This is a genomic window from Actinoplanes couchii, assembly GCF_016862075.1.
GTDB lineage: Bacteria > Actinomycetota > Actinomycetes > Mycobacteriales > Micromonosporaceae > Actinoplanes > Actinoplanes couchii.
The window spans coordinates 1-45,432 of record NZ_BOMG01000129.1 but is presented as its reverse complement, the minus strand read 5'-3'; the positions used below and the strand labels follow the sequence as shown (position 1 = coordinate 45,432).

Genomic DNA, 45,432 nt, shown 5'->3' with positions numbered 1-45,432 from the left:
ATGGAAAGGCCCACCCTGGTTCCCGGGTGGGCCTTTCTGCATTTCTGGAGCGTTCACTTCTGGGACGGCGGTGGAACGACCCGAGCGGCGAGGAATTTCGGTGCCATCCCCAGGTAGCTGTCGGTGATCAGCTCGGTCAGTTCGGTCCAGTCGGTGTGCTCGCCGAGGACAGCGGCGGCCACGTTCTGGCCCCAGTCGGCGCGGAAGTACGGGAAGCCGTCGGAGATGAGGCCGAGCAGATCGTCGATGTCCACCCGGAAGGTCATCACCACCGGTGGGTGGCCGGCGACGACGTACGGGCCGTAGACCTCGAATCGGTTCGCGTCCGGGATGTAGACGTGCGCGAAGGTGCGTTGCCGGATCCGCCAGCGGACACCGATCCAGGCGGGCTCCTCGTAGGACTCGGGCAGCTGCCGGCAGATCGGCCGCAGCCGGTTCAGGATCTCCGGTGGCACGTCTCCAGGGCTGGCCATGAGCCGACCCTAGCGGGTTCCCGTTGCTCCTCAGATTACGGGGAAGATGCCTGCCCTGGCAGCGGCAGGAATGGATGCGGCATCTGACACGCGCCTGATCCAGGTGCGGAACGGCAGGCTGTCCACCAGCGGCAGCAGCGCGTCGGTGGCCACGAGTCCTACAACTGCGCCTTGGCCGCCGCGGCGCAGGTCACCTTCGGGTTTCTCGGCTCCGGAACGGCCGCCACACCCACCCTGACATGTACCAGCCCGCGAAGACATCCGGTGCTGCCGTGGCCGCGGGCACGGCAGCACCGGATGTCTCATCACCTCGGTTCCCGGTTACAGGAACTCGCTGCGGTAGGCCGGGGCCAGTTCGCCGGCGCGGCGGCGGCGTTCCATCAACTCGTCCTGCGACAGCGTCGGTGGCGGCGCGTCCTTGCCGGCGAGGACATCGCCGATGCGCAGGAAGTACTCGTCCTGGCCGGCCGGGGTGCACATGCACAACATGCGGGCCGGGGCGCCGGAGACGTTGCGGAAGTTGTGCGGCGCGTTGGCCGGGACGTTGACGGTGGTGCCGGCACGCGCGACGTGTTTCGTACCGCGGAAGGTGAATTCGATCTCGCCTTCGAGGATCGTGAACATCTCCTCGAAGTCGTGCCGGTGCGGTGGCGGGCCACCACCGTCGGGCACCCGCATGTCGATCAGGCAGTACCGGCCGTCGGTCTGTTCGCCGGTGATCAGCATGGCGTAGGTGTTGCCCACCAGCGAGATGTAGGTCGTGCCCGGATCGTCCGGGTCCGCCACGGTCAGCGAACGCGACAGGTCGTCGTCGGGAATCATCAGGTGTCATCTCCTCGGTGGTCGGTGAAGCTGGCGACCCACTCAGCGTGGCGGAGGCCGGCGGCCGGAGGAATGTCACCGTTATCCACGGACCAACCGACCATGGATAACGAACCGTTCAGACACCACCGGCCGGTAGCCGCCTACTGCAGCGGTTCGGAGAAGATCCGGAACTCGCCCCGGCCGGTGTGTGCCTGCCACAGCCGGTCGGCGAGGACGGCCGGGGCGTTGGCGGGGTGGTCCGGCCGGATGGCGCCGGGAACGATCAGCTGGACGACGTGGATGTTCTCGGCGGCGAGGGTGTCGTGCAGCATCCGGGCATAGGCGCCTTCCCCGGCGAAGGCGATGGACGTCCCGGCGACCCTGTTCGCCTATGTGGCCACCTCGGCGTTCGTGTTGCAGTCGATGAACGGGCTGTCGCCGATCGCGTACTCGGTCGACTTCGCCGTCAACGCCGCCGGGATGACCGTGGCCGCTCTGGTCGCCGCCCGTCTGGTCGGCCGGATCGCGACCCGCACGGTCATCCTGGCCGGGCAGCTCGCGGCCCTGGCCGCCGGACTGGTCATGCTGGCCGGGGCGCTGTGGTGGAACACCCCGCTGCCGATGGCGATCGTCTGTTTCTTCGTCCTGATGACCGCGCAGGGACTGATCGGGGCCCAACGGCGGGGCGCTGGCCTCGGCCGAGGTGCCCGAGCATCCCGGCACCGGTTCGGCGATGCTCGGTTTTGTGCAGTGGCTGGCGGCCGGCACGATCGCCCCGATCGCCGGTCTCGGCGGCGAGGACACCGCCGTACCGATGGCACTGTTGATGATCGCCGGGGCCGGGCTGTCGATGGTGGGCCTGCTGGTGCTGGCCCGCCCGTCACAACGGAGATGTCCACGGACAGTCGCCCACTGGAGCGTCGTCCTGGATGACGAACACGATGCCGGGCTCGCCGGCATCGACCTCGGTGCACCTGAGCGGGCCGGCGGTGATCAGACCGGCCGAGGCGAAGGCGACGGCGGCGGCTACCGCCGCGATCTTCAAGGACATGGGCTCTCCTCAGCGGTTGGTCATGCTCTCGACCTGTTCGGAGTAGCGGCCGCCCTGGATCTCGATCTGCGCGGTGGCGGCGTCGATCTCGGCGAGGTCGCCGGGCGTCAGCGTGACGTCGGCGGCGCCGAGATTCTCTTCGAGGCGTTCCAGGCGGCGGGTTCCGGGGATCGGGACGATCCACGGTTTCTGGGCGAGCAGCCAGGCCAAGGCGATCTGGGCCAGGGTGGCGCCCTTGGCGGTGGCGATCTCGCCGAGCCGGTCGAGCAGGGCCAGGTTGGCCTCACGCGCCGCGGCCTCGAAACGCGGGATGGTGGTGCGGATGTCGCCGGGAGTGAACGCGGTGTCGGTGGAGATGGTGCCGGTGAGGAAACCCTTACCGAGCGGGCTGTACGGGACCAGGCCGATGCCGAGCTCCTCGCACATCGGGATGATCTCGGTCTCGGGGCGTTTCCACCACAGCGAGTACTCGTTCTGCAGGGCGGTGACCGGCTGCACGGCATGCGCGCGGCGCACCGTCGCGGCGGCCGCCTCGGACATTCCGAAGTGTTTCACCTTGCCTGCCTCGATCAGTTCCCGGACCGCGCCGGCGACGTCCTCGATCGGCACGTCCGGGTTGACACGGTGCTGGTAGAACAGGTCGATCCGGTCGGTGCGCAGCCGCTTCAGCGAGGCGTCGGCGACCTGCTTAATGTGTTCCGGCCGGCTCGACAGGCCGGTCTGTTTGCCGTCGGCGCCGAAGGCGAACCCGAACTTGGTCGCGATGACCACCTGATCCCGGACGGGCTGCAGGGCTCGCCGACCAGTTCCTCGTTGACGAACGGCCCGTACACCTCGGCGGTGTCGAAGAAGGTGACACCGCGTTCGACCGCGGCGCGCAGCAGGGCGATGTTGGCGTCGCGGTCCGGTCCGGGACCGTAACTCTGACTCATGCCCATCGCACCGAAGCCGATGGCGGAGACGTGCAGGTCCGTGCCGAGCGTGCGGGTTCGCATGATGGCTCCTTCACCGGGTGATCAGCTCTCGTCCCGCCCACGGTAGAACGGGCACGAGCCGAGGCGGGAGGTTCTGGTGTTACCCCCCTCGACCGGTTCGACCGGCGGTCGGCCGGCACGCCGAGGTCGTCAGCGGGGCGGGAAACGCAGGATGCGGTCGTCGCCGTCGCGGATGTCGCCGCGGCCGTCGGTGTTGGACGTGGTCAGCCACAACGCGCCGTCCGGGGCGATCTGTACGGTGCGCAGGCGGCCGTACTGTCCGTCGAGAACGGCGGTGGGTTCGCCGATGGTGTCGCCGGTCAGTGGGAGCGTCCACAGGCGTTCGCCGCGTAGTCCGGCGACGTAGGCGGTGTCACCGGCGATGGCGATGCCGGACGGGGAGGCTTCCCGGACCGGCCAGGTGACCAGCGGGTTGGTGTAGCGGCCGTTGTCGGTGTCGCCTTCACCTTCGACCTCGGGCCAGCCGTAGTTGGCGCCGGGGCGGATCAGGTTGACCTCGTCGAGGTCGTTCTGGCCGAATTCGGTGGCGAACAGGCGGCCGTCGTCGTCCCAGGCCAGGCCCTGCACGTTGCGGTGGCCGAGGCTGTAGACCGGGGAACCCGCGGTGGGGTTGCCGGGTGCCGGGGCCCCGTCCGGGGTCAGCCGGAGGATCTTGCCGTTGGGGCTGGCCGGGTTCTGGGAGCCGGCGGTGTCGCCGGCGTCGCCGGTTCCGGCGTACAGCAGGCCGTCGGGGCCGAACGCGATGCGGCCGCCGTTGTGGTATCCAGCGGCGGCGATGCCGTCGAACACCACCTCCGGGTCACCGCCGTCGAGGCGGAACCGGATGATGCGGTTGTCGGATTCCGTGGTCAGGTAGGCGTACACCACATTGTCCTGGGAGAAGGCCGGGGAGACGGCGACGCCGAGCAGACCGCCCTCGCCCCGGGCCTGCACGCCGGGGACCGTGGTGACCGGAACGGGTTCGCTGCCGGGGGTGAGGCGCAGGAGCCGGCCGGTGTCGCGTTCGGCGATCAGCGCGTCGCCGCCGGGCAGGAACGTCAGGCCCCACGGCACGTCCAGACCGCGGGCGACCTCTTCCGCGGCGCCGAACCCGGGCCCGATCCCGGCCGGGGTCTCGGGCGACGCGGCGGCCTCCGGTTCGGTGGAGCAGGCGGCAAGGCCGGCCGCAAGAAGCATGGTGAGGACCGATCCGGCCCAGGTGTTGCGCATGGTTCTCCATTCGATGCGGTGGCTGCTGTTCCCAGCGGACCAGACCATGGCGAAAGACCAGGGAAAGAAGCCGCTGCGAGGGGTGCCCTGTCAGGGCCTTCTACCGGTCGCCTCACTCGCTGAGCGGGTTCTCGGGTGGGGGTGGGTCCTGGCCGGTGCGGTCGGCGGCCGGTAGCCAGAGCACGAAGGTGCTGCCGACGCCGAGTTGGGAGTAGGCGGTCACCTGGCCGCCGTGGGATTCGACGATCTGGCGGACGATCGCCAGGCCCAGGCCGGTACGCCGTTCCCGGCCGGTGTTGCCGCCGGGGCTGCGCCAGAACCGGTCGAACACGCGGGGCAGGTCGTCGGCGGCGATGCCGGGGCCCTGGTCGGCGACGGCCAGCCACAGCCAGGATCCGGCCTGCCCGGTGGCCACGGTGACCGTGGAGTGGTCGGGGGCCAGGCGGGCGGCGTTGGACAGCAGGTTCCCGGCGGCCCGGCGCAGGGCGTCGGTGTCGCCGATCAGGTGCAGGCCGCCTGCCGTGTCGTACCGCAGATGCAGTGGTCTGTCCGGCAGGAACGTCTCCTCGCCGGCTTCGCGGGCGATGACGCTGAGGTCGGCGTCGGTGTCGTTGTGGGAGTCGGCGTCGCGGCGGGCGGTGGCGAGCAGGTCCTCGACCAGGCGGGACATGCGGGTGGTGGCGCGGTCGACGATGGCGACCGCGCGGCCGCGTTCGTCGGTGGTGGCTTCGGGTGCGGTGAGGGTGGCGTCCAGGTGGGTGCGGATGATGGCGAGGGGGCTGCGCAGTTCGTGGGAGGCGTCGTCGATGAGTTGCCGTTGGGCGCGGAAGGCCTGGTCGAGGCGGTCCAGCATGGAGTCGATGGTGTCGGCGAGGTCGCGCAGTTCGTCGCGGGGGCCCTGCAGGTGGATGCGGCGGGACAGGTCGGTGGCCTGGATCTCGCGGGCGGTCCGGGCGATGGCGCCGACCGGGCGCAGCACCCGCCCGGACAGCACCCAGCCGATGGCGAGGCTGGCCAGGAACAGGGCGGGCAGGGCGATGACGGTGAACGTACGCATGCTCTGCAGGGTGTTGTAGTTGACCGCCGCCTCGATCTGGCTGACGTCGGCCACGGTCATCGTGCCGACGTACTGCTTGTTGTCGTTGTAGACCTTGGCGGTGCGTTCGGTGATCGGCTGCGGTGAGGTGGCCTGGGCCACGGCCAGGTAGGTGATCGCCATGGTGACCCCGGCCAGCGCGAACAGCAGCGTGGAGTAGACGACGGTGAGCCGGAACCGGATCGACCGGAACACCTCGGGGCGTCTCACGGCTGCTCCCGGAGCCGGTAACCGCGGCCGACGACGGTCTCGATCCGGTCGTCGCCGACCTTGCGGCGCAGGGTGCCGACGGTGACCCGGACGGTCTGGGTGAACGGGTCGGCGTTGGCGTCCCAGACGTGTTCGAGCAGCTCCTCGCTGGAGATGACGTGCCCGGGGCGGTGCATCAGGTATTCCAGGACACCGAACTCCTTGGGCGTCAGCGCGAGGGGTTCACCGGCGGCGGTGGCGGCGTGCCGGGCCGTGTCGAGAGTCAGATCGCCGGCGGTCAGGGTGGCCGTGCTGCCGGTGGTGTCGCGGCGCAGCAGGGCCCGGATCCGGGCCAGCAACTCGGCCAGGTGGAACGGTTTGACCAGGTAGTCGTCGGCGCCGCCGTCCAGGCCACGGACCCGGTCGTCGAGGCCACCGCGGGCGGTCAGCATCAGCACCCGCAACTCGGTGTCGCCGGGAGTCGCCACGGTGCCGTCGCGGATGGCCCGGCACAGGGCGAAACCGTCGCCGTCGGGCAGGTTGATGTCGAGCAGCATCAGGTCGTACTCGTTGATGGTGAGGTGCTCGTAGGCCTGGGCGGTGCCGTCGGCGACGTCGACGGCGTAACCGTTGCGGACCAGGCCGACGCGCAGGCCCTCGGCCAGGTCTTCTTCGTCTTCCACCACGAGCAGGCGCATGGTTCGACTATCCCCGTCCGATGATCGTGGTGACCACCTGCCGGGCCCGGTCGATCGGCACCGCGAAACCGATGCCGATGCTGCCGCCGCCTTCGAGGGTGGCGATGGCGGTGTTGACGCCGACGACCTCGCCGCGGGCGTTGACCAGCGGGCCGCCGGAGTTGCCGGGGTTGATCGAGGCGTCGGTCTGCACGGCCGCCTGCCGGGTCGCACCGCCGAGGCGGACTTGCCGGTCCAGGGCGCTGACGATTCCCGCGGTGACCGTGCCGGACAGCCCGAGCGGGGAGCCGACGGCCAGGACCGGCTCACCGACCCGGGTGGTACCCGGGGCAGCTGGAGCCAGTGGCCGCAGTGCGGCCGTGGGGGAGACGCGGAGCACGGCGATGTCGTTGGCCGGGTCGGTGCCGACGACCTCGGCGGTGAGGCGGCGGCCGTCCGAGCCGACCACGCTGACCGCTCCGCCCGCACCGGCGACGTGGTTGTTGGTGACGATGTGACCGCGGTCGTCGAAGACGAATCCGGAGCCGGAGGAGCCGCCGGAGCCGGTGCGGACCTGCACGGACACCACTCCGGGCAGCGCCAGCGCGGCGGCGCCGACCAGATCGGCGGAGGGTACGGCCGGCGCGGGAGGTGGTGGGTCGTCCGCACGGCCGGTCAGATAACCGCCGGTGACGCCCACCGCCACCAGCCCGGCGGTGGCGAGCAGGGGCCATCGCCGCCGTGCCGGCCGGTCCGGTGGTGCCGGGCGATCAGATGCCGGCCGATCGGAAGGTGTGATGAAGGAGGGGCCGCGTGGGGTGCCCAGTCCGGTGATGGTCACGGTGATCTCCCGTCGATCAGGGCAGGCGGGCGAACCAGAGCAGGGATGTCAGCGCCGCCAGGACCGCGAACACCAGGCCGGCGCCGACGAACCGGGCGGACACGTCCTGGACCTCGGTCTGGTAGCCGACCGAGCTGCCGATGTCGGCGTACGCGGCACGGAGTTCCTCGGCGCTGCCGGCTTCGAAGTAGTTACCGCCGGTGGCCTGCGCGACGGCCTGCAACGTCTCTCCGTCAACGGGCACCGGCTGACTGGTTCCGATCATTCCGGCGGCGGTACCGAACGAGATGGTGTCGACCGGCACCCCGAGTTCGGTGGCCAGCCGGGCGGCGTCGGCGGGGTCACGGCCGGAGGTGTTGTCGCCGTCGGACAGCACCACCACCCGCGCCGGGGGCACGTCCGCGCCGGCCTGGGCGTCCAGGCCACGGATCGCGTCGAGTGAGGTGGCGATGGCGTCGCCGATGGCGGTGCCGGCCCGTCCGGCGGTGCCTTCGGCGAGCCGGTCGATGCCGGTGTTCACCGCGGTCCGGTCGGTGACCGGCGGCACGAACACCGACGCGGCGCCGGCGAACCCGACCAGCCCGACGTTGAACTCCTGCGGCAGGTCGGCCACGAACCGGTGGGCGGCGTCCTTGGCCGCGGTCAGCCGGTCCGGGCCGACGTCGGTGGCCAGCATCGACCGGGACACGTCCACGGCCACCAGCACGGTCGCTCTCTCCCGGGGCACCTGCACTTCGGTCTGCGGGCGGGCGAATCCGACGATCAGCAGCCCGAGCATGACCAGGAACAGGCCGGCCGGGACGTGGCGGCGCCAGCCGGGGCGCTTCGGGGCGACCCGGTCGAGCAGTTTCAGGTTGGTGAAGCGGACGGCGTAGCGGCTGCGGCGGCGCTGCGCGATCACATACGCGGCGGCGAGCACGACCAGGGCGGTCAGCAGCCACAGGCGCTCGGGGCTGAGCCAGGTCACGAAGTAGCTCCTCGGAGACGGCGCTGGGCGTGGACGTGGCGCACGATGTCGGCGACCCAGTCCCGGTCGGTGCGCAGCATCAGGTGCGCGGCCCCGGACCGGCGGATCGCGGACGTGACGGTCTGTTGCTGTTGCCGGGCTGCTTCGGCGTACCGCAATCGCAGCCTTTTGCTCGTGGTGTCGATCTCGCGGCGGCGGCCGGTCTCCGGATCGATCAGTGCCAGGAGGCCGACCTCGGGCAGTTCCTGTTCGCGGGGATCGCCGACCTGCACGGCGAGGACCTGGTGGCGGGTGGCGAGGCGGCGCAGCGGCAGCTCCCAGTCCGGGGCGGCGGGGCCGAGACCGTCGGCGTCGAGTCCGTCGAGGAAGTCCGAGACGATCACCATCAGGCCACGCCGGGGGACGGCACGGTGCAGGCCGTCGACGGCCGCGGCCAGGCCGGTGGTCGCGGTGGCCGGGGCGGCTCGCGGTGCGTTCAGCAACGAGCGCAGGATCTCCAGGATTGCCGTACGACCGGAGCGGGCCGGCCGTCGTTCGACGCCATCGGCGGTGAGCAGGTGCGCGCCCAGCCGGTTGCCGGTGCCCGTGGTGAGGAACCCGACCGCGGCGACGGCGGCGACCGCCAGCTCACGTTTCTCGTACTCGGCGGTGCCGAAGTCCATGCTCGCGCTGGCGTCGACCAGCACCCAGGTGGACAGTTCCCGGTCGGCGTCGACGGTCCGCACGTGCGGCACGGTGGTGCGGGCGGTGACCGCCCAGTCCATCCGCCGGACCTCGTCCTCACCCGCCCGGTACTCGCGGCTGCCCGCCGGTTCACTACCCGGACCCGGGAGAAGTCCCAGGTGGGAGCCGTGCAGCAGGCCGTCGAGGCGGCGGGTGACGGTCAGTTCGAGGCGGCGCAACCGGCGTTCCGGGGCCAGTTCGTTCAGGGAGGCGCTCTCGTTCACGCTGCCACCGCCTCCTGCTGTGCGGGGGCGATCACCGGTGGGGTGACCGCCTCCAGGATGCGGTGCACGATGCTCTCCGGCTCCACCCCGTCGGCGACCGCGTCGAACGCCAGCACCAGGCGGTGCGCGAGCACGTCCGGGGCGATGTCGACGACGTCGGCCGGGAGCACGTACTCCCGGCCGCGCAGCAGCGCCAGCGCGCGGGCGGCGGCGACCAGGCCGAGGGTGGCGCGCGGGCTGGCACCGTAGGCGAGCTGCCCGGACAGTGCCGGATCCCGGGTGGCCGTCACCAGCCGCACGATGTACTCGGCGAGCGCGTGGTGCACGAACACCTTCTGGGCCCGCTGCTGCAACCCGATCAGCCGCTGCGGATCCAGGACCGGTGACGCGTGCGGGCGCGGGCCGCTCATCCGGTAGAGGATGCCCAGCTCGTCCTGTTCGGACGGGTAACCGACGACGACCCGCATCAGGAACCGGTCGCGTTGCGCCTCCGGCAGCTGGTAGACGCCTTCGCTCTCGATCGGGTTCTGGGTGGCCAGGACCAGGAACGGTTGCGGTACGCGGTAGGTGCGGCCGCCGAGCGACACGTGCCCCTCGGCCATCACCTCCAGCAGCGCCGACTGCACCTTCGCCGGCGCCCGGTTGATCTCGTCGGCCAGCACCAGGTTCGCCATGATCGGGCCGAGCTCGACGTCGAAACTCTCCTTGCCGGCCCGGTAGATGCGGGTGCCGACGATGTCCGACGGCACCAGGTCCGGAGTGAACTGGATGCGGTGGAAGGTGCCGCCGACCGCGGTCGCCAGGGTTTCGGCCGCCAGGGTCTTGGCCACCCCGGGCACTCCTTCGAGCAGGATGTGCCCGCCCGCGAGCAGGGCCGTCAGCAGCCGCTCGATCAGCCGGTCCTGCCCGACGATCACCTTCTTGACCTCGAACAGCGTCTGCTCCAGCAGCCGCACGTCGGCATCGGATGCGATGTCAGTCACGGAACTCCCTCGGATGCGCTGTCATGTGCGGGCGGGCGCCCGGGCGTCGGGGGAGTACACCGAACGCCCGCCCGGTGAACCCAGCACACCAGCCGGCACCGAAAGCCGACCGAAACAAGCGCTCCTCACTCAGGAGAGGACGTCTGTCACGTCACTGTCGGAGGCGGCCCAGCTGGCCGGAAGACGGAGCTTGTCCTCGGAGTCACTGCCGGGTTCGGTGCCGTAGGCGAGCAGGGCCAGGCCGTCGGCCGGTAGTTCGAGTGCCTCGTACGTCAGATGCAGGGTGCCCACCACCGGATGGTGGTAGGCCTTGGCGCCCCGGTGGTGGATCCGGACGTCGTGACGGGCGTTCGCGATCAGTTGCCGTACCTCGGCGTAGGTCGCCCCCGCGCTGGTTACCGGCCATCCGGGCCCCCTCTGAACTGCTGTCAGCTGCGGGCGGTGAGCACCTCGTCGAGCAGAGCGCCGGCCCGCGTGCCCTGGGCTCGCCCGACCCGGGTTCCCAGCAGTGTCACCAGGTCGCGCAGTTCGGGCACGGTCACTCCGGTGTTGAGGGCGATGCCCAGGTGTGACTGCAGCTGGGATTCGGCGCCGCCGAGGTTGGCCAGGGCGGCGATCGTGGCGATCTCGCGGCCGGCCCAGTCGAGGTTGTCGCGGCCGAAGATGTCACCGAACAGGTGCGATTTGAGGAATTCGTCGATGGCCGGGGTGAAGTCGAACACTGGCCCGGTGACCGGGCCGCCGGCCAGTTTCGTCTGGTTCTCGGCACCCCGCCGCAGGCTGGTGTCCTCGGCGGGCGGCGGGCTGGGCTCGGCTCCCACCGGATCGTCGACGCCCCGGGCGGTGCGTTCCTGCAGTACGGCCATGAACGCGCCGAGGGCGTTGAGACTGCGGGGGAACCCGGCGTACGCGTACAGCTGGACCAGGATCTCTTTGATCTCGTTGACGCTCAGGCCCGTATCCAGGCCGTCGGCGAGGGCCTGGCGTTTACAAAGTCGCGATCAGGCGCTGTAGCTTCTCCTCGCTCGGCGAGTTCCGGGTGCAGGTAGCGTTTGAGGTCGAGGTGGTGGGTGACGTCCACCTCGTGCCGGCGCCAGACCTCGGCGAACTCCGGGCTGACCGCCAGTAGTGCCTCGACGATCTCCCCGGCCGTGCCGGTCGGGTCGGCCGTGTACACCGCCCGCAGGTCGACGGTGAAGACCCGGCCGCGGATGTCGTGGTCCTCGGGCGGGTAGAGGGCGCGTTGGCCCGGGTCGGTGAACCAGCGGTAGACCAGGTAGCGGGACATGCCGGTGAATCGCATGTAGTCGCCGAACAGGGCGATCGAGGCGCGGGTCTGCATCAGTGTCTCGCCGAATCGGGAGCACACCATCGCGGGCACCTCGGTGAGGTGCTCGACGATGCGTTGCATGGCCGGGCTGACCTTCTCGTCGCGTTGGGCACGGCGCGGTGCGGAGTGGCCGCCGAGGTCGAACAGATGCCGCTGTTCGCTGGGGCTGAGCTGCAGTCCTCGTGCCAGGGCCGCCAGGATCTGCTCCGACGGCATCGGGCCGCGTTGCTGCTCGAGCCGGCTGTAGTAGTCGGCCGAGATGCCGGCGATGATGGCGACCTCTTCGCGGCGCAGCCCACCGGTGCGACGCCGTGCACCCCGGGGTAGCCCCACGTCCTCCGGCTGCAGCGCTTCCCGGCGCGCCCGGAGGAAATCAGCCAGCAGTGCTCGGTCCATTGCCAGTCCGTCTTTCATGAATCCGGTCGGGACCGGTCTGCGGGTGAGGAGGCCGGATCGTCGAGAAGTGCCGTGCAGGCGCCGGCGAAGAGCCACTCCTGAGCGTGGGTGAACGTCCAGCCGCGGTCGGCGACCAGGCCGTACCACGCGTTGTTGCCGAAATAGAACCACAGGATGTCGACCGCGTCGTCGCGGGTGATGTCGGGGCGCAACGCGCCCAATGCGGCCAGGCGATCCGCTGTTCCGGTCAGGCCGCCCAGGCATTTGGCCGTGACGGTGTCGACCACCTGTTGCGCCGCGGGCTCACCCGGTGCCTTGCGGACGAGGTCGTTGAGCAGGTCGCGATACTGTTCATGCACGCGCCTGGTGCCGGCCGCGGCGAGGGAGATCACCTGAACCGGATCGGTGGTGTCCGAGCCGGTGGCGTTCGCCTCGCGGGCGGTGGTGTCGTCGATGATCGGGCGCAGCAGTGCGCTGAGGATCCCGGATTTGCCGCCGGTGCTCGCATGGACGGTCTGCGGCGCGACTCCGGCTGCCCGGGCGATCTCCGGGACGGTGACGTGCGCATAGCCGCGCTCGAGAAACAGGCGCCGCGCGTGCTGGAGGATCGCGGCGCGGGTCGAGGCGGCGGCACCTTCCCGGAGCGGTGAGTGATAGCTGCCCCGTGACATGCGCTGATCATACCGCTCTATTGACTAGAGCTAAATCTAATGAATAGTGTCACATTCGGGAACGTACGGCCGACGGCGCCACCGAGCCGGAACGGAGTCACGAATTGACCGACGAAGACGTCGTCGTCACTGGAGTGGGTGCGATCACGCCGCTGGGCAGGGACGCGGAATCGACGTGGGAAGGCCTGATCACCGGCCGGTCGGGTGTCCGCCGCATCGATCACCTCCTGGCGGGTTACACCCATCACATTCCGATGCCGGTACGAATCGGGGCACCGATGGCCGTCGATCCGGGCACTCTGCTGGGGGAGGACGAGGCGGCTCGGTTCGATCCGGTGCAGCGGGCCGCCGTGGTCGCGGCTCGTGAGGCGTGGGCCGACGCGGGCGCACCCGACGTCGAGCCCACCCGGTTGGCGGTGGTGGTCGGCACGGCCATGGGAGGGGTGCAGACCTCGCTCGGGCAGCACGATCTGCTCCGGGAGCAGGGTGCCGAGGCGCTGCTGCGGTTGGGTACGGCGATGGCCATGCCGGCCGGCCCGGCAGCCGCGGTGAGTATCGCGTTCGGGGCGCGGGCCGGCACGTACGCCCCGGCGTCTGCCTGTGCGGCCGGGGCCGAGGCCGTGGTGACCGCCGCGCGACTGATCCGGTCGGGCGAGGCGGACGTGGTCATCGCCGGCGGCGCGGACACGCCCATCACGCCGGTCGTGGTCGCCTCCTTCGCCCGCATCGGCGTGTTGTCGCTCCGTCACGACGACCCGGAGTCGGCAAGTCGCCCCTTCGGGCGGGAGCGTGACGGCTTCGTGGTCGGCGAGGGTGCCGGCATGCTGGTGCTGGAGCGCTCCAGCACCGCGAGAGCCCGGCGGGCTCGTCCGCTCGCCCGGCTGGCCGGGGCGGCCATCACCTCGGACGGGTTCCATTTCCTCAAGCCCGACCCCAGTGGAGCGGGTCAGCAGCGGGCCATGCGCGGTGCGCTGGATCGTGCGGGGTTGCAACCGTCGGACGTCTCCTACGTCAACTGTCACGCGACGGCGACCACGGTCGGCGATCGGGAGGAGGCGCTGTCGGTCCGGGCGGTGTTCGGCGAGGGCACGACGGTGACCGCGATCAAGGGCGGCACCGGTCACCTGATCGGCGGCGCCGGTGGTCTGGCCTGTGCCGTCACCGTCATGTCCATCGCCCGGTCCACCGTGCCGCCGACCCGGCTTTCCGGCCCGGCCGACGACGAGGTCGCGCTGGATGTGGTCACCGGTGAACCACGCCGTGGGGCGCTGTCCGCGGTGCTGTGCAATGCGTTCGGGTTCGGCGGCTACAACGCGTCGATAGCTTTCACGGCCTGCTGACTACGTTACGCGGCCGTAAAGGAACTCCGATCAGGCGATCAGGCGGTCGGCGGTGAGCTTGCGGGGCGTACCGGCGATAAGTTTTCGCAGTTGGTTTGCGGTCAGTGGGGTGCCCGGGTCGGGGGCGGGCATCTGCGGGGGAGTGCCGGTGCGCAGGGCTTCGGTGAGCTGTTTCCACGCGGCCCACAGGGCGTCGGGGTCGGCGCAGTACGGCAAAGTGTAGGCGTCGGTCTCGGGTTCGAAGCGCCAGCTCTCGGACAGCGGACCGGCGTCGACGGTGTCGAAACCGAGCCGGCTGATCAGTGCGGCGGCGGTGGCTTTGGCCTGCGGGTCGTCGCCGGCGATGGGTAGCGCAGAGCGGTCGGCTGCTCCGGCGGGGCGTGCCAGTGCGGGGATGTGGTGGTCGCTGATGTTGTTGAAGGCTTTGACGAGTTTGGCGCCGGCCAGATGCCGCTGGACGAGTTCGCTGGTGGTGATCTCACCGGCGTCGAGGGCGGGGATGTGGCCGTCGCGTGTGGCGTAGTAGTTGCTCGTGTCGAGCACGACCTTGCCGGCCAGCGCCGCGGCGGGGAGCTGCTGGTACGCCCCTAGCGGGATGCTGACCACCATCCAGTCACCGGCGCGGGCGGCTTCTTCGGGGGTCGCTGCCCGCGCGCCGAGTCGCGCCACGATGTCGGTCAGGGTTTCCGGGCCGCGGGAGTTGGCCAGGACGACGTCGATGCCCGCCGCGATCGCCTGCCGGGCGAGCCGGGTGCCGATGGCGCCCGCGCCGATGATGCCGAGTGTTGCCATGAAGGATCTCCCCAAGTGAATCGGAGCGGTTGCTCCGCTTGAAGCTAGCATCAAACGGAGCAATCGCTCCTGTTGTGCCGGTCACAAACGGAGCAGGCGCTCCGCCCATCTCGTACGCTGGACGCCGTGACCTCCGCCGATCCCGCCACCCCCGCGTCCCGGCCCGGCCGCCGCGCCGACGCCGAACGCAACCGGGCCGCCATCATCGAAGCGGCCGGCCAGGTCTTCGCCGAACACGGCGGTGGCGTGGACGTCCGGGAGATCGCCCGGCGCAGCGGAGTCGGCATGGGCACGCTCTACCGCCACTTCCCGACCAAGGACCAACTGCTCAACACCGTCCTGGAGCAGCAGTTCGACGCGTGGCTCACCGCCGCCCACCAGCAGGCCATGGCCACCGCGGACCCCTGGCGGGCACTCGCCGGATTCTTCGAACAGCTGCTCGCCGACCACGCCGGCAACCGCGCCGTCGTCGAGAGCTACACCGCCACCGGCGGCCCCAGCCTCTCCTGCATCCAGCGCTGCTACGACTGCATCGACCAGCTTCGCACCCGCTGCGCCGACGCCGGCGTCCTACGCCCCGGCATCACCACCGACGACCTGTTCCAGCTCAGCGGCGCCCTCAGCCAGGCCGTCCTGACCACCGCCGAAAGCCACCCCGGCCAGTGGCGCCGCCTGCTGCGCATCTCCCTCGACGGCCTGAAAAGCCGCAACACCGACCCCCTTCCCGAGTACGGCACGGCAACGCCGCAACCCCGGTTCTGAAAGACGCCGGTCCTTCCTGGACATCTCCCGGTGACAAGCAGACCGCTCCGGGAGGGCACCAGGTCGGCACCGAACAGGCACGCCGTCTGCTCGCCGACGAACTGCCGATCCTCGCCGAACAGGCGGTAGCCATCGGTCTCGTCGACGAGGTCGGCCCCCGGGATCCCCGGACCTGGGGCCAACGGCTGACCGACGAAAGACGACGGAGAAACAGCTGCCCCTTTCTCTCTGTCCTTCTGGCCCTGTGACGTGCGGTTGTTCACCTCTGCACGGGACTGGTGAACAACCTTGCCGCTGGGTTCGCTGTGAGCCGGGGCCCGGAACAGCGGGGTCTGCGCACAGGTCGAACTGCGTTCAGGGAGAGGTGAGGATGAGAATCACCAGAGTGATCGGGGAGTCGTCAGTGGTCGCGGAAGCGTCTCAGCGGAGGCGGTCCGCATGACGACGAAGAGCACGGTGCGAAGGCTTGCGGTGATCGCGGTGCTGCTGTTGGCCGCGACATTCGCCCAGCCGCCACAAGCCGCCCAGGCGGCTTCGCGCTGGCAGATCAAGTCCTACGGTGGCAAGTGCATCGACGGCAACAACGCGACCGGACAGGCATACATGTGGACCTGTCTCCGGACCAGCAACCAGTATTTCTACTTCGACCTGGTGGAGGGTCTCTACTACCGGTTGCGGAACGCGAAGACGGGCCGATGCCTCGGATTCGACGGCACGGCGGGCTGGTCACCCACCTACAACCTGGCCTGTGACGGCAACTGGGCGACGCACTGGAGCGTCCGCCTGAACCAATCAGGCCCGCCCGACTACTACTTCATCCAGCCGCGATACCTACCCGCCTACACGTCCTGCCTGTCGCCGGAGCACCTCGATGTCAACGGGTCCGCCATCAGGTCGGACGCCTGTGTCAATGAGTGGATCAGCTGGACGTGGTACCAGGTGTAGGGCCCTGTGGCTGGTCCCCGGCCGGCCGGGGACCAGCCACGTGGGAGGTCGGGTTCAGCGGAGGCGGGTCGTGACGATGCCTCCGTCCGCGTCGAGGGTCGTGCCGTGGATCATGGAGGCGGCGTCGGAGGCCAGGAAACGTACCGCCGCGGCGATGTCCCCCGGGATTGCCACCACGCCGGCCGGGGTGCCGGCGGTCTGGTGGTCGAGGATCTCGCGGAAGGCCTCGTTGTCGGGGGTGAGCGTGACGCCCGGCGCGACCGTGTTGACGCGGACGCCGCTCGGACCGAACTCGGCGGCCCAGGTGCGGGTCATCTGTTCCAGCGCGGCCTTCGTGGCGGTGTAGCCGGCGGCGTACGGGACGCCGACACGCGACATCCACGAGCCGATGTTGATGATCACGCCGGTGCCGCGTTCGGCCATGGCGGGGGCGAGTGCGGCGCCCAGCACGTGCGGCGCGCGGCCCGGAAGAGCAGGGCGAAGAAGACCGGTGCGATGACCGGATCCAACCTGCGGGCCGCGACCAGCATGCTGGCGGCGGCCACCAGTTCGAGCAGGTCGACACCGACGGGCATCAGGCGTCCGGTACGGAACTCCAGCATCCGTGGCACGACCAGACAGGCGAGCAGTATCGCGGTGAACGTGGCCTCGGCCGGCAGCGGCGTGTCCTGTGCCCACACCTGGGTCACCGCACTGAGGCTGCCGACCAGCAGCCCGACGAGGAAGAGCAGGCGCAACGACCGGATCGGATCACGGCGAACGAGGGCGTCCACCCGACCATGGTCACGGCCGTGCGGAGCAGGGGCGGTGCCGTCCGGTTGTGGTCAGGGTGCCGCGGGGGTGTCCGGAAGGATGAGGTGCCGTTCCATGATCGCCGTCATGTCCTGCACCAGGTCGGTGAGCCGGGCGAGTGTCTCCTGGTCGTAGCGGGTCATCTCGGCGGCGAGATCGGTGCCGACCTCGGCGAAGAACGCGTCCACCCGGCGGTGCACCGTCTCGGTCGACCGCAGGGTCACCATGCGGCGGTCGGCGCGGTCCCGGTGCCGCTCGATGTGCCCGGCCTGTTCGAGACGGTTGAGCAGGGACGACGTCGCGCCGCTGGTCAGGCCGATGCGGCGGCTCAGAGCCGACTGGGTCAGCGGCGTCCCGTTGTCCTCGGCGGCGACGATCAGCACCAGCGCCTCGGAGTCGGTGACATGCAGTCCCGCGTCGCGCCCGAAACGGCGGCCGAACTCGTTGAAGGCTGCTCCCCACGCTCGCAGGGCCGCCATCATCTGCTCCGCGGACTCGTCCATCACTCAGCCTCCCGTTCCGTTGGACAACCTACACAGCCACCATGTAGCTTCAAAATCAAACCTCTTGAAAATCAAGCTTTCCGTACGCCGTAACAACGGGAGATGGGTATGACCGCACCACGAGCACTCGTATCGGGGGCCAGCATCGCCGGCCTCACCACCGCGTTCTGGCTCAGCCGCACCGGATGGGACGTCACCGTCGTCGAACGCGCCGGCGCCTTCCGTGACGGCGGGCAGAACGTCGACGTGCGCGGCACGGCCCGGCAGGTCCTCGAACGCATGGGCCTCGAGGACGAGGTCCGCCGGCTGAGCACCACCGAGGAGGGCACCTCGGTGCTCGACGACCGGGGGCAGGCGATCGCCCGGTTTCCCGTCGAGGACCCCGACGGCCTGACCGCCGAACTCGAGATCCTGCGCGGAGACCTCGCACGGACCATCCTCGACCAGCTGCCCGAGCACGTACGGGTCCGGTACGGCACCCGGATCGACGACGTCCGCGACCACGAATCCCACGTCGAGGTGACCCTGGATGCGGGACCGGCCCAGCCGTACGACCTACTGGTGATCGCCGAAGGCGTGCGATCCCGGACCCGCGACCGTGTCTTCGGCTCCAGCGTGTCCAAACGGGAACTGGGCCTCAACATGGCCTACGGAACCATTCCCCGCACCCCTGACGACGACCGCTGGTGGCGCTGGTACTCGGCCCCCGGTGGCCGGCAGATCACCCTGCGACCGGACAACACCGGCACCACCCGGGCCACCCTGGCCTACACGAGCCGGGACACCGATCTCGCCGGCCTGCCGCCCGACGAGGCCCGCGCCGCACTGCGCACCACCTTCAGCGACGCCGGCTGGCAGGCCCGGCGCGTCCTCGACGGCTTCGACACCTCCGCCGACGTCTACATGGACCACCTCACGCAGATCATGATGCCGGCCTGGTCCCGCGGGCACGTCTGTGTCACCGGGGATGCCGCCTGGTGCGTGACACCGCTGGGTGGCGGCGGCACCTCACTGGCCATGACCGGCGGATACGTCCTGGCCGCGTACCTCAGTCAGGCCGGTCCCGGTGGGTACGGCGATGCCCTGGCCCGGTACGAGCAGTGGATGCGGCCCCTGATCGAGGACACCCAGAAGCTCCCGCCCGGCACACCGTCACTGTTCTACCCGGACTCCCGCGCCGGTGTGCAGGCCCTGCGGCTGATGGCCCGGATCGGCGGCACCGCACCGTTGCGCAAGCTGACCTCTCGGCTCGCCCACGTCGCACGCTCGACCAACGTGCTCCCCGACATGCGGCAGGAGGAGGCATGACCGTCGACGTGCAGTCCTTGACCGACGGTCTGTGGCGGGTACCCACCTCGGCCAGCAACGCCTACCTGTGGCGTACCCGCGCCGGTGGTTTCGTCGTGGTCGACCCCGGCCTCTACGGCGACGAGACCATCGTCCAGAACGCGCTCCGAAGTCTGGAAGCCTCCACCGGGGACGTGCAGTCGATCGTCGTGACCTACTTCCACAGCGATCACGCCGGAGCCGCGGCAGCCCTCGCCGCAGTTACCGGCGCCCCCGTCGGCGCGAGTTTCCGCGACGCCGCCGTCCTGCGCGGCGACGCACCCCACCCGCGCCCGGCGAGCGCTGACCCGCCTCGCCGCATTGAGACCCCGGATCGCCGGCCTCGGTCACGGAGCGCCCCTGCTCGACGACGCCCACCGGGTCCTGGCCGGACTCGCCGAACAGCACGTGGGCTCGGTACGGCGGTAGCCACGCGACCGGCTCGCCGCTCATCAGCAGTCGGTCCGGGCCGTGAACTCCGCCTTATCAGGCGCGGGTCGCCGGGGCAACCTTCGGTTCCGTAGATGTCCGGGGGAGCGGGCCGTGCCGACGATGTACCTGGGCGGTACGTCCACCGCCACGGCATCGGCGAAGGGAAGAGACACCGTGCGAAAGAGACTGTTGCGCCTGCTCGCGGCCGCGTTCCTCGGTGCTGGTCTGGTCACCACGACGGTGGTGAGCCCGGCCAGCGCCCGAACCGACACCGGTTTCGGCCCGTTCACCAACTCCAGCGTGGACTGCGGGCAGTCGGTCTACATCAGCGACTACAGCGTCAAGTACTGGGCCTGCACCTGGCACACGCTCAACGGCGGCACCGCCGGCCACGTGAAGACCGGCATCGTGATCCAGAACTACGGCAGTGTGACCCGTGGTGTCACCGCCAACTGGACCCGGTACTGGGAACTCGGCGGCAACAACGCGACATCACATTCCCAGCTTTTCGGTACGGGGGTGTCGCTGCCGGCGGGGCAGTACCGGACGCTGTGGGACTGGTACACGTACACCGGAAACGGCGGGACCATTCCCTACTACGGCACCAAGGGCCTGGTGAAGATCGTCTCGGGCAGCACCGTCCTGAAGACCGGTGGTAACGCGTACTCCCCGCTCCAGTCCTGGAACGTGGGTTGCAAGGACTCCACCACCGGAGTGTGGAACTGGGTCGACACCGGCCGCAACTGCGACGGCTGACCGGCGAGCGCCTGCCCGGCCGGCGCCGGCCGGGCAGCGCCCCGGATCGTCATGGAACGCGAGAAGCGGTGAACGGTCAACCGACGGTTGCCAGGAACTCCGGGAAGGACAGGGGGCGGCGGCCGGTCAGATCCTCGACCACTGAGCTGACGCGATCCTCGGCGCCCGCGGCGATCGCCTCGTCCAGTGCGGCCAGCAGTTCGGCGAAGGGGCGGGGTACGCCGTCCTTCTCCCAGCGGGCGCTCAGCTCGGTGGCGTCGACCCGGCGGTGGCGGATGGTGCGGCCGGTGAAGGTGCTCAGCTGGTCCGCCACCTCCTGGAAACTCAGCGGCTGAGGACCGGTCAGCAGCAGTGCCTGGTTGACCGGGGCCGGAGCGGTGAGGGTGTGTGCGGCGACCGCGGCGATGTCCGCCGGGTCGATGAACGGGATCCGGCCGTCGCCGGTGGCGCTGACGATCTCGCCGGATTCCCGGATGGAGCGGGCGTGTGCGTGCCGGCCGGTGAAGTTGCTGGCGAACCAGGACGGGCGCAGCACCGCCCAGCCGGGCACGTGGTCCGGCAGCCGCGCGGCCACCTCGCCCGGGCCGGGGCTGCCCACCGGGATGGCCGACGAGCTGAGCAGGGTGATCCGCCGTACGCCGGCGTCGCGGGCCTGTTCCAGGAAGGGCCGCACCACCGGCTCGGGGTCGTTCGCGCCGTCGGGCAGAACGAGGTAGACGCCGTGCACCCCGTCCAGAGCCTCGGCGAACCCGCTCGGCGAGTACCAGTCGAACACCACGTCGGCGGCACCGGGCCGGCGACTGGCCGTACGTACGGCCTGGCCTGCCGCCTTCAGGGTTTTCGCCACGAGTGAGCCGGTCGTCCCGGTCGCGCCCAGAACCAACGTGGTCATGCTGTCTCCCATCCGGTGATCTGGCCGGTCGCCAGCATCGGGTTCCAGTAGTCGCGGTAGTGCTGGATCCGCCCGTCGCGGATGGTCAGCACGGCGATGTATCGCGCCTGGTAGGGGGTGCCGGGCGCGACCATCAGGCCGCGGGCGGTGAACTCGGCCACGATCACCTCAGGGTCGGTGGTGGTCATGAGGTTGACGTCGATGATCTCGTGGATGTCGATGTTCGACGGGTAGTCGATCAGGTAGTCGTGCACCTTCCGGCGGCCTTCGAGACGCTGGGGCGCGCCGGGTGGGGCGAACGGGAACTCCATCACGGCGTCGTCGGCGTAGAGGGCGATGAAGCCGGGCATGTCCTTGGCCAGCAGCAGGTCGAGACCGTGCTGAAGGACCTCGGTCGGGGTGGGCATGGGACACTCCTCACGATGATTCGGACTGGTGGTCCGTTTCGACTGTAGCGGACTACTGGTCCGCTTTTTAAGGAGGTCGCGATGGTGAGAGCCGACAAGGCGCGCAACCAGGAGATCGTGCTGGCCGCGGCCGGGCGGCTCTTCGACGCCGCCCGGGATCCCGACGACGTCTCGATGGACGCGGTGGCCGCCGAGGCCGGCGTCGGCAAGGGCACCATCTTCCGGGGCTTCGGCGACCGGGCCGGGCTCATCCGGGCGCTCTACGAACAGCGCGCCGCCGCATTCGTCGCGCAGACCCACCGGGAGGCCCCCGCCCACCAGGGTTCACCGGCGGATGCCGTGCACTTCCTGCTGTTGCGGCTGTGGCAGTTCAAACGGCAGAACCGGATGCTGGCCCTCAGCCTCGACCGGGCGGGTCAAGGCAGCCCGTACCGCAACGACTCCTACGACGACGCCCTCGGCCGGCTCAAGGACCTGCTGGCGCACCACGGCGAACAGGCCGATTTCCTGGCCCACGCCCTGCTGGCCGCGGTCCGCAGCGACCTGGTCGAACACCTACGCGATCGGCCGGACGAGGAGATCGCCGCCGGCCTGCGGACCCTGGTCGACCGGGTCGCCGGCCGTCACCCGAACCTTCCATGCCCCGCAGGGAACGATCCGCAGTGACGGCCAGGCGTAGGGGGTCACTCCTGGCGTAGCTGTTCGGTGCTGGTCAGGCGGCGGGCCGCGGGGAGCAGGACGGCGACGGTGCAGCCGATGATCAGGGCCAGGCCGCCGGCTACCGGGGTCAGCAGGGGGCCGGGGCTGAAGCTGATCGGGATGTCGTCCATGCGCATCAGGACCGTGCCGACGATCGCGCCGGTGCCCACCGCCAGGAACAGACCGGCCACCACCGGGACCACTGCCTGCGCTGCCGACGACACGATGATGGTGGTGCGGGAGGCGCCGATGGCGGCGAGCGCGCCGATCAGCCGGCGGCGGTCGTGCAGGCGGTCGGCGACGTCCAGGAGCAGGCCGAGGCCTATCAGCAGCAGGATCACCGTCGCGCCGAGGTTGAGGGCGGTCCGGAACACGGCGAACTTGTCGCCTTCCGGGACGAACACGGTGACCATCAGGAACGGGTCGATCCCGGCGGCCACCCCGCGGATGTTTCCGCCGGTCTCGGTGGCGGTGACCCCGTCCAGGCGCAACCGGGTGGTGACGAAGCCCGGGGTGACCCGGGACAGGGCGGCGGGGGTCGCGGCGGGGGTCAGCAGGACGGCGGTGCCGATGTTCTGGGCGAAGGAGCCGGTCAGGACGGCCGGGCGGGGCTTCTTCGGCAGGTTGATCGTTTCATCGTTCTCCAGCGGCAGCTTCTTCGGCGGGGTGCCGACGGTGAAGGTGTCACCGTCGGCGCAGCCGTCCATGTCGGCGATCACGTCGAGGGCCGCACAGTCGCCGACGTAGACGTTGCCGATGCCCCATCCGGTGGTCGGATCCAGGATCATGTATTCGGCGTCCGTGGTGGCGCGTACGCCGGCAATGGTCTGGAATGTGGTGTTGAGCCGTGCCATCGCCGCCGGTGTCGCGTCTGTCGTGCCGATGATCGACGCGTCGGGGTCGGCGGGATGGTCGCGGACGTCCGGCCGGACGTTGATGGCCGCGAACACGGAGTTCAGGGCGACCACACCGGCGACGCCGACGACGATGCCGGTGACGGCACGGGTGGAGGCGAGCGGGTTCTGCCGCAGCTGCCGGGAGGCGAGCTGCCAGGACACCGGGCCGCCCGGCGAGATCCGCGCGACCAGCGGGATCAGGTACGGCACCAGCGGCACCACGCCCAGGATCAGCAGGATCATCCCGAGCATCACGATCTCCTGCGAGACCCGCCCGGAGGACAGGAACACCGGGGACACCAGGGCCAGGCCGAGGACCGGCAGGATCAGCCGCCACCACAGCCGTCCCCGCCACACCAGCGAACGCCGGAACACACCGAGCGGTTCGATCGTGACGCCGCGCAGGCCGTGCAGGGTCATCACCGCGGCCAGCGCGAGCACGATCAGGACGGTGAGCGCGGCGAACAGCGGCACCGGGCGGACATCGGCGGGAAAGACACTGATCTCGAACAGGCTGATCTGCCCGGCCACGCTCCGGGCCAGCAGGAAAAGACCGGAACCCAAAATCAGACCCGCGATTGCCGGTACGAGACTCTCGGCGACCGCGATCCGGCGGGTGACCCGGCTGTCGGCGCCGGCGAGACGGATCGCGGCGAGGCGCCGGTCCCGGGCGTCCGCACCGAATCGCAGCGCCGCCCCGAGGAAGATCGCCACCGGCAGCAGCAGAGTGGTGATCAGCACCGCGAGGATCAGGTACGTGCTGGTGTCCGCGGGCTCGGCCTCGGGGATGTCACCGAACCGGGCGAGGCGGGACGCGTGGACGCCGACCCGTTCGGTCAGGTCCGCGCGGCCGGCGTAGTAGGCGTACTCCTGCGGCCCGGCCAGCCCGGCCGCCGTGATCGTGCCGACGGCCCGGTACGGCAGTTGCCCGCGCAGCACCTCGGCGCCCGGGCCGGCCAGCGCGCCGGCCAGCGCCGGGGAGACGTACATCTCGCCGTCACCGGGGAACGCGGGGATGCCCGGCGGCAGCGGCGCGGCCGGGGACTCCGGCCAGAGCAGCACACCGAGCAGGTCGACGTCCTGCCACGCGGAGTCGATCTCGGCGACCAGGACGGTGTCGCCCGGCGGCAGTTCCTGCTGCTGGGGGTTGAAGACGCTGCGGGAGTCCAGGCGGGCGCCGCGGTCGGCGAGCATCGACGGGACCGAGGCGCCGAGCAGCAGCACCGTCGTGCCCAGGGCCACCCCGACGGCCGACATCAGGGTCCGGGACCAGCCGCGCCGGCCGCCGGTGAACGCCAGCCGCATGCCGAGCCCGATCTCGGTCAGCAGTTGCCTCATCGGATGCCGGCCCGGGCGGGGGTGCGGCCGTCGCGGACCACGATGCCGCGGTCGGCGTACGCGGCGATCCGGGCGTCGTGGGTGACCAGCACGACCGCCGCGCCGGACCGCCGGGCGGCGCCGGTGAGCAGGTCCATCACCTGCTCGCCGGAGACCGAGTCGAGAGCGCCGGTCGGTTCGTCGGCGAAGATCACCTTGGGTTCGGTGACCAGGGCCCGGGCGACCGCGACCCGCTGCTGTTGGCCGCCGGACAACTCGCCGGGGCGGGCCTTGGCCTTGTCCGACAGGTGCAGCCGCTCCAGCAAGGCGGCGGCCCGCTGCTCGGCGGGTTTGCGGCGCACGCCGTCCAGGCGCAGGGGCAGGGCGACGTTCTCCAGCGCGGTCAGCTCCGGGACGAGCTGCCCGAACTGGAAGACGAAACCGAACTCGCGGCGGCGCAGGGCGCTGCGGCGTACGTCGTCGAGTTCGGACAGGACCCGGCCCAGGTAGGCGACCCGGCCCTGGTCGGGGGTGGTCAGCCCGGCCGCGCAGTGCAGCAGGGTCGACTTGCCGGAACCGGACGGGCCCATCACCGACAGGATCTCCCCGGCGTACAGCTGCAGGTCCGCGCCGGCCAGGGCGAAGGTCGGCCCGTACGCCTTGTGCAGCCCCTCGGCCGTCAGCAGCGCGTTCATCCGCGCACCTGCTCGGCCAGTTCGTCCAGGTGCACCGCGGTGTGCTCCAGCCAGCGCAGGTCGGCGTCCAGGTGGAACAGGGCGTGGTCGCAGATCAGCCGGTCGGCCAGGTCGCCCTGGCCCTTGCGCCGGGTCAGCTCGCGCATCGCGGTCAGGTGCTCGTCGCGTTGCGCGTCCAGCACGGCGGCCGCGGACCGGCCGGTCAGCAGTGCGCCGATCACCTTGGCGTACAGGTTCGACTGCAGGTACTGCTGGGGTGTCTCCGGTTCCTCGAGCCAGCGTTGTACGTCGGTCACTCCCGCTTCGGTGACGGTGTACCGCTTGCGGTCCGGCCCGCCGCTGGTCTCGTCACCGTCGACGGTGACGAGACCATTGCGCAGCAGCTTGGCCAGGGTGGTGTAGACCTGCCCGTAGTGCAGCGGCCGGTCGTGACCGAAGTGCTGGTCATAGGCCTGCTTCAGGTCGTACCCGTGCCGTGGCCGGGATTCGAGCAGCGCCAGGAACGCCGTCGCGATCGTCATGCCGGCGAACTATACACACGGGTTTATAGACCTCAGGTGAGGAGCCGCTCGGTGACCTCCCAGAGGCGGCGGGCCTGCACCGGGTCGAGCATCGCCGAGTTCGCGTCCGACGGGATGTTGTCCGCGGTGAGTGGGCGGACGGTGTCGTCCAGCGGCGCGACGTCGTTGTCCTTCAGATACCGGCCGCCGATGCCGTCGAGCACCGGGCTCACCGCACCGAACACCAGGGTCGCGGCACCCTGGGCCACCGTCTTCTTGCCGGCGGCCGGGTCGACGATCGTCGTGCCGTGCTCGTCGACGAGCCCCTGGGCCCGGTAGGACGGGATCTGGTCCGGGCGGTGCGGACCGGGCCCGATCACGACCCCGGGGTGCGCCGCGAAGGCGCGGATGCCGTCGCCGGCGTACCTGCGGTCGAGTTCGACGGTGAACAGGACGTTCGCCCGCTTGGCCTGCCCGTACGCCGCCCCGGGGTCGTAGCCGGTGGCGAAGGCCAGGTCGTCCCAGCGGATCTCACCGAACCGGGCGGCCCCCGACGTCACGGTCAGCACCCGGGCACCCCCGGCCTGCCGCAGCGCCGGCAGGAGCGCCCGGGTGAGCTGGAAATGGCCCAGATGCGACGTCGAGAACGACAGCTCGTTCCCGCGGGCGTCGAGTCGCCGTTCCGGGTTGAACAGCGGCGTGGCGTTGTTCACCAGGGCGTGCAGCGGCCGTCCGGCCGCCGTCCACCGCGCCGCGAACGCCGCGATCGAGGCGGGGTCGGTGAGGTCGAGCTGTTCCACCCGGGCTCCGCCGACGTCCCCGAGCGCCGCCCGCGCCCGCTGCGGGTCTCGGGCGGCGACGGTCACCGACGCGCCCGCGGCGGCCAGCGATCGGGTGACCTCCCGGCCGAGCCGGCCGTGCCCGCCGGTGACGATCACCTCCCGGCCCGTGAGGTCGACACCGGCGAGAACGTCGTCAGTGGTGGAGGCGGCGGTGAACCCGCTGCCGATGGGGTGCTGGTCGTCGATCACGACGGTGTCTCCTCGGCGGGATCCGATGGTGCCGGTCACTTGGACTCGATCTGACCGATCGGCTCGGCAGACGTGGCGCTGACCTCGGACCAGGCCTTGTCGTCGACACCGAGGACGGACTTCAAGAAGGCGGTCGTCGTACGCCGGACCAGCTCGACCCGCTCCGGGCTCTCGTCGGTCGTGACGGTCGACGAGTAGTCCTGGATGCCGCCCAGCAGGTGCTCGCCGCCGAACAGGGTGACCAGGTGCTGCGCGCCGGGGCTGTAGTGGTAGACGTCGGTGAACCAGTCCGGGCCCCGGCTGGACAGCACCGACTGGTCCTTGTCACCGGCGACGACGATCGACGGAGTGGTGAGCCGGCTGAAGTCCGGGCTCATGAAGGCGAAGTTCTGCTGGGCGAACGGGGTCAGGTCGCCGCGGTTGAGGCCGGTGGTGGACAGCAGCACTCCGGCTTTCACCCGGCTGTCGGTGCGGTCCTCGCCGGGGTTGCCGTCGGCGTCCAGGACGCGGGCGCCCAGCAGCATGCCGACGGACTGCCCGCCCCAGGAGTGACCGGCGACGGCGAGACGCTCCTTGTCGACGCGGCCGGTCAGGCCGGGCACCGCAGCGATGATGGTGTCCAGTTCGTCGAGGACGTGCACGAGGTCGTCGACCCGGGTCTGCCAGATCGTCGGGTAGCGGGGGTCGGCCGGCGTCAGCCCGAGCGTCGCGGAGTCCAGGAAGGTGGGCTGCACGACGACGAATCCGTTGGCCGTCCAGTGGTCCACCAGCGGGTCGGCCGCGGTCATCGACTGGCTGAATCCGTGCGCGAAGACGATCACCGGAAGGTCCGTTCCGGCGGCCGGTGCGGTGATCCGGACCTGGAGGTCGTCGCCGCGGCCGGGGGCGGGCAGGGTCACCGGTCGGGCGCTGATGACCTGGGTGTTCGACATGGTTTTCCGATCGTGAGAGGAACCGCCGACCCGAAACGGATCGTCGTTCCGCAAACGATACGGAACGCCGATCCGCTTTGTCGAGTGAAACGGATCACCGTTCCGTTCCGGCGTCGGGCATGGGCTTGTCGCCGACGGGGGAGTCGCCCTTGACGACGTAGACCTCCCATGGCTCGTTGCCGGGCCCGCGGACCCACACCTTGTCCTGAAGTGCGTGGCAGCACTCGGTGTCGTCCTCGGTCAGGGTGATCAGGCCGGACTCGGTGAGCCGGGTGGTCGCCGCGTCGACCTGTGCGGTGCTGTCGACCTCGACGCCGAGGTGATCCATCACGGTCGCCTGGCCGGGCTCACCCTCGAGGAGAACGAGCTTGAGCGGCGGCTCGGCGATCGCGAAGTTCGCATAGCCGGGACGGCGCTTGGCCGGCTCGGCACCGAACAGCTTCGAGTAGAACGCGACCGACGCCTCCAGGTCCGAGACGCGCAGTGCGAGCTGGACACGGGACATGAAGCACCTCCATGTTGTCTAGATGATTCTCTAAGCAGCTTGCATCTCCATCTAGAGACCTGTCAACCTAGAGAGGTGTCTAGTCAACAGAACGCGGAGTGCTGCGAACCGACGCTCAGCGAAGCGCTGTCCCCGGACCGCGCGGCCGAGCTGGCCCGCTCGTTCAAGGTCCTCGGCGACCCGGTCCGGCTGCGGGTGCTGTCACTGATCGCCGCCCGCAGAGGCGGCGAGGTCTGCGTCTGCGACATCACCGACGCCTTCGACCTGACCGGCCCCACGATCTCCTACCACCTGCGCCAACTGCGCGAAGCCGGCCTCGTCGACTGCGAACGCCGCGGCACCTGGGTCTACTACTGGATCATCCCGGCCAAACTCGGCCTGCTCTCCCAGTTCCTCGACCCCGCCGACACCGTCACCCCGACGGCCGGGGCGTGAACCTGGCCCGGCGGGCCACCGCCGAGCTGGCCGGCACCGCCCTGCTGGTCGCCGCCGTGATCGGCTCCGGGATCGCCGCGACCCGGCTCTCCCCGCACGATGTCGGGTTGCAGCTGCTGGAGAACGCGATCGCGACCGCTCTCGCACTGGGCGCGCTGATCCTGACCTTCGGCCCGGTCTCCGGCGCCCACTTCAACCCGATCGTGTCCGCCGCCGACTGGTGGTCCGGCCGCCGCACCCGCACCGGCCTGACCAGCCGCGACCTGGCCGCCTACCTCGCGGCACAGACCGTCGGCGCGATCAGCGGAGCGGTTCTGGCGAACCTGATGTCCGACCTGCCCGCCGTCACCCTGGCCCACACGGTCCGCGGCGGCGGGCACCTCTGGCTGGCCGAGACCACCGCGACCTTCGGCCTGGTCCTGCTCATCGCCGCGCTCACCCGATCCGGGCGCACCGGCGCCGCCCCGGCCGCGGTCGGCGCCTACATCGGCGCCGCCTACTGGTGGACATCCTCGACCAGTTTCGCGAACCCGGCCGTCACCGTCGGCCGGATGTTCAGCGACACTTTCGCCGGGATCACCCCGGCCTCCGTTCCCGGCTTCGTCGCCGCCCAGATCATCGGCGGCGTGCTCGCGCTCGCCGCCGTCGCCTGGTGGTTTCCTCTTCCAGGCCGCCCGATCCCGATCGCCGCACCGTGACCACGACAAGCACCGGCATCCGGATCGTCGCGATGGCCGACGAGCACGCCGCGCAGGTCCTGGAGATCTACCGGCTCGGCATCGCCACCGGCAACGCCACCTTCGAGACCGAACCACCCACCTGGGACCGGTTCACCACCACCCGCCTGCCCGGGCACCGTTTCGCCGCCCTCGACGCCGACGGCAACGTGCTCGGCTGGGTTGATTGCAGCGCAGTGTCCGACCGCTGTGTCTACACCGGCGTCGTCGAGCACTCCGTCTACGTCCACCCCGACCACAGCGGCCACGGCATCGGCCGGGCCCTGCTCGACACGCTGATCACGGCCACCGAGAACGCCGGGATCTGGACCGTCCAATCCGGGATCTTCCCCGAGAACACCGCGAGTCTGGCCTTGCACGCCGCCTGTGGCTTCCGCACCGTTGGCACACGCACACGCGTCGGCAGACATCACGGCACCTGGCGCGACGTCATCCTCGTCGAACGCCGCAGCACCCTCATCACCTGACCACCGGAGAAGAAGACCCGTGACCGCCACACCCAGCGTACTGTTCGTCTGCGTCCACAACGCCGGCCGCTCCCAGATGGCCGCCGGCTGGCTGCGCCACCTCGCCGGCGACCGCGTCGAGGTCCGCTCCGCCGGATCCGCACCCGCCGACCGGATCAACCCCGTCGCCGTGCAGGCCATGGCCGAAGCCGGCATCGACATCACCGCCGAACAGCCCAAGAGACTCGACCACGCCGCCGTCGAGGTCAGCGACGTCATCATCACCATGGGCTGCGGCGACACCTGCCCGATCTTCCCCGGCAAACGCTACGAGGACTGGAAACTCGACGACCCGGCCGGCCAGGGCATCGACGCCGTACGCCCGATCCGCGACGCCATCCGCACCCGCATCGAGCAACTCCTCACCGAACTCGACATCCGCTCGTCTTGAGGGCTACGGCTGTTCGGGCGTGCAGTTGTCCGACCATCCGTTGTCTCCTGGGCCGGTCACCTGCACGGTGTATTCGTCGGTCTCCGCGCCGGAGGAGTCGATGAAGAACTGGACGAACTGGTCGTCCACCTTGGTGAAGAAGCAGTTGATGCCGGTTGCCGGGCGGGTTGTCCCGGGCGGCACGGCGGAGTTCGGGCTCGACTTCCAGCCGTCCTCGACGAGGGCCTTCTCGTAGAAGGTGACGATCTCGGTGCGCGTGATCCCGCTGCGATAGCCACGCGATGCGTACGCGTAGCCGTCGAAGGAACTGCAGGCGTAGGAGCTTTCCGTCTGTGTGGAAGCCTCTGGCCGAACCTCGAGAATCGGTAGCTCGTTCAGCTTCTCGGAGAGCGAGCAGTATTCTTTGCCGTCCCGGAAAGCGCAGCCGGCAAGAGCGCTCGTCGACAATGAAACGACGGCTGCGAGAGCGAACGACCGGAGCCGGGCCGGTTGTCGGCTCATCGGGCGTCGAGCTGCTCGCGGATCGGGGCGGCGAGGCGGGCGAGGGCCGCGCCGAGCTGGCGTTGCTGGGCGGCGGTGAGCGGGTCGAACACCAGCTGACGGACCCGCTCGACGTGGGCCGGGGCGCTGTCGGTGACCTTGCGCAGGCCGTCGTCGGTCAGGGTGGCGAGGGTGTAGCGGCCGTTGCCGGGGTCGGGATGCCGGCTGACCCACCCCTGTCGCTCGAAACGGACCATCAGTTTGGACAGCCGGGGCAGTGTGCTGTCGCACTGGGCGGCCAGGTCGCTGAGGCGCATCGTGCGCGTCTCGGTCATGGACAAGCGGGCCATGACGCTGTACTCGAAGTTCGAGATGCCCTCGTCGCGTTCCAACTGGCGGTCCAGCAACGCGGGCAGCGCGATGACCACGGTGCGCAGGTCCTCCCACACCTTCTGCTGATCGTCGTCGAGCCACTGCGGAGAGCCGGTCATGGAGGCAGCTTACGCGACCCATTTGACTTGCCTGGGCAAGTGAGCAACACTCCTTCTCACTTGCCCAGGCAAGTCAAATGACCGCCTGCCCGCACCAGGAGACACCCATGAAGGCGATTCGCTACCACGAGTTCGGCACCACCGACGTCCTGCGCCACGAGGAGATCGAACGCCCGGTCCCCGGGGCCGGACAGGTTCTCGTCCGGGTCGCGGCCACCTCGTTCAACCCCGTCGACGCCCACGTCCGGCTGGGCGTGCTGGCCGAGATGATCCCCACCCCGCTGCCGATCACCCCCGGCCTCGACCTCGCCGGCACCATCGCCGAACTCGGTGAGGGCGTCACCGGGCTCAGCGTCGGCGACCCGGTCATCGCGATGTTCCCCCTCGACGAGCACGGCGGAGCCGCCGAGTACGCGCTCGTCGCCGCTGACCTGGTCACCCCGGCACCTCGCGGCATCACCCTGGCCGACGCCGCCGCGCTGCCGCTGTCCGGGCTCGCCGCCCGGCAGGCCGCCGTCGAACTCGCCGGCCTCACCGCCGGGCAGACCGTCCTGGTCAACGGGGCCGGCGGCGCGGTCGGCAGCATCGTGGTCCAGCTCGCCGTCGCGGCCGGCGCGACGGTGACCGCCGTCGACAGCGGCCCGCACGCCGACCGCCTGACCGGCTACGGCGCGGCGAACGTCGTCGGCCCCCTGGATCTCGACGCCGGCCCGTCCGCCGTCGGCGGCCCCTTCGACGTGGTGCTCAACCACGTCCGCCTGGCCCCCGAGGACCTGCCGAAACTCACCCCGTACGCCGCTGACGGCGGCATCGTGGTCAGCTCCGCCGGCCCGGTCCCGGCCGACGAGACCCGCTCGGTACGTACCGCAGGGGTCTGGGTCGTCCCGAACGCCGCGCATCTCGCCGACCTGGTCGACCGCATCGACGCCGGCACCCTGACCCTGCACATCGCGGCCCGTCGCCCCCTGGCCGACCTGCCGGCCGTCCACGAGGAGGCAGCCGCCGGCAAGCTCCCCGGCAAGACCGTCATCACCGTCGCCTGACCGCAGCCCCGGCGCCCACCGTCACGCCATCCGGTGGGCGCCGAGCGTCCGCCGGGCCGCCCAGATGTGGATGCACAGGCCGACACCCCAGCCCACGATCGACCACAGCGGCCGGAAGAACGTCTCCGGGGTGGCGTAATACCAGGTGAAGACCGGCCGATTCGCTGGGGTTGACCGACAGGCACATCATCGGGCCGGGTGGCGAGACCGTCTCGGTCACCGCGGGTGTGATCACGTTCACCGCCGTGGTCCGGCTGGACACCGCACGCGAGGTCGACCACCAGCGGCACGGCGGGATCCTGCCCTACGTGTTACGGCACCCCGGCTGACAGGATGGTGCGGTGATCGCGGGTTTCGAGGTTGAGATCGGCTGGGCGGAATCGGCGTGGCACCGTCGGATCGTCGACGTTCGGCCGCTCACCGGTGGTTGGACGTCGACCATGCTGGCCCTGACCGCGGACGACGGTGAGCGTGCGGTCCTGCGGCTGATGACGAAGGAACCGTGGCGGCGGCATGCGGCCGGGCTGCTCACCAGAGAAGCGACCGTGCAGCGGCAACTACACGGCTCCCGTATTCCAGTGCCGCGGAGCATCGCCCTCGACCCGCCGGCTCATCTGATGTCGTGGCTTCCCGGAAATCTCCGCTTGGACTCCGCCGCGGAGGACGTCCTGGAGGTGATGGCGCAGACGCTTGCCGACATTCATCACTTCGATCCCGGGCTGGACAGGCCCCGGCTCTACCAATCATGGGCGCCGCCCGGTAAGCGGGTCATCGTGCCGTGGATGCGACGGCCGGAGCTGTGGGGTCAGGCTTTCGAGCTGCTGGAACAGCCCGCACCCGCTTATGCCGGTACGTTCCTGCACCGCGACTTCCACCTGGGCAATCTGCTGTGGTCGCGGGGGCACATCAGTGGCGTGGTCGATTGGGTCGAGACATCGTGGGGGCCGGCAGATCTGGATGTCGCGCATGCAGCCACCTATCTGGCCATGTTGCACGGCATCGAGGCGTCAATCAGATTCACGGACGCGTACCGCCGCCGCACTGGCGATCGAAGCGACGAGGAACAGTGCCGGTACTGGAACGTCCTGGACATCGTCGGCTATCTGCCGGACCCGGTGAAGGTGGTCCAGCCATGGCGTGACTCCGGGCTGGACATCACCGACGATCTCGCTCGCCGCCGCCTCGAACAGCGCCTCGAGCACGTCCTCCGGGCCGGGCTCAACTCCCGGTAGCAGGGCCCCTTCAAAAGTGTCGTCACGTTGTGCTGTTCTATGGCTCCGGGTGGTGTTGGAGCGCCGTGGTGAACCAGGTGAAGACCGGTGCGAGTGTCGTCATGGTGGGTGAGCCGTTGATGGTGGCGATCAGGTGCCAGTACCGTTCCACCCGCGGATCGTTGGCGATGCTCAGCCGGATCCCGATCTTGGCGCGGTACTCGGAACTGTCGGCGGTTCCGAAGGTGTCCGCGTAACGAGCGACCAGCTCGGAAACCACCGGCCCGGCCTGCGCCGACGCGGGCTGGATCCCAGCGGCGATCACCGCCGTGACCTGGTCCCGGACATGGTTGGTCAGCTCGTGGTGCAGCCCGGTCCGGTCGCCGTCGGCGCGCTCGGCCGCCTGATGCTCGGCCATCCGCCGGACACTGGCTTTGAAGTCGTCGTCCTGCACCAGTTCCGCCAATTCGATCCAGGACTCGACCTGCTCGGCGGTCGGCTCGTCCGGCAGATCCGGCATCGCCGACCGCAGCAGCTCCAGCAGGTCGGAGTTGGCGTCGACGTTGCCGAACGTACTGTCGACGAAGTCGTCGATGAGCCGGTGACGTTCGGCCTCGGACAGTTGCACGATACGGTGCATGAGCTTCATCTCCTCAGGGCTGGAGTTCCGTTTCGCCGCCGCACGAAGAATCGCCCGCCGCAGGCGGAGAACCCGGATCTGCAGGTCAAGCGCCTCGGCGTGGGCTGTTACGGCCTGTGCCAGAGTGATCTCATCGGCGAGCACCCGATCAATGCTGGCCAGATCGACACCCAGCTCACGCAAGGTGCGGATGAGGTCGAGGCGCGCGACCGCGGTCAGGTCGTAACGACGGTGGTTGGCGGAACTGCGGTGTGTGGGCGGCAGAACGCCGGCGTCGGAGTAGAACCTGATCGTGCGTACCGACAATCCGGTTCGCCGAGCCAGATCCCCGATCGAGTACAACGTCCTGTGATCCACGTCGAACACCCTCCAACCTCCACCAGGTGGAGATGCAACCCGTTGTTCATTCCGCAGGAGGACGGCGGCGTGACAGAGCGAGCCGGCGCCGGACCGGGTCGATGTCCGTGATGGTGACGGTTACCTCGTCGCCGATCTGGACCGCCTCGTCGGGTGTCTCGATGGGCGTGTCGGAGAGTTCGCTGAGGTGGATCAGGCCATGGATGCCGCCTTCGACGCGGACGAACGCTCCGAAGGGCACCAGCTTGGTGACCGTGCCGTGCAGGATCTGCCCGACGTGCGAGGTGGAAGCGAAGTCCAGGAAAGGATCGGGCTGGGTGGCGCGCAGCGACAGACGGGCCTCGCCGTTGGTGGTGTCGAAGGCGCGGAATTCGCAGACGACGTGCTCTCCTACGGAGATCACCTCGGACGTGTCCTCGAACCAGTGCCAGGACAGTTCGGGGATGGTGATGAACCCTACGCCGGGAAGGGTGGGGTGTTCCGGCCCGTCGTCCAGGTCCACGAAGACACCGAAATTCTCGATGGCCGCCACGGTGCCCGCCAGGTGCTGTCCCGGCTGAAGCGCTTTAAGGAAGGCCCACAGCTGTGGATGCTCGGTTGCCGACCGGGAGAGCAGGATCTGGCATCTCGGGTGATCGACGGCGAGGACTGCGGTGGAGACCCGGTCGCCGGCCTGAAGGCTCGCGCCGGATGATCGCCGGGAGTAGTCCAGGCTGCCGATGAAGCCGATGGGGGCTTCGGGGAAGCCGTCGAGCAGGATCACCGCACCCGACCGCGTGACTTCCGCAACGGTTCCCGCCAGGGTGTCCCCGACGCTCACCGTCGCCATGAACGCGGCGCGGGATCGGTCGTCTTCCATCTTCCGCATGATTCCAGGCCGCTGGGTGATCGACCCCAAGGGTCGGCTTCTCGGAGGTGATCACGCTGGTGTCGACTTCAGGCCGTCGAGGTGGCGGTCGAGAACCTGTACTGCCCAGTCGGTGCCGTCCGTGGCGTCCTGTCTGACCAGGTGCAGGGCCAGGCCGTCGGTCATGGCGTGGAGCCGGTCGGCTTCGAGCGGGACGTCCGTGGGGCTGACTCCCCGGGCCAGCACCACGCGTTCGCACAGGTTCCAGATCGCCTGATGTGCGTCTCGGTAGGTGCCGGCGAGGGTGGGGTCGGTCATCGCGGCGGTGCCGAGGGCCAGGAACGCCTCCATCTCCAGGCGCCGCTGCTCGTCCAGGGGCACCAGTTCCAGCAGCGCCCGGCGGGCCCAGTGGCGGTCGTCCTCGGGTATCGCGGCGACTCTGGCCAGGACGCGCTCGACGATCATCTCGTAGGCCCGGATCCGCACGCTGGCCTGGGTGGGGAACGTGTAGCGCAGCGAACTCGGGGGGAGGCCGGCCTCGGCGGCGATCCTGCGCACCGACAGGCCGGGCAGACCGTCCCGGACCAGCACCTTCCAGGCCGCTTCGGAGACCAGACGGCTGCGTTCTTCGGCGTCGAGGATGCGAGGCATACCACGATAGTCGCACAGTCGTACGGAAACGTGCTACAAAGGTTTTGGCACAGTCGTACGAGAACGAGGGTGGGGTTCCGCGATGGCGTGGATCGTGTTGATCGGATCAGGGGTGCTGGAGGCCGTCTGGGCCACCGCCCTCGGTGAGACGAAGGGGTTCAAGCGCCCGGGCCCGACCACCGTCTTCGTGGTGGCGCTCGTGCTGAGCATGGCGGGGCTGGCCTACGCCATGCAGACACTGCCCACCGGCACCGCCTACGCGGTGTGGGTCGGCATCGGCGCCGTGCTCACCGTCGTGGCCACCGCGGTGCGCGGCCAGGACCGGCTGACCCCGGTGCGTGCGGCACTGCTGGCCGGCCTGATCGGCTGTGTCATCGGGCTGAAGGTGGTGAGCTGACATGGCGTGGATCGTTCTTGTCGTCAGCGCGCTGCTCGAAGCTGTCTGGGCCACCGCCCTGGGCGCCAGCGACGGTTTCACCAACCTCGTACCCTCGCTGGTCTTCGCCGGGACGCTGGTCGTGAGCATGGTGACCTTGGCGTACGTCGTGAAGCACATCCCGATGAGCGTCGCCTACGCGATCTGGAGCGGCCTCGGTGCCGCCTTCACCGTCGCCTGGGCGATGATCACCGGAGGTGAGGCCGTCAGCGTGCTCAAGGTCGTGTTCCTGGCCGGCATCATCGTGTGCATCGCCGGACTCAAACTGCTCAAACCGCCCGCTCCCGCGTTGTGACGCGCTCGGGCTGGGTATAGACGCGGCGCTGGAGAAGAAACTGCGAAGGAGCGCCGGTGCCGTACCCCGAGAAGTGGATCGTTCTGCTCCCGGTGTTCAAACCGGGCCCGCATCTGTCCGAACTGGTTACCGGGCTGCTCGCCGAGCTTCCCGAGCCGGCCCGGGTGGTGATCGTCGACGACGGTACCGGGCCGGCCGCCGACGATCGGCTGGCGGAGGTCGAGGCGCTGGGCTGCACGGTGCTGCGGCTTCCGGTCAACCGGGGCAAGGGTGTGGCGCTCAAGGCCGGGTTCCGGCACATCCTGTCCGCGTTTCCGGGGTTCGCCGTGGTCTGCGCCGATGCCGACGGCCAGCACAGCGTGCACGACATCCGCGCGGTCGCCGACCGGGGCGAACCCGGGCACATCGTTCTGGGGGTGCGCCGCTTCGACGGGATGCCGCCGCGCAGCCGGATCGGCAACACCGTCACCCAGGCCGTGTTCCGGAAGGCTACCGGCCGGACCGTCACCGACACCCAGACCGGGCTGCGGGCCTACCCCGCCGACCTGATCGGGCAGCTCTGCGCGGTGGACGGTGAGCGCTTCGAGTACGAGATGAACGTACTGCTGCACGCCGCGGCCACCGGGCACCCGATCGACGAGGTGCCGATCCCGGCCACCTACCTCGGCGACAACGAGGGCTCGCACTTCAGCGGCCTCACCGATTCGGCGCGCATCTACCTCCCGCTGCTGCGCTACGCCCTGCTCAACCGGCGGGTCACTGCGGACTGATCGGCTGCTCCCGCCGGACCCGCACCCCGTTACATTTGCGGTCGTGGATGTTGAGCAGGACTTGGGCACCGGTCCTCGACGTCGGGTTCGACCAGCGGGTGCCGGTGCACCGGCTGCTGCTGTTCGGCACGCAGCACCTGGTCACCCTGTCGGCGATCTGGGTCTTCCCGGTACTGATCGGCGTGACGCTCGGACTCGGCGGCGACGACGTCAGCCACCTGATCCAGGCCTCGTTCCTGCTCGCCGGGATCGTCACCGTCGTACAGTCCAGCCGGGTCGTGCGGCTGCCGATCGTGCAGGGCCCGACGGCGGCGTTCTTCGCGGCGCTGCTCGCGGCCGGTGCGACATACGGGCTCGGGGCGGCGTTCGGGTCGATGGTCGTCGCCGGGCTGATCTTCATGCTGCTGTCGCTGCCGATCGGGCGGCTGGGGGTGCTGACCCACGTGGTCCGGTTCGCCGCCGAACCGCTCGTGTACGGGACGCTGTGCCTCATCATCGGCGCCCAGCTCGCCACCCTCGGACTGCCGAACTGGTTCGGAGCAGAAGGCGAACCGGCGTACGGCTGGAAACTGTTCGGAATCGGTCTGGCCACCCTGCTCGTGGTGGTGGCGTGCCTGCTGTTCGGCGGCGACACCATCGTGAAACGGGCGGCCGTCCTGATCGGGATGCTCGCCGGAACGCTGCTCGCCCTCGCATTCGGGTTGTGGAGCCCGCCGGCACTCGGCGGAACCGTTCTGGTCGGGCCACCGGCCTGGCTGCCGTTCGGTTTCGACGTGCGCTGGCCGGCCGTACTGCTGATGCTTCTCGCCTTTCTCGAATCCAGCGCCGAAGCCGTCGGAATGTACGCGCTGGTGTCCCGGTGGGGCGGCGTCACCCTGACCCGGACGCGCATCACCCGCGGACTGTTCACCGAATACGCCGGAACCGTGGCCGGCGCCCTGTTCGGCGGAGTCGGAACGGCCACCTATCCGGAGAACGCGGGAATCGTCCGGGTGTCGCGGATCGGCAGCCGATACGTGACGATGACCGCCGGGCTGATCGCGATCGCCCTCGCCTTCGTGCCTGTTCTGGCGACCTTCGTCGCGGGACTACCGGGCGCGGTTCTGGCCGCGGCGTCCACAGTGTTGTTCGGCATCATCGCGTTGAGTGGCGTACAGATGATGTCGGGGGTGGAATGGGACGATCTGAACCTCACCGTGGCGGCGACCGCGTTCATTCTCGCGCTCGGCGGGCAATGGTTGCCGGAATCGATGGTGGCGACGATGCCGGACTGGGTGCGGGCGGTGGTGACGACGCCGATGATGTTCGGCGCGGTGCTGCTGATCGTGCTGAACGCGCTGATCAACCACGGGTTGCGGCGGGTGCTCGGCCGATGACGACGCTGCGGGTCAACGAGCAGCAGTTGGCTTTCCTGTCGATGGTGGCGGCGCGGGAGAATCGTACGGTCGCGGAACTGGTTGTTTCCGCTGTTGCGGCCGCACCCGCGTTCACCGGCTCTTCCGGATCACGGCCGCCGATTCCGGCCCGGGGGCACGTGCTCGAACCGGGGACGGGAAAAGCGTTCGCAGTGCCGGCGGGGCACGTCCTGCGCGTCGAACAGATCGCGGGCGGCCAATGCGTTGACCTGAACGTGTTCAACCTGCACGACCGCCGGGAACGGCTGCACGCCGGCCGTACCCGCGGAATGCAGGGACCACATCCGGGCCTGGGCGATGTGCTCTGGTCGAACGCACCGTGGGAACGCCCGATCATGGCGATCGTGGCGAGCACGACCCGGACCGACACGACGTTTCCGTTCTGCAGCCGGCTGATCTACCGCGCGATATTCGGCGTTCAGGACCGGACCAACTGCCAGGAGATCCAGAACGAGGCACAACGCGAGTACGGGTTGGCGCCGTGGGAGCTGCACGAATCGGTGAACCTGTTCATGTACACGGCCGACGGCGAGATCCTGCGCAACGAGTCCGGCCCGGGCGACCACATCGTTCTGCTCGCGCTGACGGATCTGCTCGCCGTACCGAACGTCTGCGGCGACGACCTGACCGCGTGCAACAACTTCGGCCTGCGTCCGGTGTCGGTTTCGGTCACGCCGGGCAGCGCGGCGGAGCTGTCACTCGGTCAGGAAGCGGTGGCCCGGGCCGCCGGCCTGGGGCTGCCGGAGCCCCAGCACCTGCCCGCACCGCAACCACTGCACGCGGACCCGTCGTACGAGCCCGCGTTCCCCTACCTGCCACAGCTGGCCGAGGTGCTCGTGCCGGTGCGCTACGACGAGGCGCGCATCGCGGACGCCGCGCTCCGTGACATCGTCCTGACCTGGGCGATCGCCCGTCTCGGCACCTTCGGCGGTTAGCCGTCCGCTGCTCGTCGCCGCGCGGTCAGTCCCGCTTGTGCCGGGTACCCAGGCCGCCGACGGAATTCCCGGACGTCAGTACGTCGACGAACGCCGCCTCGATCCGGTGGACAGGCGGTTCCCCGCTAGCGGACGTGTCGACCTCGATGACCGCATCGACGCCGTCGGGGGGGCGCGAACTTCGCCCGCTCCATGTCGCCTCGTTCGAACGCCGCCGCCATCTGCTCGTCCACGGCCCAGCCCTTCGCCGCCCGAACACGCAAGCGGGCACCGACGACCGCCTCGTCAGCAACCACGTGGACGGCGAGCACTCGCGCCTGACACTCGTGCAGCCCGTCCAGCAACTCCCGCGACAGCACCGAGGATTCCACCACGAGACCGACCCCGGACGACGCCAGAACGCGTGCCGCCTGAACCATCGCCGCCTCGGCGCGGCGGCTGAAGGGTCCACCGGCGACAAAGAAATCGGGGTCGATCCGCACCGTCGCGTCGTCCGCCGACGCGGCTGAGGACAGGCCGAGCCCAGCCTTGATCTCGTCCCGGGCCAGCAGCGGTACCCCGAGGTGAGCCGCCACCGCGGCGGCGACGGTGCTCTTCCCGGCCCCCGGCGATCCGCACACGGCAACCACGACGCAGCGGTCTGTCTTCGGCATCCGCCGATCCTGCCAGAACCGATCCGGCCCGTACCGGGCAGCCACACCGAGACGTCAGCCCTCTGTCTCAACCGCCGAACCGGCTGGTACGCGGGCCGTGTGTCATCAGAACCAGGTCGCGGTACGGCAGCCGGACCACCTCGTGGCTCACCAGGTCGAGTTGCTGTTCCACGTGGCCCAGCAGCGCAGTCGCCGCGTCGGAGCCGGTGGCCATCACGTCGGTTGTCGAGTGTGTGGCGGCGATGGACGCCGGCATGTAGGTGATCTCTGCGTGCTGCCCACTCAACGTGGGTATGGGGGATCCCGCGTTCCGCGGCATCGTCCTCACTTGATCTGCCATCCGGACGAGCCGCCGCTGCGGATGAGCCCGCAGCGCGAGGATGTCAATCGGATCGTCGGGGCAGCCGGATGGTGAAAGTCGTGGTGGCCTCGTCGGGTTCACTGAGGGTGAGCGTGCCGTGGTGTTGTTCGATGATGGCCCGGGCGAGGGTGAGGCCGAGTCCGGTTCCGGGGATGCCGCCGTGGCGCAGAGTGTCGCTGCGATAGAAGAGTTCGAAGACTCGTTCGTGGTTGTCGGTGGGGATCGGCGGGCCGGTGTTGGAGACCGCGATGGTGACGCTGTGCTGGTGGGCGTGAACCTGGACGCCGATGCGGCTGTCGCCGGGTGCCCAGGTGACGGCGTTGGCGAGTAGTTCGCCGAGAGCATCGCGGAGCCGGTCGGGATCGGCGTCGATGGACACTGTGGGTGGCGTGTCGACGTCGATCGTCGCGCTGGTGCTGGTGCGGATGGTGTCGGCGGCGGCGTGAGCGAGGGGCGCGAGGTCGATGCGGCGTACCACCAGGGCGGTGTGGCCGGCCCGGGTTCCGGCGACGTCGAGCAGTGAGGCGACGAGGTCTTGAAGCTGATGGGCGCGCCGGTCGATGACTTCCAGCATCTGTGCCCGGTCGTCGTCGGTCAGATCGGTCTCGGTGCGTAGGAGTTCGGCGTTGGATTGGATGCCGGTCAGTGGGGTGCGTAGTTCGTGGCCGACCAGGGAGATGTATTCGTCGCGGCTGCGTTCGAGTTCGGTGGTGATCCGTGCGGCGCGGCGGCGTTCGAGGAACTCGCCGACATGGGCGGCGATGCCGGTCAGCACGGCGGTGCGCATGTCGTCGGGAGTTTCGTGCAGGTCGCTGTAGAAGATCAGGGTGCCGAGGACGGCGGTACCGCTGGGAATCGGCACGGCGAGGGCGGAGACCAGGGTCTCCCGTCCGCTGTGGTCACGGGTGATGGGATCGGTGGTCAGGTCGGTGACCCAGATGGGCTCGGCCCTCTGCCAGGCCCGGCCGGCGAGGCCCTCGCCTTTGGTGTGCTGCGACTGCTGGGGAACAGCGAGTGACTCGTCGGCATGCCAGCAGTTCTGCCGGCGGGTGACTTTTCCGAGGTCGTCGATGGTCCAGAATTCCACTGCGGCCCAGTTGAGCATGCTGCCGACGAGTTCGACGGCGTTGGCGATGATCATGTCGGCGGGTTCGGGTTTGGCCAGTATCGTCGCGACCTGTAGTTCGCATTGTTTGAGGCGTTCGGCGCGGCGTTGCAGGGTGATCTCGTGCATGGCGAACAAGGCGGTCAGCCGGTCGGCGAGTGTCACGGGTCGGCCGTTGACCAGGAAGTGGCGGACCGGACGGCCGGGCTGCCGGATCAGGATCTCGACGTCACGCAGGTGTTCACCGGCCAGGATGCGGCGGGCGGGGTGCTGGTCGGCGTCGAGCGGCCGGCCGCCGGTGTCGCGCAGTTCGGTCTGTTGTTGCCAGCGGTCGTCAGGTGTCGCTGCCTCGGGTAGGGCGAACAGCGTGCGGGCGGCCTGGTTGTGCAGGATCGTGCGTCCGGAGTCGTCGCAGCCGATCACGATCGCGTCGAGACTGTCCAGGACAGCGCCCAGGGCCTGGTTGTGGGTGACCAGTTGGTGGCGTGCGACGGATTGCGCTTCCATCTCGGGATGGCGAAGTGCCAGGCCCGCGGCCAGATCGAGTTGCGCGGGGTCGTCGAGACGTTCTCGCACGTAGGCGGTGACATCGTCCCAGCGGTGCAGGATCCACGCCAGGGAGCCGTCCGGGTTCAGGACCGGCGCGTTGGTCGGCGCCCAGAACCTGGTCTCGAACCGGTCGGCCTCTCCGGCTGACCGGATGGCGTACCGCTGGATCGGCATGACGTCGACAACCAGGTCGTCGATGACCCGGTGCAGCGAGGCATGGAGGTCGGCGGCGCCGGTGGCGGTGACCTCGGCGGGATCATCGGGAAAGACGTCGAACAGGCTGCGGCCGAGGATGGCGTGCCGGGTGGTGTTCGTGGCCGCCAGGTAGGCGTCGCTGGCCTGCTGGATGGTCAGTTCGGGGTCCAGGACGACCATCGCCACCGGCGCTGCCTCGAACAGGCGTTGGAAATCCAGGTCGTCTGTCGTCTGCACGCTGGCTCCTCTCGGCTGGTGCTTCTGATGACAGCATCGATGCGACCTGTCCGGTACACGGTTCTGTGATATCAAGCCGATGGGTTCACGCTCGGGCGGTGATGCGGCGAAGTGTTTTCGACACTTTGGGCTACTCATACTTTCGGCTAGATTTACGCTCGACCGTTCGGCTATGGTTCTGCTGCCGGACGGACATCCGTCCAGGCAGGGCAACTGGAGGACACCATGACCGCGACATCCACCGAGACGACCGGCACCACGATCGCCGTCTCGCACGACACGATCAGTGACGATCGTGCGCAGGACATCGCGGGTGATCTGATCAACGCCCTGACCGCGATGCCCGCCGGTCACCCGTCCCGCGCCGCGCTGCGGGACCGGACCATCGAGGCGTGGCTGCCGATGGCCCGGCACCTCGCGAAGCGGTATTCCGGCCGGGGCGAGCCGACCGACGACCTCGTGCAGACCGCCACGATCGGACTGATCAAGGCCGTCGACAGGTTCGACGCGAGCCGCGGGGTGGATTTCGCCGGATACGCCATCCCCACCATCCTCGGTGAGATCAAGCGCCACTTCCGGGACCGGACCTGGTCGATCCGGGTACCGCGCCGCTTGCAGGAACTACGGCTGGCCATCACCGAGGCCAACAACACCCTGACCCACAAACTCGGGCGCCCGCCCCTGGTCGCCGACATCGCGGCCCACATCGGCATCACCGAGGAAGAGGTCCTCGAAGGCCTCGAAGGCGCCCGCGCCTACAACGCCACCAGCCTGTCCACGCCGATCGGCCCGGACGGCAGCGCCGAACTCGGCGACACCCTCAGCGACAGCACCGACGACTACGAGGTCGTCGAGACCCGCACCACCCTCGGGCCCGCCCTGGCGATGCTCGACGACCGCGAGCAGAAGATCGTCACCCTGCGCTTCTACGGCAACCTGACCCAGCAGCAGATCGCCGAGCGGGTCGGCATCTCCCAGATGCACGTCTCGCGGCTGCTCACCAAGGCCCTGGCCAAGATGCGCCAGCACCTCGGCACCGAGCTCCTCTGAACTGACGTCCCGCGTTCACCGGAGGTCTTGCCCGGCGGCGAAGGCCTCTCCGAGACTGATACCGACGATCGGTGATCGCCGAGCTGATCTGCAATCTCCCTCGACGGTGTCGGCCAAGCGAGAGAACAGATCCAGTCCGCGGTTGGACAGCCCGTCGGTGCCGAGCCGCACGATGGGCCGGTGACGTTCGGTGCGCTGCCACGATTGCTCCGAGTTCAGCGATGACCTCGAGTTTCCGAGGCGACCACACCCGCGGTTCGGTGCTGCCCACCCCGACGATCCCGCCGCTCATACCGGTGGGGTCCGCAGAGGCGTCACCGCCCACGCCCGCCCCCACGGCACCGCCAATATCAGCTCCTGTTCGTGAGCAGCAGTTCGCTCCCTCGTGGACCGGTCCGCAACGATGCTGACGGCGAGTCTGGGGCCGGCCGGACCGCCGCGACCATGTCGCGCGCCGCGACGTGGCCGCCGTAGCACCCGGTTTCAGCACCTCACGACAGGGGTCGGCAGTCGAAGAGTGCTCCGAAGCCGGGCAGTAATCTAAACTCTGTCGGATCACTTGACACCGAGGGCCTCGCCCCGAGGCCACCGATGGAGAGCAGGCGCGTGCCGATGGTGACGGATGTACCCGAGCCCTCAGCAGAACTACCGGAGTCGGTGCTGGATCCGCAGCGCCTGGCGGCCGTCGCGGCCAGCGGACTGCTGGACACGGCGCCCGAGGGCGCCTTCGACGATCTCGCCCGGCTGGCTCTGGCCATCACCGGGGCGCAGATGGCGTTCTTCACCGTTGCCGACGGGCGGCGCTCGTTCTGGAAGTCGGCGGTGGGGCTGGACACCTCGGCGGGCCGGGAGAACGACATCCGCGACAGCCCCTGTCACATTCTGATCGGCACCGGCCGGGAACTCATCGCGGAGGACGCGGTCACCGATCCGCGTATCGGCCATCTCGCCGCGGTCGACGCGCTCGGGATCGGCGCGTGGGCGGGTTATCCGGTGACCTCACCGGAGGGCCAGGTGCTCGGGGGCTTCTGTGTGATCGACCGGAGCCCCCGGCCTTTCAGCGCCGAGCAGACCCAGGCGCTGCGGACCTTGGCCAGAACGGTGTCCTCCGAGATCGCCCTGCGCCAGGCGTTGCGGCAGGCACAGCATTCCGGGGACGCCTCCGCGGCCCTGGCTCGTACCCTGCAGGACAGTCTGCTTCCGCCTCGGCTGCCCGACGCGCCCGGCCTGGACGTCGCCGCGGTGTACCTGCCGGCCGGCACGGATGCGGGCGAGGTCGTCGGAGACTTCTACGACCTGTTCCGGACCCGCGGACAGAGCTGGTGCGCGGTTATCAGATTCCTCCGTGGATAGTCCGGCCTTCAGGCCGGAGAGGAAACGGACTCCTGCGGAGCGGGTCAGGAATAGCCGATTCGCCGTCAAGGCGGATCGGCGTCAAGGCGGATCGGCGTGCACCCTGATGGGTGACCCGCATGGTCATCTCCGAACAGT

General features: G+C 69.7%; 57 protein-coding genes and 2 pseudogenes. 21 read left to right on the top strand and 38 right to left on the bottom strand.

Annotated elements, in window-relative coordinates:
• Positions 1 to 53: 53 nt before the first annotated feature.
• From Aco03nite_RS49465 to Aco03nite_RS49390, 18 genes are all read right to left on the bottom strand, one after another.
• The gene (locus Aco03nite_RS49465) at positions 54 to 473 is read right to left on the bottom strand and encodes an MmcQ/YjbR family DNA-binding protein (protein ID WP_203809637.1); all 420 of its coding nucleotides are present in this window, start codon (positions 471 to 473) and stop codon (positions 54 to 56) included.
• Between the two features lie 321 nt (positions 474 to 794).
• Positions 795 to 1,295 carry a cupin domain-containing protein gene (locus Aco03nite_RS49460; protein ID WP_203809635.1) on the bottom strand — a complete coding sequence of 167 codons (501 nt, stop codon included), beginning with the start codon at positions 1,293 to 1,295 and terminating at the stop codon, positions 795 to 797.
• Positions 1,296 to 1,438: 143 nt separating this feature from the next.
• Positions 1,439 to 1,609 carry a hypothetical protein gene (locus Aco03nite_RS49455; protein ID WP_203809633.1) on the bottom strand — a complete coding sequence of 57 codons (171 nt, stop codon included), beginning with the start codon at positions 1,607 to 1,609 and terminating at the stop codon, positions 1,439 to 1,441.
• Between the two features lie 57 nt (positions 1,610 to 1,666).
• Positions 1,667 to 1,819, bottom strand: coding sequence for a hypothetical protein (locus Aco03nite_RS49450; protein WP_203809631.1), 153 nt, complete (start codon positions 1,817 to 1,819; stop codon positions 1,667 to 1,669).
• A 338-nt stretch (positions 1,820 to 2,157) separates the two neighbouring features.
• Positions 2,158 to 2,328 (bottom strand): hypothetical protein, encoded by a 171-nt coding sequence (locus tag Aco03nite_RS49445; RefSeq protein ID WP_203809630.1) that lies wholly within the window; start codon positions 2,326 to 2,328, stop codon positions 2,158 to 2,160.
• Between the two features lie 9 nt (positions 2,329 to 2,337).
• On the bottom strand, positions 2,338 to 3,099 hold the full coding sequence (locus Aco03nite_RS49440) for an aldo/keto reductase (RefSeq protein ID WP_275416001.1): 762 nt from the start codon (positions 3,097 to 3,099) through the stop codon (positions 2,338 to 2,340).
• Complete coding sequence (locus Aco03nite_RS54480; RefSeq protein ID WP_275416003.1) at positions 2,994 to 3,260, bottom strand: aldo/keto reductase; 267 nt, start codon at positions 3,258 to 3,260, stop codon at positions 2,994 to 2,996. Before Aco03nite_RS54480 ends, Aco03nite_RS49440 begins: the two co-directional genes overlap by 106 nt.
• Positions 3,261 to 3,452: 192 nt before the next feature.
• Positions 3,453 to 4,532, bottom strand: a complete 1,080-nt coding sequence (locus Aco03nite_RS49435; RefSeq protein WP_239146076.1) for a PQQ-dependent sugar dehydrogenase — start codon at positions 4,530 to 4,532, stop codon at positions 3,453 to 3,455.
• A gap of 112 nt (positions 4,533 to 4,644) precedes the next feature.
• Positions 4,645 to 5,838: a sensor histidine kinase gene (locus Aco03nite_RS49430; RefSeq protein WP_203809626.1), complete on the bottom strand. Its 1,194-nt coding sequence runs from the start codon at positions 5,836 to 5,838 to the stop codon at positions 4,645 to 4,647.
• Positions 5,835 to 6,515, bottom strand: a complete 681-nt coding sequence (locus Aco03nite_RS49425) for a response regulator transcription factor (protein WP_203809624.1) — start codon at positions 6,513 to 6,515, stop codon at positions 5,835 to 5,837. Before Aco03nite_RS49425 ends, Aco03nite_RS49430 begins: the two co-directional genes overlap by 4 nt.
• Before the next feature lie 7 nt (positions 6,516 to 6,522).
• On the bottom strand, positions 6,523 to 7,341 hold the full coding sequence (locus Aco03nite_RS49420; protein WP_203809649.1) for a S1C family serine protease: 819 nt from the start codon (positions 7,339 to 7,341) through the stop codon (positions 6,523 to 6,525).
• A 10-nt stretch (positions 7,342 to 7,351) separates the two neighbouring features.
• Positions 7,352 to 8,302: a VWA domain-containing protein gene (locus Aco03nite_RS49415; RefSeq protein ID WP_203809622.1), complete on the bottom strand. Its 951-nt coding sequence runs from the start codon at positions 8,300 to 8,302 to the stop codon at positions 7,352 to 7,354.
• Positions 8,299 to 9,249, bottom strand: coding sequence for a DUF58 domain-containing protein (locus Aco03nite_RS49410; RefSeq protein WP_203809620.1), 951 nt, complete (start codon positions 9,247 to 9,249; stop codon positions 8,299 to 8,301). The genes Aco03nite_RS49415 and Aco03nite_RS49410 overlap by 4 nt, the downstream gene beginning before the upstream one ends.
• On the bottom strand, positions 9,246 to 10,247 hold the full coding sequence (locus Aco03nite_RS49405; RefSeq protein WP_203809647.1) for an AAA family ATPase: 1,002 nt from the start codon (positions 10,245 to 10,247) through the stop codon (positions 9,246 to 9,248). The genes Aco03nite_RS49410 and Aco03nite_RS49405 overlap by 4 nt, the downstream gene beginning before the upstream one ends.
• Before the next feature lie 114 nt (positions 10,248 to 10,361).
• Positions 10,362 to 10,664, bottom strand: a complete 303-nt coding sequence (locus tag Aco03nite_RS53840) for an MmyB family transcriptional regulator (protein ID WP_275416002.1) — start codon at positions 10,662 to 10,664, stop codon at positions 10,362 to 10,364.
• Positions 10,661 to 11,098 (bottom strand): carboxymuconolactone decarboxylase family protein, encoded by a 438-nt coding sequence (locus tag Aco03nite_RS53835; protein WP_239146075.1) that lies wholly within the window; start codon positions 11,096 to 11,098, stop codon positions 10,661 to 10,663. Before Aco03nite_RS53835 ends, Aco03nite_RS53840 begins: the two co-directional genes overlap by 4 nt.
• A gap of 83 nt (positions 11,099 to 11,181) precedes the next feature.
• Complete coding sequence (locus tag Aco03nite_RS49395; protein WP_203809618.1) at positions 11,182 to 11,958, bottom strand: helix-turn-helix transcriptional regulator; 777 nt, start codon at positions 11,956 to 11,958, stop codon at positions 11,182 to 11,184.
• Between the two features lie 14 nt (positions 11,959 to 11,972).
• A complete protein-coding gene (locus Aco03nite_RS49390) occupies positions 11,973 to 12,629 on the bottom strand; it encodes a TetR/AcrR family transcriptional regulator (protein ID WP_203809616.1) in 657 nt (218 codons plus the stop codon).
• Positions 12,630 to 12,733: 104 nt separating this feature from the next.
• Here Aco03nite_RS49390 and Aco03nite_RS49385 point away from each other — a divergent pair, with 104 nt between their 5' ends.
• Positions 12,734 to 13,969, top strand: coding sequence for a beta-ketoacyl-[acyl-carrier-protein] synthase family protein (locus Aco03nite_RS49385; protein WP_203809614.1), 1,236 nt, complete (start codon positions 12,734 to 12,736; stop codon positions 13,967 to 13,969).
• A gap of 30 nt (positions 13,970 to 13,999) precedes the next feature.
• Here Aco03nite_RS49385 and Aco03nite_RS49380 read toward each other — a convergent pair whose 3' ends face one another.
• Entirely contained in the window at positions 14,000 to 14,761 is a 762-nt protein-coding gene (locus tag Aco03nite_RS49380; RefSeq protein ID WP_203809612.1) for an NADPH-dependent F420 reductase, read from the bottom strand.
• A 126-nt stretch (positions 14,762 to 14,887) separates the two neighbouring features.
• Between Aco03nite_RS49380 and Aco03nite_RS49375 the strand changes: the two genes are divergently transcribed.
• Together Aco03nite_RS49375 and Aco03nite_RS49370 are read left to right on the top strand one after the other, a co-directional pair.
• Complete coding sequence (locus Aco03nite_RS49375) at positions 14,888 to 15,523, top strand: TetR/AcrR family transcriptional regulator (RefSeq protein WP_203809610.1); 636 nt, start codon at positions 14,888 to 14,890, stop codon at positions 15,521 to 15,523.
• Positions 15,524 to 15,961: 438 nt separating this feature from the next.
• Positions 15,962 to 16,468 (top strand): RICIN domain-containing protein, encoded by a 507-nt coding sequence (locus Aco03nite_RS49370; protein WP_203809608.1) that lies wholly within the window; start codon positions 15,962 to 15,964, stop codon positions 16,466 to 16,468.
• A 54-nt stretch (positions 16,469 to 16,522) separates the two neighbouring features.
• Here Aco03nite_RS49370 and Aco03nite_RS49365 read toward each other — a convergent pair whose 3' ends face one another.
• From Aco03nite_RS49365 to Aco03nite_RS49355, 3 genes are read right to left on the bottom strand one after another with little or no spacing between them, the layout of a single operon-like run.
• Positions 16,523 to 16,891: an SDR family NAD(P)-dependent oxidoreductase gene (locus Aco03nite_RS49365; RefSeq protein ID WP_203809606.1), complete on the bottom strand. Its 369-nt coding sequence runs from the start codon at positions 16,889 to 16,891 to the stop codon at positions 16,523 to 16,525.
• The gene (locus Aco03nite_RS49360) at positions 16,867 to 17,241 is read right to left on the bottom strand and encodes a hypothetical protein (protein ID WP_203809604.1); all 375 of its coding nucleotides are present in this window, start codon (positions 17,239 to 17,241) and stop codon (positions 16,867 to 16,869) included. Before Aco03nite_RS49360 ends, Aco03nite_RS49365 begins: the two co-directional genes overlap by 25 nt.
• Positions 17,242 to 17,292: 51 nt before the next feature.
• Positions 17,293 to 17,763, bottom strand: a complete 471-nt coding sequence (locus tag Aco03nite_RS49355; protein ID WP_203809602.1) for a MarR family winged helix-turn-helix transcriptional regulator — start codon at positions 17,761 to 17,763, stop codon at positions 17,293 to 17,295.
• 108 nt (positions 17,764 to 17,871) lie between these two features.
• Here Aco03nite_RS49355 and Aco03nite_RS49350 point away from each other — a divergent pair, with 108 nt between their 5' ends.
• The 3 genes and pseudogenes from Aco03nite_RS49350 to Aco03nite_RS49340 all read left to right on the top strand — a co-directional run bounded on the left by Aco03nite_RS49350 (position 17,872) and on the right by Aco03nite_RS49340 (position 20,277).
• On the top strand, positions 17,872 to 19,071 hold the full coding sequence (locus tag Aco03nite_RS49350) for an FAD-dependent monooxygenase (RefSeq protein WP_239146074.1): 1,200 nt from the start codon (positions 17,872 to 17,874) through the stop codon (positions 19,069 to 19,071).
• A pseudogene (locus Aco03nite_RS54950) lies at positions 19,068 to 19,385 on the top strand (MBL fold metallo-hydrolase); the annotation flags it as partial. The gene Aco03nite_RS49350 and the pseudogene Aco03nite_RS54950, both read left to right, overlap by 4 nt.
• Before the next feature lie 310 nt (positions 19,386 to 19,695).
• Positions 19,696 to 20,277, top strand: a complete 582-nt coding sequence (locus Aco03nite_RS49340; RefSeq protein WP_203809596.1) for a hypothetical protein — start codon at positions 19,696 to 19,698, stop codon at positions 20,275 to 20,277.
• Positions 20,278 to 20,353: 76 nt separating this feature from the next.
• On the opposite strand, the gene Aco03nite_RS49335 is transcribed toward Aco03nite_RS49340, so the two are convergent.
• Both Aco03nite_RS49335 and Aco03nite_RS49330 read right to left on the bottom strand, forming a co-directional pair.
• Positions 20,354 to 21,169 carry an NAD(P)H-binding protein gene (locus Aco03nite_RS49335; RefSeq protein WP_203809594.1) on the bottom strand — a complete coding sequence of 272 codons (816 nt, stop codon included), beginning with the start codon at positions 21,167 to 21,169 and terminating at the stop codon, positions 20,354 to 20,356.
• On the bottom strand, positions 21,166 to 21,576 hold the full coding sequence (locus Aco03nite_RS49330) for a nuclear transport factor 2 family protein (RefSeq protein WP_203809592.1): 411 nt from the start codon (positions 21,574 to 21,576) through the stop codon (positions 21,166 to 21,168). The genes Aco03nite_RS49335 and Aco03nite_RS49330 overlap by 4 nt, the downstream gene beginning before the upstream one ends.
• A gap of 81 nt (positions 21,577 to 21,657) precedes the next feature.
• On the opposite strand from Aco03nite_RS49330, the gene Aco03nite_RS49325 reads away from it, so the two are divergent.
• Positions 21,658 to 22,242: a TetR/AcrR family transcriptional regulator gene (locus Aco03nite_RS49325; protein WP_239146073.1), complete on the top strand. Its 585-nt coding sequence runs from the start codon at positions 21,658 to 21,660 to the stop codon at positions 22,240 to 22,242.
• A gap of 17 nt (positions 22,243 to 22,259) precedes the next feature.
• Here Aco03nite_RS49325 and Aco03nite_RS49320 read toward each other — a convergent pair whose 3' ends face one another.
• From Aco03nite_RS49320 to Aco03nite_RS49295, 6 genes are all read right to left on the bottom strand, one after another.
• On the bottom strand, positions 22,260 to 24,509 hold the full coding sequence (locus Aco03nite_RS49320; RefSeq protein WP_203809590.1) for an FtsX-like permease family protein: 2,250 nt from the start codon (positions 24,507 to 24,509) through the stop codon (positions 22,260 to 22,262).
• Positions 24,506 to 25,183, bottom strand: coding sequence for an ABC transporter ATP-binding protein (locus tag Aco03nite_RS49315; protein WP_203809588.1), 678 nt, complete (start codon positions 25,181 to 25,183; stop codon positions 24,506 to 24,508). The genes Aco03nite_RS49320 and Aco03nite_RS49315 overlap by 4 nt, the downstream gene beginning before the upstream one ends.
• The gene (locus Aco03nite_RS49310) at positions 25,180 to 25,704 is read right to left on the bottom strand and encodes a PadR family transcriptional regulator (protein WP_203809585.1); all 525 of its coding nucleotides are present in this window, start codon (positions 25,702 to 25,704) and stop codon (positions 25,180 to 25,182) included. Before Aco03nite_RS49310 ends, Aco03nite_RS49315 begins: the two co-directional genes overlap by 4 nt.
• A 32-nt stretch (positions 25,705 to 25,736) precedes the next feature.
• Positions 25,737 to 26,753, bottom strand: a complete 1,017-nt coding sequence (locus Aco03nite_RS49305) for an SDR family NAD(P)-dependent oxidoreductase (RefSeq protein ID WP_203809583.1) — start codon at positions 26,751 to 26,753, stop codon at positions 25,737 to 25,739.
• Positions 26,750 to 27,646 carry an alpha/beta hydrolase family protein gene (locus tag Aco03nite_RS49300; RefSeq protein ID WP_203809581.1) on the bottom strand — a complete coding sequence of 299 codons (897 nt, stop codon included), beginning with the start codon at positions 27,644 to 27,646 and terminating at the stop codon, positions 26,750 to 26,752. The genes Aco03nite_RS49305 and Aco03nite_RS49300 overlap by 4 nt, the downstream gene beginning before the upstream one ends.
• 94 nt (positions 27,647 to 27,740) lie before the next feature.
• On the bottom strand, positions 27,741 to 28,151 hold the full coding sequence (locus Aco03nite_RS49295) for an ArsI/CadI family heavy metal resistance metalloenzyme (RefSeq protein ID WP_203809579.1): 411 nt from the start codon (positions 28,149 to 28,151) through the stop codon (positions 27,741 to 27,743).
• Between the two features lie 75 nt (positions 28,152 to 28,226).
• Between Aco03nite_RS49295 and Aco03nite_RS49290 the strand changes: the two genes are divergently transcribed.
• From Aco03nite_RS49290 to Aco03nite_RS49275, 4 genes and pseudogenes are all read left to right on the top strand, one after another.
• Complete coding sequence (locus tag Aco03nite_RS49290) at positions 28,227 to 28,586, top strand: ArsR/SmtB family transcription factor (RefSeq protein ID WP_203809577.1); 360 nt, start codon at positions 28,227 to 28,229, stop codon at positions 28,584 to 28,586.
• Positions 28,583 to 29,257 (top strand): annotated as a pseudogene (locus Aco03nite_RS49285) (aquaporin); the annotation flags it as partial. The gene Aco03nite_RS49290 and the pseudogene Aco03nite_RS49285, both read left to right, overlap by 4 nt.
• Before the next feature lie 59 nt (positions 29,258 to 29,316).
• Positions 29,317 to 29,790, top strand: coding sequence for a GNAT family N-acetyltransferase (locus Aco03nite_RS49280; protein ID WP_203809641.1), 474 nt, complete (start codon positions 29,317 to 29,319; stop codon positions 29,788 to 29,790).
• Between the two features lie 19 nt (positions 29,791 to 29,809).
• Complete coding sequence (locus Aco03nite_RS49275) at positions 29,810 to 30,220, top strand: arsenate reductase ArsC (RefSeq protein ID WP_203809572.1); 411 nt, start codon at positions 29,810 to 29,812, stop codon at positions 30,218 to 30,220.
• 3 nt (positions 30,221 to 30,223) lie between these two features.
• Here Aco03nite_RS49275 and Aco03nite_RS49270 read toward each other — a convergent pair whose 3' ends face one another.
• Both Aco03nite_RS49270 and Aco03nite_RS49265 read right to left on the bottom strand, forming a co-directional pair.
• On the bottom strand, positions 30,224 to 30,667 hold the full coding sequence (locus Aco03nite_RS49270; protein ID WP_203809570.1) for a hypothetical protein: 444 nt from the start codon (positions 30,665 to 30,667) through the stop codon (positions 30,224 to 30,226).
• Between the two features lie 50 nt (positions 30,668 to 30,717).
• The gene (locus Aco03nite_RS49265; protein WP_203809569.1) at positions 30,718 to 31,191 is read right to left on the bottom strand and encodes a MarR family winged helix-turn-helix transcriptional regulator; all 474 of its coding nucleotides are present in this window, start codon (positions 31,189 to 31,191) and stop codon (positions 30,718 to 30,720) included.
• A 107-nt stretch (positions 31,192 to 31,298) separates the two neighbouring features.
• On the opposite strand from Aco03nite_RS49265, the gene Aco03nite_RS49260 reads away from it, so the two are divergent.
• The 3 genes from Aco03nite_RS49260 to Aco03nite_RS49250 all read left to right on the top strand — a co-directional run bounded on the left by Aco03nite_RS49260 (position 31,299) and on the right by Aco03nite_RS49250 (position 33,466).
• Positions 31,299 to 32,234 carry an NADP-dependent oxidoreductase gene (locus Aco03nite_RS49260; protein WP_203809567.1) on the top strand — a complete coding sequence of 312 codons (936 nt, stop codon included), beginning with the start codon at positions 31,299 to 31,301 and terminating at the stop codon, positions 32,232 to 32,234.
• A 170-nt stretch (positions 32,235 to 32,404) separates the two neighbouring features.
• Positions 32,405 to 32,563, top strand: a complete 159-nt coding sequence (locus Aco03nite_RS49255; RefSeq protein ID WP_203809565.1) for a hypothetical protein — start codon at positions 32,405 to 32,407, stop codon at positions 32,561 to 32,563.
• A 12-nt stretch (positions 32,564 to 32,575) separates the two neighbouring features.
• The gene (locus Aco03nite_RS49250) at positions 32,576 to 33,466 is read left to right on the top strand and encodes a phosphotransferase family protein (protein ID WP_203809563.1); all 891 of its coding nucleotides are present in this window, start codon (positions 32,576 to 32,578) and stop codon (positions 33,464 to 33,466) included.
• Between the two features lie 37 nt (positions 33,467 to 33,503).
• Here the strand turns inward: Aco03nite_RS49250 and Aco03nite_RS49245 are convergent, their stop codons facing one another.
• Genes Aco03nite_RS49245 through Aco03nite_RS49235 form a run of 3 tightly spaced genes read right to left on the bottom strand, consistent with a single transcriptional unit; the run spans position 33,504 to position 35,940 of the window.
• Positions 33,504 to 34,442, bottom strand: coding sequence for a helix-turn-helix domain-containing protein (locus tag Aco03nite_RS49245; protein ID WP_203809561.1), 939 nt, complete (start codon positions 34,440 to 34,442; stop codon positions 33,504 to 33,506).
• Between the two features lie 46 nt (positions 34,443 to 34,488).
• Positions 34,489 to 35,301 (bottom strand): S1 RNA-binding domain-containing protein, encoded by an 813-nt coding sequence (locus tag Aco03nite_RS49240; protein WP_239146072.1) that lies wholly within the window; start codon positions 35,299 to 35,301, stop codon positions 34,489 to 34,491.
• A gap of 60 nt (positions 35,302 to 35,361) precedes the next feature.
• Positions 35,362 to 35,940, bottom strand: a complete 579-nt coding sequence (locus tag Aco03nite_RS49235) for a TetR/AcrR family transcriptional regulator (protein ID WP_203809558.1) — start codon at positions 35,938 to 35,940, stop codon at positions 35,362 to 35,364.
• A gap of 82 nt (positions 35,941 to 36,022) precedes the next feature.
• On the opposite strand from Aco03nite_RS49235, the gene Aco03nite_RS49230 reads away from it, so the two are divergent.
• Genes Aco03nite_RS49230 through Aco03nite_RS49210 form a run of 5 tightly spaced genes read left to right on the top strand, consistent with a single transcriptional unit; the run spans position 36,023 to position 39,791 of the window.
• Positions 36,023 to 36,337 carry a DMT family transporter gene (locus Aco03nite_RS49230; RefSeq protein ID WP_203809556.1) on the top strand — a complete coding sequence of 105 codons (315 nt, stop codon included), beginning with the start codon at positions 36,023 to 36,025 and terminating at the stop codon, positions 36,335 to 36,337.
• Between the two features lies 1 nt (position 36,338).
• Positions 36,339 to 36,671: a DMT family transporter gene (locus Aco03nite_RS49225; protein WP_203809554.1), complete on the top strand. Its 333-nt coding sequence runs from the start codon at positions 36,339 to 36,341 to the stop codon at positions 36,669 to 36,671.
• 56 nt (positions 36,672 to 36,727) lie between these two features.
• A complete protein-coding gene (locus Aco03nite_RS49220; protein ID WP_203809552.1) occupies positions 36,728 to 37,441 on the top strand; it encodes a glycosyltransferase family 2 protein in 714 nt (237 codons plus the stop codon).
• Positions 37,442 to 37,488: 47 nt separating this feature from the next.
• Positions 37,489 to 38,817: a uracil-xanthine permease family protein gene (locus Aco03nite_RS49215; RefSeq protein WP_203809550.1), complete on the top strand. Its 1,329-nt coding sequence runs from the start codon at positions 37,489 to 37,491 to the stop codon at positions 38,815 to 38,817.
• Complete coding sequence (locus Aco03nite_RS49210; RefSeq protein ID WP_203809548.1) at positions 38,814 to 39,791, top strand: DUF1989 domain-containing protein; 978 nt, start codon at positions 38,814 to 38,816, stop codon at positions 39,789 to 39,791. Before Aco03nite_RS49215 ends, Aco03nite_RS49210 begins: the two co-directional genes overlap by 4 nt.
• A gap of 125 nt (positions 39,792 to 39,916) precedes the next feature.
• Here the strand turns inward: Aco03nite_RS49210 and Aco03nite_RS49205 are convergent, their stop codons facing one another.
• The 3 genes from Aco03nite_RS49205 to Aco03nite_RS49195 form a co-directional block, all read right to left on the bottom strand.
• On the bottom strand, positions 39,917 to 40,444 hold the full coding sequence (locus tag Aco03nite_RS49205; protein WP_203809546.1) for a P-loop nucleotide/nucleoside kinase family protein: 528 nt from the start codon (positions 40,442 to 40,444) through the stop codon (positions 39,917 to 39,919).
• A 67-nt stretch (positions 40,445 to 40,511) separates the two neighbouring features.
• Positions 40,512 to 40,730 (bottom strand): hypothetical protein, encoded by a 219-nt coding sequence (locus Aco03nite_RS49200; RefSeq protein WP_203809544.1) that lies wholly within the window; start codon positions 40,728 to 40,730, stop codon positions 40,512 to 40,514.
• Between the two features lie 97 nt (positions 40,731 to 40,827).
• Entirely contained in the window at positions 40,828 to 42,891 is a 2,064-nt protein-coding gene (locus tag Aco03nite_RS49195; protein WP_203809542.1) for an ATP-binding protein, read from the bottom strand.
• A gap of 225 nt (positions 42,892 to 43,116) precedes the next feature.
• On the opposite strand from Aco03nite_RS49195, the gene Aco03nite_RS49190 reads away from it, so the two are divergent.
• Positions 43,117 to 43,941 (top strand): SigB/SigF/SigG family RNA polymerase sigma factor, encoded by an 825-nt coding sequence (locus Aco03nite_RS49190; RefSeq protein WP_203809540.1) that lies wholly within the window; start codon positions 43,117 to 43,119, stop codon positions 43,939 to 43,941.
• Positions 43,942 to 44,553: 612 nt separating this feature from the next.
• A complete protein-coding gene (locus tag Aco03nite_RS49185; protein ID WP_203809538.1) occupies positions 44,554 to 45,294 on the top strand; it encodes a GAF domain-containing protein in 741 nt (246 codons plus the stop codon).
• Positions 45,295 to 45,432: the final 138 nt, after the last annotated feature.

Excerpts from the sequence above, each read along its gene's own strand:
- Aco03nite_RS49465 (WP_203809637.1), bottom strand. The coding sequence starts at position 473 with ATGGCCAGCCCTGGAGACGTGCCACCGGAGATCCTGAACCGGCTGCGG.
- Aco03nite_RS49460 (WP_203809635.1), bottom strand. The coding sequence starts at position 1,295 with ATGATTCCCGACGACGACCTGTCGCGTTCGCTGACCGTGGCGGACCCG.
- Aco03nite_RS49455 (WP_203809633.1), bottom strand. The coding sequence starts at position 1,609 with ATGCTGCACGACACCCTCGCCGCCGAGAACATCCACGTCGTCCAGCTG.
- Aco03nite_RS49450 (WP_203809631.1), bottom strand. The coding sequence starts at position 1,819 with ATGACCGTGCGGGTCGCGATCCGGCCGACCAGACGGGCGGCGACCAGA.
- Aco03nite_RS49445 (WP_203809630.1), bottom strand. The coding sequence starts at position 2,328 with ATGTCCTTGAAGATCGCGGCGGTAGCCGCCGCCGTCGCCTTCGCCTCG.
- Aco03nite_RS54480 (WP_275416003.1), bottom strand. The coding sequence starts at position 3,260 with ATGAGTCAGAGTTACGGTCCCGGACCGGACCGCGACGCCAACATCGCC.
- Aco03nite_RS49435 (WP_239146076.1), bottom strand. The coding sequence starts at position 4,532 with ATGCGCAACACCTGGGCCGGATCGGTCCTCACCATGCTTCTTGCGGCC.
- Aco03nite_RS49425 (WP_203809624.1), bottom strand. The coding sequence starts at position 6,515 with ATGCGCCTGCTCGTGGTGGAAGACGAAGAAGACCTGGCCGAGGGCCTG.
- Aco03nite_RS53835 (WP_239146075.1), bottom strand. The coding sequence starts at position 11,098 with ATGGCCGTACTGCAGGAACGCACCGCCCGGGGCGTCGACGATCCGGTG.
- Aco03nite_RS49395 (WP_203809618.1), bottom strand. The coding sequence starts at position 11,958 with ATGGACCGAGCACTGCTGGCTGATTTCCTCCGGGCGCGCCGGGAAGCG.
- Aco03nite_RS49390 (WP_203809616.1), bottom strand. The coding sequence starts at position 12,629 with ATGTCACGGGGCAGCTATCACTCACCGCTCCGGGAAGGTGCCGCCGCC.
- Aco03nite_RS49380 (WP_203809612.1), bottom strand. The coding sequence starts at position 14,761 with ATGGCAACACTCGGCATCATCGGCGCGGGCGCCATCGGCACCCGGCTC.
- Aco03nite_RS49370 (WP_203809608.1), top strand. The coding sequence starts at position 15,962 with ATGACGACGAAGAGCACGGTGCGAAGGCTTGCGGTGATCGCGGTGCTG.
- Aco03nite_RS49365 (WP_203809606.1), bottom strand. The coding sequence starts at position 16,891 with ATGGCCGAACGCGGCACCGGCGTGATCATCAACATCGGCTCGTGGATG.
- Aco03nite_RS49355 (WP_203809602.1), bottom strand. The coding sequence starts at position 17,763 with ATGGACGAGTCCGCGGAGCAGATGATGGCGGCCCTGCGAGCGTGGGGA.
- Aco03nite_RS49350 (WP_239146074.1), top strand. The coding sequence starts at position 17,872 with ATGACCGCACCACGAGCACTCGTATCGGGGGCCAGCATCGCCGGCCTC.
- Aco03nite_RS49335 (WP_203809594.1), bottom strand. The coding sequence starts at position 21,169 with ATGACCACGTTGGTTCTGGGCGCGACCGGGACGACCGGCTCACTCGTG.
- Aco03nite_RS49330 (WP_203809592.1), bottom strand. The coding sequence starts at position 21,576 with ATGCCCACCCCGACCGAGGTCCTTCAGCACGGTCTCGACCTGCTGCTG.
- Aco03nite_RS49325 (WP_239146073.1), top strand. The coding sequence starts at position 21,658 with ATGGTGAGAGCCGACAAGGCGCGCAACCAGGAGATCGTGCTGGCCGCG.
- Aco03nite_RS49320 (WP_203809590.1), bottom strand. The coding sequence starts at position 24,509 with ATGAGGCAACTGCTGACCGAGATCGGGCTCGGCATGCGGCTGGCGTTC.
- Aco03nite_RS49315 (WP_203809588.1), bottom strand. The coding sequence starts at position 25,183 with ATGAACGCGCTGCTGACGGCCGAGGGGCTGCACAAGGCGTACGGGCCG.
- Aco03nite_RS49310 (WP_203809585.1), bottom strand. The coding sequence starts at position 25,704 with ATGACGATCGCGACGGCGTTCCTGGCGCTGCTCGAATCCCGGCCACGG.
- Aco03nite_RS49300 (WP_203809581.1), bottom strand. The coding sequence starts at position 27,646 with ATGTCGAACACCCAGGTCATCAGCGCCCGACCGGTGACCCTGCCCGCC.
- Aco03nite_RS49295 (WP_203809579.1), bottom strand. The coding sequence starts at position 28,151 with ATGTCCCGTGTCCAGCTCGCACTGCGCGTCTCGGACCTGGAGGCGTCG.
- Aco03nite_RS49280 (WP_203809641.1), top strand. The coding sequence starts at position 29,317 with ATGGCCGACGAGCACGCCGCGCAGGTCCTGGAGATCTACCGGCTCGGC.
- Aco03nite_RS49265 (WP_203809569.1), bottom strand. The coding sequence starts at position 31,191 with ATGACCGGCTCTCCGCAGTGGCTCGACGACGATCAGCAGAAGGTGTGG.
- Aco03nite_RS49260 (WP_203809567.1), top strand. The coding sequence starts at position 31,299 with ATGAAGGCGATTCGCTACCACGAGTTCGGCACCACCGACGTCCTGCGC.
- Aco03nite_RS49240 (WP_239146072.1), bottom strand. The coding sequence starts at position 35,301 with ATGGAAGACGACCGATCCCGCGCCGCGTTCATGGCGACGGTGAGCGTC.
- Aco03nite_RS49235 (WP_203809558.1), bottom strand. The coding sequence starts at position 35,940 with ATGCCTCGCATCCTCGACGCCGAAGAACGCAGCCGTCTGGTCTCCGAA.
- Aco03nite_RS49230 (WP_203809556.1), top strand. The coding sequence starts at position 36,023 with ATGGCGTGGATCGTGTTGATCGGATCAGGGGTGCTGGAGGCCGTCTGG.
- Aco03nite_RS49225 (WP_203809554.1), top strand. The coding sequence starts at position 36,339 with ATGGCGTGGATCGTTCTTGTCGTCAGCGCGCTGCTCGAAGCTGTCTGG.
- Aco03nite_RS49215 (WP_203809550.1), top strand. The coding sequence starts at position 37,489 with ATGTTGAGCAGGACTTGGGCACCGGTCCTCGACGTCGGGTTCGACCAG.
- Aco03nite_RS49210 (WP_203809548.1), top strand. The coding sequence starts at position 38,814 with ATGACGACGCTGCGGGTCAACGAGCAGCAGTTGGCTTTCCTGTCGATG.
- Aco03nite_RS49205 (WP_203809546.1), bottom strand. The coding sequence starts at position 40,444 with ATGCCGAAGACAGACCGCTGCGTCGTGGTTGCCGTGTGCGGATCGCCG.
- Aco03nite_RS49190 (WP_203809540.1), top strand. The coding sequence starts at position 43,117 with ATGACCGCGACATCCACCGAGACGACCGGCACCACGATCGCCGTCTCG.
- Aco03nite_RS49185 (WP_203809538.1), top strand. The coding sequence starts at position 44,554 with ATGGTGACGGATGTACCCGAGCCCTCAGCAGAACTACCGGAGTCGGTG.